Below are 45,966 nucleotides of genomic sequence, written 5' to 3' on the forward strand. Positions count from 1 at the left end.
GGCGAGGGCAGCCAGTTGTTCGCGACGCCGTGGTGCTCCTCGGTCTGCACGGTGGTGATCCCGTGCTCGTCGGCGTACGCGGCCATCTCCAGGGCCGCCTTGTAGCGGGCGCGGAGGGAGGCGGGGGTCGCGCCGGGTTCGACGAGGTTGAAGCGTACGACCGTGACAGGCATGGGACGTCCCCCTTCACGCGGTTTCGGACGGTGGAGGGGGACGGTAGCTGACGGTACGTCAGATCGCTATGGGTGCGGGCTCCTCGACGGGGGCCGTCTTCTTGGGGGCCGCCGGCTTCGGCAGTACGGCCCGCCGCGTTGACCGAGACCGCCCAGTGCCGCGGGACCTCGAAGCCGAGGGTTTGGGCGGTGAAGCCCGCCGAGGAAGGAGACCGGGTCGGAGGCGGAGGCGGAGGCGGAGGTCAGGTCGGGGGTCGCGGAGGCCATGACCAGACCCATGCGGACCATCGGCAGGACGACGATGCCGGCGCCGCCCACCGTGTTGCGTACGATCGCCGCCCCGGCAGATGGCGCGTGCAGTCGGGGGAGGCCGGCACCCAGCTGATGCCGCCTGCGGCGACCAGGCCGATGCCCGTGATCATCGCGGACGTGAGCCCTGCGCCCTGCCCGAAGCCCTTGCCTCAGTCCGTCTCGACGACCAGATGGCCGAGCACCAGCACGGAGAAAGCGCCGAAGAAGCAGGTCGCCCACCTGGTGCACTTCTGTACGGCGCCGATGCCCAGGCCCGAGATCGCAAACGTCGTGATCACGAAGAGCAGCGCATAGGCGCCGGTCACCGCGTTGATCGTCTCCCAGCCCCAGCGGGCGATCCAGATCAGCGAGCCGGGCAGTAGATTGCCGCGTTGCCCGAAGACCGCACGGGAGAGGGCCATGCCGGGAGCGCCTCCGCGCTTGCCGGCGATGCCGATCAGCCCGACCAGGCCGGACGACACCGACAGGCCCGCTCCCATGGTCAGGAGCAGGGCGTTGAGGGCGCTGAGGGTGTGTCGCGGACCACGTCATGGGCCGTGACACGCTCTGGGGACGCTGCGCGTACTCTGACCCGCTCGGATACTGGACGGGTTGTGACCCCGCCCGAAGGGGCTTCCCGCCGACGCGAGGTCGGGCGGCGGACCAGCCCGGCTCGCAGGGCACGAAGCCCTCCGCCGACAACGAAGGCCCGCGCGGGAGGTCACGCCATACTGGAGCTGTTATGGAAACCGTCATCCTTGCTGTAGTCATCGCCGTGGTCGTGCTCGGTGTGCTCGGCGGGCTCGTCGTCGGCAGCCGGCGCAAGAAGTCGCTGCCCCCGCCGCCCCCCGCCGCGCCCGACATCACCGCCCCTCCGGCCGAGCCGCACGTCGGCGACGAGGCCGAGACGCCGCGCGACGAACCGCGCCGCACGATAGAGGAGGTGGACCTTCCCGACGGCTCGACGCCGGTCGCCGTCGAGGAACCGCCGGTCGTCGAGGAACTCCCGCCGACCGAGATCGAGGTACCGGAGCCCACCGCCGGACGCCTCGTCCGGCTGCGCGCCCGCCTCTCCCGCTCGCAGAACGCCCTGGGCAAGGGCCTGCTCACGCTGCTGTCGCGCGAGCACCTCGACGAGGACACCTGGGAGGAGATCGAGGACATCCTCCTCACCGCCGACGTCGGCGTCGCACCCACCCAGGAGCTGGTCGACGCCCTGCGCGAGCGCGTGAAGATCCTCGGCACCCGATCCCCCGACGAGCTGCGCGGCCTGCTGCGCGAGGAACTGCTCAAGCTCGTCGGTACCGACTTCGACCGCACGGTGAAGACCGAGCCGGAGAACAGCAAGCCCGGCATCGTGATGGTCGTCGGCGTCAACGGCACCGGCAAGACCACCACCACCGGCAAGCTCGCCCGCGTCCTGGTGGCCGACGGCCGCAGTGTCGTGCTCGGCGCCGCCGACACCTTCCGTGCCGCCGCCGCCGACCAGCTCCAGACCTGGGGCGACCGGGTGGGTGCCCACACCGTGCGCGGCCCCGAGGCCGGCGACCCGGCCTCCGTCGCCTTCGACGCGGTCAAGGAGGGCAAGGAGATGGGCTCGGACGTCGTGCTCATCGACACCGCCGGCCGCCTCCACACCAAGACCGGCCTCATGGACGAGCTCGGCAAGGTCAAGCGGGTCGTGGAGAAGCACGCGCCGCTCGACGAGGTGCTGCTGGTCCTGGACGCGACGACGGGGCAGAACGGCCTTGTCCAGGCCCGTGTATTCGCCGAGGTCGTCGACATCACCGGCATCGTGCTGACCAAGCTGGACGGCACGGCGAAGGGCGGCATCGTGATCGCGGTGCAGCGCGAGCTGGGTGTTCCGGTCAAGCTGGTGGGTCTCGGCGAGGGTGCGGACGACCTGGCGCCGTTCGAGCCGGAGGCGTTCGTCGATGCACTTATCGGCGACTGAACAGTCGTATCGACGAAGAAGCGCCCGCCCCCAAGGTGCAGTTGGGAGCGGGCGCTTCGCTGTGTACGTCTACGCCCGCGACCGGTGCGCCACGTATGCCAGCGTCCCCAGCAGCAACCGTGCGGCGGGCGGCTTCGTCGCCGTGTCCAACGCGGGGGAGCGGAGCCACTGCACGGGGCCCAGGCCGCCGCGGTCGGACGGTGGGGCCGTGATGTGGGTGCCGGGGCCGAGGCCGTGCAGGTCGAGGGAGGTCGGGTCGTCCCAGCCCATGCGGTAGAGGAGTTCGGGGAGTCCGGCGGCGGCGCCGGGGGCGACGAAGAACTGGGTGCGGCCCTCGGGGGTCGCGGTCACCGGGCCGAGAGGCAGGCCCATGCGCTCCAGCCGGACCAGGGCGCGGCGTCCGGCCGGCTCGGCCACCTCGATCACGTCGAACGCCCGGCCGACCGGCAGCATCACCGAGGCGCCGGGGAACTCCGCCCAGGCCTTGGTCACTTCGTCGAGGGTGGCGCCGGCCGGGACCTGGGGCGCGAAGGAGAGCGGGTGGGCGCCCGGCGTACGGCAGTCCGCGAGCCCGCAGGAACAGGCGCCCGCCGCGGCCCGCGCGCCGGGGACCACGTCCCAGCCCCAGAGTCCGGTGAACTCGGCGACGGCGGTGCACTCCGACGAGCGGCCGCGCCGACGCGAGCCGGAGCGAATCTCCCGAATACCGCCGATCGTGAAGCCCATGCCCCCTCCAACGGGTCCAGCGCGCCGGTGGTTACGACACGGACGCGCAGCGTGACTCTCCGTTGCCACTTCCGGGTACCGGCGGCGCTCGGAAGTGTCCAGGGTTGCGTGCTCGGCCTCGTGCGCCCCTGAGTGCACCGCTCCGCCCACTCCCCGTCGTCCTATGTCAAGTGAATCGTGCGGAGGCGACCGTGAGTTCATTCGAAGGGGTGGCGAATGGTGGCGTTTCAGGGTTCGCCATGGCTGGACGGGTGATCGTAGGATTACTTTGAGTGCACGAGTCCTGGGGGCACATGCACTCGTGGGTATGCCGGGGGCAAGTCGGTTTCCCGTTCGAAGGATGACAACCGCCGGACGGGCGGCCCTATTTACCGGCATTCTGATAGGGCTTGGCGCACTCAGCGACAAGTGGTCTCAGGGATGGGGGCGTTCCAGTGGGCGGCAACGGCGGAAGCGGGACGAGCGCCGCGAGCGGTGCGCAGGCTGACAAGCGCCCCAACGAGCTGCTCACCTCGTGGTTCGTGCGCAGCGGCTGGTCGAAGGGCGAGCTCGCCCGCCAGGTCAACCGCCGGGCCCGCCAGTTGGGGGCCAACCACATCTCCACCGACACCTCGCGCGTGCGCCGCTGGCTGGACGGTGAGAACCCCCGCGAACCCATCCCCAGGATCCTGTCCGAGCTGTTCTCCGAGCGGTTCGGCTGCGTCGTCTCCGTCGAGGACCTCGGTCTGCGCGCCGCCCGCCAGTCACCCTCCGCGTCCGGAGTCGACCTGCCCTGGACGGGCCCGCAGACCGTGGCTCTGCTCAGCGAGTTCTCGCGCAGCGACCTCATGCTGGCGCGGCGCGGCTTCCTCGGGACCTCGCTGGCCCTGTCCGCGGGCCCGTCCCTCATCGAGCCCATGCAGCGCTGGCTCGTGCCCGCGCCCCAGGCTCTGCACCACGAGCCCGAATCCGCCTCCCGTCGTGGCGGGAGGCTCTCCCGGCCCGAGCTGGACCTCCTCGAGTCGACCACGGTGATGTTCCGCCAGTGGGACGCCCAGTGCGGCGGCGGGCTGCGCCGCAAGGCGGTCGTCGGCCAGCTGCACGAGGTCACCGACCTCCTCCAGGAACCCCAGCCCGAGACCACCACCCGCAAGCTCTTCAAGGTCGCCGCCGAGCTCGCCGAACTGGCCGGCTGGATGTCGTACGACGTCGGGCTGCAGCCCACCGCGCAGAAGTACTTCGTCCTCGCCCTGCACGCCGCCAAGGAGGCGGGCGACAAGCCGCTCGGCTCGTACGTCCTCTCCAGCATGAGCCGCCAGATGATCCACCTCGGGCGGCCCGAGGACGCGCTGGAACTGATCCACCTCGCGCAGTACGGCAGCCGGGACTGCGCGAGCCCGCGCACCCAGTCGATGCTGTATGCGATGGAGGCCCGCGCCTACGCCAACATGGGGCAGCCCGGCAAGTGCAAGCGGGCGGTCCGGATGGCCGAGGACACCTTCGCCGACGCCGACGAGTGGGACGACCCGGACCCCGACTGGATCCGCTTCTTCTCCGAGGCCGAGCTGTACGGCGAGAACTCCCACTCCTTCCGCGACCTGGCCTACGTCGCCGGCCGCAGCCCCACCTACGCCTCCCTGGCCGAGCCCCTGATGCAGCGGGGCGTGGAGCTCTTCTCGAAGGACGGCGAGCACCAGCGGTCGTACGCACTGAACCTCATCGGCATGGCCACGGTGCACCTGCTGCAGCGGGAGCCCGAGCAGAGCACGGTGCTGGCCGAGCAGGCGATGTACATCGCCAAGAAGGTCCGCTCCGAGCGGGTCAACACTCGTATTCGAAAGACGGTGGACACGGCCGTACGCGATTTCGGTGATCTCGCCGAGGTCGTCGACCTGACGGACAAGCTCGCCATCGAGCTGCCAGAGACCGCGGAAGCGGTCTGAAATCCCGGAGGAACCCTTGAACTCCGGCCGCGGCCGGCCCTCCCGAACTGCCCGACTCGGCTCCCCCATGCCAGGTCATCGGAAGGCCGACCGCGGCCGGTTCGCGCGTCGCTTCTGTAATCGCACCTTGATCGTTCAGTAAAGCTCGAGTTTTGCACCTGGTAACGGTGGCGCTGGCGTGGCTAGCGTGACTGTCGCTGTGCCGAGGTAAGCAGGAGCAAATCAGCCTGTGAACAAGTCGAGTTGACCAGCTCGTTCGGCACATGACCATCAACCGGGGAAAATCGGGGATAAATGAACATGAGAACCCAGTCTGCCCTGTCCGCTCTCGTGGCAGGCATTGCCTCCGTGCTGTTCGTGCTTGGTCCGGTGGCCGACGCGGGCGCGGTCACGAGGACGGCGAGCGCGACTCAGGCCGTTGCGGTAGAGGCGCAGGGAAGCGTTTCGGCTCAGAGCTCCCGCAAGCTCTACGACTACCGCCTCTATGTGAAGCCGAACAATGCCCGAGTCATCGGCGTCGCCTGGAAGCCCAGCCTGGCGATCAAGGAGCTGCACAACTGCTTCAACTGCACCTTCCCCGTCAAGGGTGCGCCGAAGAAGTACCCCACGGAGAACCAGAAGCTCAACCTCAAGGCGTGTGCCGCCTACTTCGTCTGCAAGAACGCGCCTGTCCGTTACCACAAGGGCGGCATCAGCAACGGCTGGTACTTCACCGCGGAGCAGGGGCACTTCGACGGTAAGGGCTCCAAGGTCTACTTCCAGTATTACAGCGAGAAGAACACGCACTACCTCAAACTCCACGTCTGGGCTTACGTCACACATCCGTCGGTGCCGGACTCGCTCAACAAGCGGTTTGCCCGCGACAAGTGGCAGGACTTCGCGCACAAGATGGGCGTGAAGCTCTGGTGCAAGACCTACGGTGGATGCTGATCTTCCACGCTTGGCGCTCTGTAGGCCGCGAGGGCCGGGTCGGTCACATGACCGCCCGGCCCTTCATGCGTGGTGCCGGACATGGAAGGGCGTCCTGTCGTCCCTCATCGACCCGGTACCTGGTCGTACACGAGACACGGCCCCTCCTCGAACCGGAAGGGCGGATCTCACGGCAGGCAGTCCGGTATCGCACCACTGCCGACCTTCTCGCCACGGTGGTGTACCTACCTGTCGGTACACCACCGATGCTGTATGCGATGGAGGCCGGCTTCTGCCGCGGCCTGGCTCACATGGCCGGCCGAGGCCCGACCTGCCTCCCCGGCCGAACTTCTGATGTGGCGGGCAGTGGGGGCGGAGCGGCTCGAAGCCAAGCTGCCCGAGATCGCCGAGGTGGTCTGAGACCGCGTACAACCCCTGAGCCCCGGCCGGCCCTCCCGAACTGTCTGGCTCGACCCTCTGTCCCCGCGCGGGGCTGCCGGAAGGCCGCTGCGGCCTTTCCCCGGAAGGTTGCGCCACGATAACGATCGCGCAGTCGAACATCTCGCAGTTCATCAATGCGTAACACACAGGGCGCCTTCGTCACGGCCGCGAAACAACGAGGGGCTTCCACCGAAACGGCGCTGCGCCAATCTCATGGCGCATAACCGGCCCACCCCTCAATCCGCTCAGGCTTCGCCCGCACGGGGCCGTACCAACAACGAGGAGACGCCGATGGCACCAGCCATCATGATGGCGGCAGACAAGGTAGAGCTGTCGCCCGCCAACACAGGTTTCATGCTCATCTGTTCCGCCCTGGTGATGCTGATGACACCGGGCCTGGCCTTCTTCTATGGAGGCATGGTCCGCGTCAAGAGCACCCTCAACATGCTGATGATGAGCTTCATCAGCCTGGGGATCGTCACCATCCTGTGGGTGCTGTACGGCTTCTCCATGGCGTTCGGCACCGACTCCGGCCACATCATCGGCTGGAACTCCGACTGGCTCGGCCTCAGCGGGGTCGACAAGGGCGAGCTGTGGGGTACGTACAACATCCCGCTCCTCGCTTTCATGGTCTTCCAGCTGATGTTCGCGATCATCACGCCCGCCCTGATAAGCGGTGCTCTCGCGGACCGTGTGAAGTTCAGCGCGTGGGCGCTGTTCATCGCGCTGTGGGCCACGGTCGTCTACTTCCCCGTCGCCCACTGGGTATGGGGTGAGGGCGGCTGGGCCTTCGACCTCGGTGTGATCGACTTTGCCGGTGGTACGGCGGTCCACATCAACGCGGGTGCCGCGGCGCTCGGCGTGATCCTGGTCATCGGCAAGCGCGTCGGCTTCAAGAAGGACCCGATGCGCCCGCACAGCCTCCCGCTGGTCATGCTCGGTGCCGGTCTGCTGTGGTTCGGCTGGTTCGGCTTCAACGCCGGCTCGTGGCTGGGCAACGACGACGGCGTCGGCTCCCTGATGTTCGTCAACACGCAGGTCGCCACCGCCGCCGCCATGCTGGCCTGGCTGATCTACGAGAAGATCCGCCACGGCGCGTTCACCACGCTGGGTGCCGCCTCCGGTGCGGTCGCCGGTCTGGTCGCCATCACCCCCTCGGGTGGTGCGGTCACTCCGATGGGCGCGATCGCCGTCGGCGCCATCGCCGGTCTGCTGTGCGCCATGGCCGTCGGCCTGAAGTACAAGTTCGGCTACGACGACTCCCTGGACGTCGTCGGCGTCCACCTGGTCGGCGGTGTCGTCGGCTCCCTGCTGATCGGCTTCTTCGCCAGCGGCAAGGGGCAGTCGACCGCGACGGGTGTCTTCTACGGCAACCACTCCTTCGACCAGCTGTGGAAGCAGTGCGCCGGTGTCTTCGCCGTCCTCGCCTACTCGCTGATCGTCTCCGCGATCCTCGCCTTCATCCTCGACAAGACCATCGGTATGCGGGTCTCCGAGGATGACGAGGTCGCCGGTATCGACCAGGCCGAGCACGCCGAGACCGCATACGACTTCAGCGGCGCCGGCGGCGGTGCTGCCCGGACCGCGGCCCCGGTCGCGGACACTGCCAAGAAGGTGGATGCATGAAGCTCATCACCGCCGTCGTGAAGCCCCACCGGCTCGACGAGATCAAGGAAGCCCTCCAGGCCTTCGGGGTCCACGGCCTGACGGTCACCGAAGCGAGCGGCTACGGTCGTCAGCGGGGCCACACCGAGGTCTACCGCGGTGCCGAGTACACCGTGGACCTGGTTCCCAAGATCCGCATCGAGGTCCTCGCCGAGGACGACGACGCCGAGGGTCTGATCGACGTCATCGTCAAGGCGGCCCGTACCGGCAAGATCGGTGACGGCAAGGTCTGGTCCCTCCCGGTCGAGACGGCCGTACGGGTTCGGACCGGCGAGCGCGGCCCGGACGCGCTCTAACAGAAGAAACGACAGGAGTCACTGGGTGTCGAGTACGGACGTGCGTAAGGATGCAGAAGACTCGGGACCCAGCGGCTACGCGGCGGCCCGGCTGCGCCTCCTCCAAGAGGGGGCGCGGTCCGGGCCGCCGCGCCGTGCTGCCCTGTCCGAACTGACGGACGACTGGCTGTCGGGCCTGTTCAACGCGGGCGCCGAGGCGCTGCGCGGCGTCTCTCTGATCGCCGTAGGCGGCTACGGCCGCGGCGAGCTGTCCCCGCGCAGCGACTTGGACCTGCTCCTGCTGCACGACGGCAGCGACTCCGACGCGGTCGCCGCCCTGGCGGACCGCATCTGGTACCCCGTCTGGGATCTCGGCCTCGCCCTCGACCACTCGGTGCGTACACCCGCCGAGGCCCGCAAGACGGCCGCGGAGGACTTGAAAGTCCAACTCGGTCTCCTCGACGCCCGCCACCTCGCGGGCGACCTCGGCCTCACCGCCGGCCTGCGTACGGCCGTCCTCGCCGACTGGCGCAACCAGGCGCCGAAACGTCTCCCCGAGCTCCAGGAGCTGTGCGCCGAGCGCGCCGAGCGCCAGGGGGAGCTGCAGTACCTGCTGGAGCCGGACCTCAAGGAAGCCCGGGGTGGGCTGAGGGACGCCACCGCTCTGCGTGCCGTCGCCGCCTCCTGGCTGGCCGACGCCCCGCGCGAGGGCCTCGACGACGCCCGGCGCCGGCTGCTCGACGTGCGCGACGCGCTGCACCTCACGACCGGGCGTGCGACCGACCGGCTCGCGCTCCAGGAGCAGGACCAGGTCGCGGCCGAGCTCGGCCTCCTCGACGCCGACACGCTCCTGCGGCAGGTGTACGAGGCGGCGCGTGTCATCTCGTATGCGAGCGATGTCACCTGGCGTGAAGTGGGGCGTGTGTTGCGATCGCGCGCCGTGCGGCCGCGTCTGCGCGCCATGCTCGGGGGCGGCAAGCCGGTCACCGAGCGCTCCCCGCTGGCCGAAGGCGTGGTCGAGCAGGACGGCGAGGTGGTGCTCGCCCGCGCCGCGCGCCCCGAGCGCGACCCCGTCCTTCCCCTGCGCGCCGCGGCCGCCGCCGCGCAGGCCGGACTCCCGCTCTCCCTGCACGCCGTACGGCGCATGGCCGCCAACGTGCGCCCCCTGCCCACGCCCTGGCCCGCCGAGGCGCGCGAACAGCTCGTCACCCTGCTCGGCTCCGGCCGCCCCACCGTCGAGGTCTGGGAGGCGCTGGAGGCCGAGGGCCTGATCACCCGGCTGCTGCCCGACTGGGAGCGGGTCCGCTGCCGTCCGCAGCGCAACGCCGTGCACATCTGGACCGTCGACCGGCATCTGATCGAGACGGCCGTCCGCGCCTCCGAGTTCACCCGCCGTGTGCACCGCCCCGACCTCCTCCTGGTCGCCGCGCTGCTGCACGACATCGGCAAGGGCTGGCCCGGTGACCACTCGGTGGCCGGCGAGATCATCGCCAAGGACGTGGCCGCGCGCATCGGCTTCGACCGCGACGACGTGACGGTGCTCTCCACTCTCGTACGCCATCACCTGCTGCTGGTGGACACGGCCACCCGCCGCGACCTGGAGGACCCGGCGACGGTCCGTTCGGTCGCCGACGCGGTCGGCTCGCAGGGCACCCTGGAACTGCTGCACGCGCTGACCGAGGCGGACGCCCTCGCCACCGGGCCCGCCGCCTGGTCGTCCTGGCGCGGATCCCTGGTCACCGACCTGGTGAAGCGGGTCGCCGCCGTCCTCGCCGGGGACGACCTGGACGAGCCCGAGGCCGCCGCGCCCACCGCCGAGCAGGAGCGGCTCGCGATCGAGGCCGTCGCGACCGGTGGCCCGGTGCTGTCCTTGCGCGCGCAGACCGAGCCGCCGACTCTCGCGGAGGACCAGCCGCTCGGGGATCCCGAGCCGCTCGGCGTGGAGCTCCTCATCGCCGTACCGGACCAGCCGGGCGTGCTGCCCGCGGTCGCCGGAGTGCTGGCCATGCACCGGCTGACGGTCCGCACCGCCGAACTGAGCGCCCTCGACCTGCCCGACGGCGTCGAGGGCTCGGTCCTGCTGCTCAACTGGCGGGTCGCCGCCCAGTACGGCTCCCTGCCCCAGGCCGCCCGCCTGCGCGCCGACCTCGTCCGCGCCCTGGACGGCTCCCTGGACATCGCGGCCCGCCTCGCCGAACGCGACGCCGCGTACCCGCGCCGCCGGGGTGTCGTGGCACCGCCGCCGCGCGTGACGGTCCACCCGGCCGCGTCCCGGCTGGCCACGGTGATCGAGGTCCGCGCACAGGACGCACCGGGGATGCTGTTCCGGATCGGGCGGGCGCTGGAGGACGCGGGGGTGCGGATGCGCAGTGCGCATGTGAGCACGCTCGGGGCGAACGCCGTCGACGCCTTCTATGTGACCGGACCGGAGGGGACGCCGCTGCCCGGCGACGAGGCCTCCTCGGTGGTGCGGAAGCTGGAGGAGACGCTGCGGGCGTGACCGCACGGTATTTCCCGTCCCCGCCCACTGCGTGCAGCGGGCGGGGACGATTCTCTTGCGGGGCCAGATACCCTGGAAGACGCTCAGACTGCCCCCGACTCCGAGGACCGACGCCGCCGTGTTCGATACTCTTTCCGATCGCCTTTCAGCGACCTTCAAGAACTTGCGCGGCAAGGGGCGCTTGAGCGAAGCGGACATCGACGCCACGGCGCGCGAGATCCGCATCGCGCTCCTCGAGGCCGACGTCGCCCTGCCCGTCGTGCGCACGTTCATCAAGAACGTCAAGGAGCGCGCCCTCGGGTCCGACGTCTCGCGCGCGCTGAACCCCGCCCAGCAGGTCCTGAAGATCGTGAACGAGGAGCTCGTCACGATCCTCGGCGGTGAGACCCGCCGTCTGCGCTTCGCCAAGCAGCCGCCGACCGTGATCATGCTCGCGGGTCTGCAGGGTGCCGGTAAGACCACCCTCGCGGGCAAGCTCGGCCGCTGGCTGAAGGAGCAGGGCCACTCGCCGCTGCTCGTCGCCGCCGACCTCCAGCGCCCGAACGCCGTGAACCAGCTGAGCGTCGTCGCCGAGCGCGCCGGCGTCGCGGTCTACGCGCCCGAGCCGGGCAATGGCGTCGGTGACCCGGTCAAGGTCTCCAAGGACTCCATCGAGTTCGCGAAGTCCAAGGTCCACGACATCGTGATCGTGGACACCGCCGGCCGCCTGGGCATCGACCAGGACATGATGCGGCAGGCCGCGGACATCCGGGACGCGGTCAGCCCCGACGAGATCCTCTTCGTCGTCGACGCGATGATCGGTCAGGACGCGGTCAACACCGCCGAGGCCTTCCGCGACGGCGTCGGCTTCGACGGCGTGGTCCTCTCCAAGCTCGACGGTGACGCCCGCGGTGGTGCCGCCCTGTCGATCGCGTCCGTGACCGGCAAGCCGATCATGTTCGCGTCGAACGGCGAGAAGCTCGAGGACTTCGACGCCTTCCACCCTGACCGGATGGCTTCCCGCATTCTCGACATGGGTGACCTGCTCACCCTGATCGAGCAGGCGGAGAAGACGTTCAGTCAGGAAGAGGCCGAGAAAATGGCCTCCAAGCTGGCGTCCAAGAAGGGCCAGGACTTCACCCTGGACGACTTCCTGGCCCAGATGGAGCAGGTCAGGAAGATGGGCAGCATCAGCAAGCTGCTCGGCATGCTTCCCGGCATGGGTCAGATCAAGGACCAGATCAACAACCTCGACGAGCGGGACGTCGACCGCACGGCCGCGATCATCAAGTCGATGACCCCGGCCGAGCGCCAGGACGCGACGATCATCAACGGCTCCCGCCGCGCCCGTATCGCCAAGGGCTCCGGCGTCGAGGTCAGCGCCGTGAAGAACCTGGTCGAGCGGTTCTTCGAGGCCCGCAAGATGATGTCCCGCATGGCCCAGGGCGGCGGTATGCCGGGCATGCCGGGGGCTCCGGGCATGGGCGGCGGCCCCGGCCGGTCGAAGAAGCAGCCGAAGCAGGCCAAGGGCAAGCAGCGCTCGGGCAACCCGATGAAGCGCAAGCAGCAGGAGCAGGAGGAGGCCGCGCGGCGCGCGGCGGCCGCTCAGGGCGGCAACGCCTTCGGTGTGCCGGGCCAGCAGGCCCCGCAGGACTTCGAGCTGCCGGACGAGTTCAAGAAGTTCATGGGCTGACCGTCCTGACTTGGCTACGGCGCTGGGGGCGCCCCCTGTTGCAGGGGGTGCCCCCAGCGCCGTAAGCGCACATGCTGGCGAGGGTTTCCTGTCGTAACGTCCGGATATGACCAACCCTGTGCCGCCGCGCAAGGCCCCCGACCAGCCCTGGCGTACCGAGGGCACGCCCGAGGAGCCGTCGAAGCCGCCGTCGGGCGGGCGCAGGCCGCGCGGCGGCTGGTGGAGCCTGGTCGCCGCCGCGCTGGTCGTGTTCCTGATCGCCAACCTCGTGCTGTCCTTCTTCAACGACGGCGACGAGCCGACGATCTCGTACACGGAGTTCAGTAAGCAGGTCGACGACGGCAACGTCACCAAGATCTACGCCAAGGGCGACGCCATCCAGGGCCAGCTCAAGAAGAAGCAGGACAACCCCGAGGGCGACGGCACCTACACCAAGTTCAAGACCGAGCGGCCGACCTTCGCGGACGACCAGCTCTGGGAGGACCTGACCAAGCACGGCGTCACCGTCACGGCGGAGCCCGTCGTCCAGCAGCGCAGCTTCCTGTCCAACCTGCTGATCTCGCTGGCCCCGATGCTGCTGCTGGTCGTGCTGTGGATCTTCATCGCGCGGCGGATGAGCGCGGGCATGGGTGGCGCGGGCGGCATGCTCGGGCGCAAGGCCCCGCCCAAGCCGGTCGAGCTGGAGTCGGGGGAGAAGCGCACGACCTTCCAGGACGTGGCGGGCATCGACGAGGTCGAGGGCGAGCTCAACGACGTCGTCGACTTCCTCAAGAACCCGGACGCCTACCGCAGGATGGGCGCCAAGATGCCGCGCGGTGTGCTGCTGGCAGGGCCTCCCGGCACCGGAAAGACGCTGCTCGCGCGGGCGGTCGCCGGTGAGGCGGGCGTGCCCTTCTTCTCCGCGTCCGCCTCCGAGTTCATCGAGATGATCGTCGGTGTGGGCGCCTCACGCGTGCGTGAACTGTTCGCCGAGGCGCGCAAGGTGGCCCCGTCGATCATCTTCATCGACGAGATCGACACCATCGGCCGGGCCCGCGGCGGCGGCTCCGGCATGGGCGGCCACGACGAGCGCGAACAGACGCTGAACCAGATCCTCACCGAGATGGACGGTTTCTCGGGCTCCGAGGGCGTGATCGTCATCGCGGCGACGAACCGCGCCGACGTCCTGGACCCGGCCCTGACCCGCCCCGGCCGCTTCGACCGGGTGGTCATGGTCTCGCCCCCGGACCGGGGCGGCCGCGAGGCCATTCTGGAGATCCACACCCGCGAGATCCCGCTCGCCGAGGGCGTCGACCTGGCCCAGGTCGCCCGTACGACCCCGGGCATGACCGGCGCCGAACTGGCCAACCTCGCCAACGAGGCGGCCCTGCTCGCGGTCAAGCGCAAGCAGGAGCAGGTGACGCAGACCGACCTCTCGGAGGCCCTGGAGAAGGTGCAACTGGGCGCGGAACGCCCGCTGGTGATGCCCGAGGAGGAACGCCGGCGCACCGCCTACCACGAGAGCGGACACGCCCTGCTCGGCATGCTGCAGCCCGGCGCCGACCCGGTCCGCAAGATCACCATCGTCCCGCGCGGGAGGGCGCTCGGCGTGACGCTGTCGACGCCGGACGCGGACAGGTACGCGTACACCGAGCAGTACCTGCGCGGCCGCATCATCGGCGCCCTCGGCGGCATGGCCGCGGAACACGTCGTCTACGACGTCATCACCACCGGTGCGGAGAACGACCTCGAACAGGTCACCAACATCGCGCGCGGCATGGTCGCCCGCTGGGGCATGAGCGAGCGCGTCGGCCGGCTGTCCGCGCTACCCAGCGACGCCCAGCAGGCGTACGGCCTCTCGGCGGCCCCGCAGACCCTGGACGTGATCGAGCACGAGATGCGCCGGATCGTCGACGAGTGCTATGACGAGGCCTGCCGCAAACTGCGCGACCACCGCGGGCAGTTGGACGCCCTCGCGCAGGCACTGCTGGCCAACGAGACGCTGGAGGAGGCGGACGCGTACCGGATCGCGGGGATCACCCGGTCGACCAAGGGCACGGACGCCTAGGGCACGGACGCCTAGGGCCTGGCCGGCCCTAGGGAATCCGCGCGATCAGATACCGGAACACGTTCGGCATCCACACCGTCCCGTCCCGCCGCCGATACGGATGCAGCGCCTCCGTCACCTCCTTGTCCACCTGGGCCTGGTCCGTCGCGGAGATCGCCGCGTCGAAGAGACCGGTCGACAGAAGTCCCCTGAGGGCGCTGTCCAGACCGGCGTACCCGAAGGGACAGGCCACCCGCCCGGAGCCGTCCGGCTTGAGACCGGCCCGCTGGGCGACCTCCTCCAGGTCGTCCCGCAGGGCGGGGCGCCAACTGCCCGTGCTGCGCAGCGGATCCGCCAGCTTGGTGGCCACCCGCAGCACGGACGACGTGGCGCAACGTTCCGGCGGACCCCAGCCGGCGAGCACCACGGGCGCCCCCCGCCCGGCGAGCGGCACCGCCGAGGCGAGAAGTTCACCGAGCCCCTCCGAGTCGCCCGCGAGACACCCGATGGGCTCGAACGCGGTCACCAGGGTGAACGCGGGCGCCTCCGCGCCGGCCGCGTCCTCGGGCGGTCCGCAGACGAGCCGGGCGCCGGCACGCGCGCGCGTGTCCCACTTCTCCGGCAGCAGCCGCTCCCGCGCGAGGGCCAGCCGTTCGGGAGAGGAGGAGTCGACACCGCTGACCGCGGCGCCCCGGGAGGCGGCGATCAGCAGGGCGAGCCCACTGCCGCAGCCGAGGCCCAACAGCCGCGTCGCGGGGCCCACTTCCAGTCGCTCGTAGACGGCCTCGTAGAGCGGAACCAGCATCCGCTCCTGGATCTCGGACCAGTCACGCGCGCGTGCACCGCGGTCCACACGGGACGCCTCTCCCGTATGAGACAGGTGCTGCCGCACGAGCGTAGGTGTCATAAGTAAGCGCCCCAATCCGCCGAGAGTTACCGCTGTGCCCGTTTCCGTGGCCCCCGTGCAGTGCGCTCGCACTCCCCCCGTATGCCAGGTAACTCCGCACTCGACCGCTCGTCCATAGGCTGTCGGGCCCGGCTTGTGGGTTGGCTGTGCGGGCGAAAAGAATTCACACCCCTGCAACGTGGCCCCGTAACATCGCGCCATGGCAAAGGCCCCCGTACTCACGCCACAGGCGGACGACTTCCCCCGCTGGTACCAGGATCTGGTCGCCAAGGCCGAGCTGGCGGACAACGGTCCGGTGCGCGGCACCATGGTGATCCGACCGTACGGGTACGGCCTCTGGGAGCGGATGCAGGCCGAGATGGACGCCCGCATCAAGGCGACGGGCACCCAGAACGCGTACTTCCCGCTGCTGATCCCGCAGTCGTACTTCGCGCGCGAGGCAGACCATGTCGAGGGCTTCGCGCCCGAGCTGGCGGTGGTCACGCACGGCGGCGGCAAGGAGTTGGAGGAGCCCGCGGTCGTCCGTCCCACCTCCGAGATGATCATCAACGACTACTTCTCGAAGTGGGTGCAGAGCTACCGCGACCTGCCACTGCTGATCAACCAGTGGGCGAACGTGGTGCGTTGGGAGCTCAGGCCGCGGCTGTTCCTCCGTACGACCGAGTTCCTGTGGCAGGAGGGCCACACCGCACACGCCACGTACGAGGACGCGCGCGACTTCGCCTCGCACATCCACCGCCAGGTCTACGAGGACTTCATGGTGAACGTCCTCGCCATGGACGTCGTCCCCGGCCGCAAGACGGTCAAGGAGCGCTTCGCCGGCGCGATCAACACCCTCACGCTCGAAGGGATGATGGGCGACGGCAAGGCCCTGCAGATGGCCACCAGCCACGAGCTGGGCCAGAACTTCGCCAGGGCCTTCAACACCTCGTACCTGTCGAAGGAAGGCACACAGGAACTCGTCTGGCAGACCTCCTGGGGCTCGACGACCCGCATGATCGGCGCCCTCGTGATGACTCACGGAGATGACAACGGCCTCCGTGTCCCGCCGCGCCTGGCGCAGACCCAGGTCGTCGTCCTCGCGATCAAGGGCGACGAACCGGTTCTGGCCAAGGTCCGCGAAATCGGCGATCGGCTGACCGCGGCCGGCCTCCGCGTCCACGTCGACGACCGCACCGACACCCCCTTCGGCCGCCGCGCGGTCGACTGGGAGCTCAAGGGAGTCCCCGTACGGATCGAGGTCGGGCCCCGTGACCTGGAGAACGGCACCGCGATGCTGGCGCGGCGGATCCCGGGCGGCAAGGAGCCGGTCGCCATCGAGTCTCTCGTACGGCTGCTGCCCACCGTTCTCGAGGAGGACCAGGCGCTCCTGCTGACCCAGTCCCGCGAGCGCCGCGAGTCCCGTACGTCCGAGGTGTCGACGATCGAGGAGGCCGTGGAGGCCACCGTCGCCGGCGGCTGGGCGCGCATTCCCTGGGCGAACCTCGGCGAAGAGGGCGAGGTCAGGCTGGGGGAGCACGCGGTGACCGTACGGTGTCTGGTCGCCGAGGACGGGTCGGTGCCCGACGCCGAAGACACCCCGGGTAACGTCGCGGTCGTCGCGCGCGCTTACTGAGGCAGGGCCCTTCCGGTGGGAGAGCGACCGAAACACCTCTTGCGCACCTGCCGGCCACAGCCGCACCGGCCCGTGGACGCGATCTACGCGCCGGGGCGTACGTCAGACTACGCACCAGCTTGGTATGAGCTGTGAGGCTTCTCCGCAGATCAGCGCACTACCCCTGGTCCGGACGCATCAGCGGCAACTGACGGGTACGTGCAAATTATTTGGGATGGCCCGGAATAGGAACACAGCGGCACTCTGGCTCGTTGTCATTACGTGAGCACGACACAGACACCACCTGTTCTCGCCGCAGAGCTGGCAGAGGCGTGGGCCGATATTCAGCGGTACCACCCCGAACTGCCGGACCTTGCCGCGCCAGAGTCCCTGATCGGGGAGTCGTCGTCCGCGTGCGGTCACGAGCTCTCCTTCGAGCGACTGCTTCACGAGGCAGTCCACGGCATCGCCGCCGCGCGAGGCATCCGCGACACCTCCCGCGCCGGCCGCTACCACAACCGCAGATTCCTCGCGATCGCCGAGGAGATGGGCCTGGACCACCCCGAGGAGCCGCACCCCAGCAGCGGCTTCTCGCTGGTCACGCTCACCCCCGAGGCGAAGCGCCGTTACCGCCCGACCATCGAGCGGCTCCAGCGCGCCCTGAAGGCCCACACGGCAGCCACCTCCGCCGACACCGCCCGTTCCTTCCGCGGCCCGGCCGCTCGCCACGGCTCCTCCGGGGGCGGTGTGCGCGTGAAGGCGGTCTGCGACTGCGGTCGTAACGTACGGGTCGTCCCGTCGGTACTGGCCCAGGCGCCGATCGTGTGCGGGGGGTGCGGGAAGCCGTTCCGGATCCCGGAGGTCGTGGGGGCCGCGGCGAGCTGAGGACGCGGCTGCTCGTGGCAGCCGCGCCCCGGACGCCGTAGCCGGCGTGCGAGGCCTGTGGGCACCTGAAATGCCGGGTGCCTCTCAGGCATGCCCCGGCGCACCTCGGTCGGAAGCGGGCCGCGGGGTGTGGCACAATGGCTAGCTGTACTCGACAGCCGCACAGGAACCCTCTCGCCTCCGGCTGACGCGTCCATCGGGCACTCGGGTACCGCAACCCCACGCGGCAATCTCGCCGTGCCCAACCACGTCAAAACCAGGAGAACCCACTCCCGTGGCAGTCAAGATCAAGCTGAAGCGTCTGGGCAAGATCCGTTCGCCTCACTACCGCATCGTCGTCGCCGACTCCCGTACCCGCCGTGACGGCCGGGCCATCGAGGAGATCGGTCTGTACCACCCGGTGCAGAACCCCTCGCGCATCGAGGTCGACACGGACCGCGCGCAGTACTGGCTGAGTGTCGGCGCGCAGCCGACCGAGCCCGTCCTCGCCATCCTGAAGCTGACCGGCGACTGGCAGAAGTTCAAGGGCCTGCCCGCCCCGGCTCCGCTGCTCGTGGCCGAGCCGAAGGCCGCTCGCCCGGTGTTCGACGCCCTCGGTGGCGACGACGAGGGCAAGGGTGAGGCCATCACCCAGAAGAAGAAGGCTGAGAAGAAGGACGAGGCCTCCGCCGAGTCCGCGTCGACCGAGGCCTGAGCATGCTCGAGGAGGCTCTCGAGCACCTCGTGAAGGGCATCGTCGACAACCCTGACGATGTGCAGGTCGCCTCGCGCGACCTGCGCCGCGGGCGTGTGCTCGAGGTCCGGGTGCACCCCGACGACCTCGGCAAGGTGATCGGCCGCAACGGCCGCACCGCACGCGCCCTGCGCACCGTCGTGGGCGCCATCGGCGGCCGCGGTGTCCGCGTCGACCTCGTCGACGTGGACCACGTCCGCTGACGCCAAACGCAGCACCGGCTCGGGCCGGGGAGGGCCACTGGGCCGTCCCCGGCCCGTAGTCGTACCTACAGGAGATCAAGCACAGTGCAGCTGGTAGTTGCTCGTATCGGCCGTGCCCATGGCATCAAGGGCGAGGTCACCGTCGAGGTCCGCACCGACGAGCCGGAGCTGAGGCTCGGACCCGGCGCCGTACTGATGACGGACCCCGCCTCGACGGGTCCGCTCACCATCGAGACCGGCCGTGTCCACAGCGGCCGGCTTCTCCTGCGCTTCGAGGGCGTCCGTGACCGCAACGGCGCCGAGGCCCTGCGCAACACCCTCCTGATCGCCGAGGTGGACCCGGAGGTGCTCCCCGAGGAAGAGGACGAGTACTACGACCACCAGCTGATGGACCTGGACGTGGTGACGAAGGAGGGTGCGGAGGTCGGCCGTATCACCGAGATCTCGCACCTGCCCTCGCAGGACCTGTTCATCGTGGAGCGGCCCGACGGCAGCGAGGTGATGATCCCCTTCGTGGAGGAGATCGTCATCGAGATCGACCTGGAGGAGCAGCGGGCGGTCATCGACCCGCCGCCGGGTCTGATCGACGACCAGGCGGAGATCGCGTCCTCCCGTGACGCCTCCGAGGACTCCTCTGACTCCTCCGGGGAAGAGGCGTAATGCGGCTCGACGTCGTCACGATCTTCCCCGAGTACCTCGAACCTCTGAACGTCTCCCTCGTCGGCAAGGCACGCGCGCGTGGACAGCTCAACGTCCACGTGCACGACCTGCGCGCGTGGACGCACGACCGGCACAACACCGTCGACGACACCCCGTACGGCGGCGGCCCCGGCATGGTCATGAAGACCGATCCCTGGGGTGACGCGCTGGACTCCGCCCTCGCCGACGGCTACGAGACGGGCTCCCACGCGCCGGCGCTCATCGTGCCCACGCCCAGCGGCCGCCCCTTCACCCAGGAACTCGCCGTGGAGCTCTCCGAGCGCCCCTGGCTGATCTTCACGCCCGCGCGCTACGAGGGCATCGACCGCCGTGTCATCGACGAGTACGCGACCCGGATGCCGGTCTACGAGGTCTCCATCGGCGACTACGTCCTCGCCGGCGGCGAGGCGGCCGTACTCGTCGTCACGGAGGCCGTGGCGCGGCTGCTGCCCGGTGTCCTGGGCAACGCGGAGTCGCACCGGGACGACTCGTTCGCGCCCGGGGCCATGGCCAACCTCCTGGAGGGGCCCGTCTACACGAAGCCGCCCCAGTGGCGCGGGCGGGGGATCCCGGACGTGTTGCTCAGCGGCCACCACGGCAAGATCGCCCGCTGGCGCCGCGACGAGGCCCTCAGGCGTACGACAGCCAACCGGCCCGACCTCATCGAGCGCTGCGACCCCAAGGCCTTCGACAAGAAGGACCGCGAAATGCTCTCCATCCTGGGCTGGGCGCCGGACCCGCAGGGGGAGCCGTACGGCCGATTTTGGCGCAGGCTGGAAGGCATGGAAGAATAGGTCGCTGTTGTGCACCGTCCGGACTGCGCCCCTGCCACAGGGGGACACGACGCCCGTCCCGACCCGCACGACTCTCATCCAGAACATCTACTTCCGTTGATGACCTGTGGCATCAGCGAAGAAAGCAGACGAAATGTCTCACCTGCTCGACTCCGTCGACACCGCGTCGCTGCGCAGCGACGTCCCGGCCTTCCGCCCGGGTGACACCGTCAACGTCCACGTCCGCGTCATCGAGGGCAACCGCTCCCGTGTGCAGCAGTTCAAGGGCGTAGTCATCCGTCGCCAGGGCGCCGGTGTCCGCGAGACCTTCACGGTCCGCAAGGTCTCGTTCTCCGTGGGCGTCGAGCGCACCTTCCCGGTGCACACCCCGATCGTCGAGAAGATCGAGCTCGTCACCCGCGGTGACGTGCGTCGCGCGAAGCTGTACTACCTGCGCGACCTGCGCGGCAAGGCCGCGAAGATCAAGGAGAAGCGCGACAACTGATCGCGCGAGAGGGTCCAAAGCGAGGCCGGATAATATCTGGCTTCGATGGACACCGAAGCACAGCCGACGGAGCGCGACCGCTCCTCCAGCCGTTCTGACTCCGAGGAGATCTCGGACACAGAGGGTCGGGAGGGGCGGTCGCGCTTCGCGTTGGTGTCGCGGATCAGCGCATGGCTCCCCGGCGGCCGGATCAGCCTGACCCTGCTGCTCTGTCTGCTGTTCCTCCTGCTGCTCAGCAACTTCGTGCTGCAGCCGTTCCAGATTCCCAGCGGATCCATGGAAAACGGATTGAGGATCGGGGACCGCGTTCTCGTAAATAAGTTGGCGTACCGTTTCGGTGCCGAACCGCAGCGTGGTGACGTCGTCGTGTTCGACGGAACCGGGTATTTCGGGGACGCCGACTACGTCAAGCGCGTTGTGGGTGTGGGGGGAGACCACGTGGTCTGTTGTGACAAGGAGGGGAGGATCCAGGTGAACGGCCGGTCGGTCGACGAGTCGACCTTCCTGTACCCCGGTGACAGCCCGTCCACGGTGGCCTTCGACGTGGTCGTGCCCGACGGCACCCTGTTCGTCCTCGGCGACCACCGCAGCGACTCCAGCGACTCCCGGGACCACCTGGGCTCACCGGGCGGCGGCATGATCCCCGTCGACGTCGTCGTCGGACGCGCCGACTGGATCCTGTGGCCCGCCGGCCACTCCACCCACCTGCACCGTCCCGCCTCCTACGCGCGTGTGCCCGCCGCGGACGGTGTCCATGGGTAACCGTGGCCGACCGCGCGGCACTTCGACCGCGGCCGACAATCTGCTGCCCACGGGCGCCCGGCGTGCCTCCGGTCCGGACGGCGGGCGCAGTCGGGCCGAGCGGCGCAAGCTCCAGCGCAAGGTCAAGCGGCGCCGCAGGCGCTCCGCGATCAAGGAGATACCACTCCTCGTCGGCGTCGCGGTCCTCATAGCCCTCGTCCTGAAGACCTTCCTCGTCCAGGCGTTCGTGATCCCGTCCGGCTCGATGGAGCAGACGATCCAGATCGGCGACCGGGTCCTGGTCGACAAGTTCACCCCGTGGTTCGGCTCGAAGCCGGAGCGCGGGGACGTGGTCGTCTTCAAGGACCCCGGCGGCTGGCTGAACGAGGAGACGACCACCACGAAGAAGGACGACCCCGTGGTCGTCAAGCAGGTCAAGGAAGGGCTCACCTTCATCGGCCTGCTGCCGTCCGACAACGAGAAGGACCTCATCAAGCGGGTCGTCGGTGTCGGCGGCGACCGCGTCAAGTGCTGTGACACGCAGGGGCGGGTGACCGTCAACGGCGTCCCCCTGACCGAGGGCGACTACCTGTATCCGGGAAACGCCCCGTCCACGCAGGAGTTCGACATCACCGTCCCCAAGGGGCGGCTGTGGGTGATGGGTGACCACCGGGCCAACTCCGCGGACTCCCGTGTGCATCAGAACACCGACTACGGCGGTACGGTCTCCGAGGACTCGGTGGTGGGACGGGCCATGGTCATCGCCTGGCCCTTCGGCCACTGGACCACGCTGAAGGAGCCGAAAACCTACGCTTCCGTGTCCGACTCGGCTTCCGGGTCGACCGCGGCTTCCCCAGTGTCGCTTAGGGTTGCACCCGACGATCCGAACGGAACGATCCAACTCCCGAGCCCTGCGGAACTCCCGCTCGTTATGGGAGTGGTGGGCTTGCGCCGCACATGGGGCAGGCAGCGGCACAGAGTAAGGAGTTGGCGTGGGGGATGTGGCGGTTGGCGCACGGTCCGGGCACGACGGCGAGGAGCACCGCGGACGCCCCGTGGAAGCAGCCGACCCGGCCGTGGACAGCGCCGTGACCTCCGGGAGTGACTCCGGAGCGACCGAAGACAGCACGATGACGGGAGAACGGACCGGCACGGAGGACGGAGGGCCGGGAGACTCGGCCCCCAAGGCGAAGAAGCCGCGCTCCTTCTGGAAGGAACTGCCCATCCTGATCGGCATCGCGCTCGTGCTGGCGCTGCTGATCAAGACGTTCCTGGTGCAGGCGTTCTCGATCCCCTCGGACTCGATGCAGAACACCCTTCAGCAGGGCGACCGTGTTCTGGTCGACAAGCTCACCCCCTGGTTCGGCTCCGAGCCCGAGCGCGGCGAGGTCGTCGTCTTCCACGACCCCGACAACTGGCTGGCGGGCGAGCCGACGGCCGACCCGAACGCCGTGCAGACGTTCCTCTCCTGGATCGGCCTCATGCCGTCCGCCGAGGAGAAGGACCTGATCAAGCGCGTGATCGGCGTCGGCGGCGACACCGTCTCCTGCGAGGGCACGGGCCCGCTGAAGGTCAACGGCAAAGCGCTGAACGAGGCGGACTACGTCTACGCCGGCAACACCCCGTGCAGCCAGGACGACCAGGGCGGCCAGTTCTCCGTGAAGGTCCCCAAGGGCTTCATCTGGGTCATGGGCGACCACCGGCAGAACTCGCGTGACTCGCGCTACAACCAGTCGGACAAGAACCACGGCATGGTGCCGGTGGACGAGGTCGTCGGCCGCGCCATCGTGAAGGCCTGGCCGATCAACCGCTGGGGCACCCTGCCGGAGCCGGACACCTTCAGCCAGGTCGGCCTCGACGACCAGTCCTCGGCGTCCGCGGCCCTCACGGTCGCACCGACCGGCCTCGCCCTCGTGGGTGTGGTGCCGGTGGCGCTGTGGCGTCGTAGGAAGATCGCCGTGGCCGAGACTCGCTGACCGTACGGTCAAGGCTCGGGAAAACCCTTGTGCGGCTGGTGACCTTGGTCCGGGTGAGGGGCTGACCCGGTCAGGTACCGCCGGGTAGGGTGCGGATCCATGGGTGGCGAGAGCACTACGCGTACGGCCCCGCGCAGCGGTGGCACAGACACAGGCCCGGTGGGCAGCCGGACCGGACAGCGATTGTCCGGGCTGGCCGTCGCACTGGGCCTTGTGCTGTTCCTCGGGGGATTCGCCTGGGGAGCGGTGATCTACCGGCCGTACACCGTGCCCACCAGTTCGATGACGCCGACGATCGACGCGGGTGACCGGGTCCTGGCCCAGCGCGTCGACGGTGGTGAGGTACGCCGGGGCGACGTGGTCGTCTTCGTTGACAAGACCTGGGTGACCAACGCCCCTGTGGTCAAGCGCGTCGTCGCGGTCGGCGGTGACACCGTCGCCTGTTGCACGGACGGCAAGCTGACCGTCAACGGCAAGCAGATCGACGAACCGTATCTGCCCGAGGGAAGCCAGGCCGAGATCACGAACTTCCCGACCGTGACCGTGCCGAAGGGCCGGCTCTTCCTGCTGGGTGACGAGCGTGAGGGGTCCCTGGACTCCACCGCGCACCTGACGGACGCCGCGAGCGGCACCGTGGCGCGCAGTGCGGTCAGCGCCCGTGTCGACGCGGTCGTGTGGCCCATGAACGGCATGCTGCAGAGCCCGACCGGCTTCGAGACGCTCGGCGCGCTCTCCTCGCCCGGGCCGCTGCGCACGATCGTCGCCCTGATCGTCGTGGGCGGGATCCTCGTCCTCGGCGGCGGAGCGTACGGACCGGTCGCCAACCGCCTCGGCAAGCGCTCCCGTGCCCGCTGAGGCGGAGGCCGCGCACGAGGACTCGTACCAGGGCGGGCTGCGCAAGGTGGCCCGGGTGGTGCTGCTCGATCCCGAGGACCGCATCCTGCTCCTGCACGGCCACGAGCCGGACGATCCTGCCGACGACTGGTGGTTCACGCCCGGTGGCGGTCTGGAGGGCGACGAGAGCCGTGAAGAGGCCGCGATCAGGGAACTCGCCGAGGAGACCGGCATCACCGAGGTCGAGCTCGGCCCGGTGCTCTGGCGGCGGATGTGCTCCTTCCCGTTCGCGGGCCGCCGCTGGGACCAGGACGAGTGGTACTTCCTGGCCCGTACGACCCAGACGGCCACCGTGGCCGCGGGCCTCACCGAGCTCGAGCGGCGCAGCGTCGCCGGAGCGCGCTGGTGGACGTGTCAGGAACTGACCCGGGCACATGAGACGGTGTATCCGACCAGACTCGCCGAGTTGCTCCGCAGGCTGCTCGACGAAGGTCCCCCGGCCGGGCCCGTGACCCTTGACCCCGAAATCGTCTAGGGGCTGACGGGACTGGCGCACAATGGTGGGATCGCACGGCTGAAGGGGAACATGCCATGAGCGCCGAGGACCTCGAGAAGTACGAGACCGAGATGGAGCTCAAGCTCTACCGGGAGTACCGCGATGTCGTCGGTCTGTTCAAATACGTGATCGAGACCGAGCGGCGCTTCTACCTGACCAACGACTACGAGATGCAGGTGCACTCGGTCCAGGGTGAGGTGTTCTTCGAGGTGTCCATGGCGGATGCCTGGGTGTGGGACATGTATCGGCCGGCGCGTTTCGTGAAGCAGGTCCGTGTCCTCACGTTCAAGGACGTGAACATCGAGGAGCTGAACAAGAGCGATCTGGAGCTGCCGGGTGGGTGATCGTCGCTGGTGCGTCCTCGTGTGAGTGGCGGGGTTTTCCACAACCGGTGAGTAATCCACCAAGATCAACTCGATCTGCTCGGTTGCGTGACGGTTGGCGCCGGAGGTGGTGCCGACATGAACACCAATCGGGCACGCAGTGCACTCGGCAAGTACGGCGAGACGCTGGCCGCGCGGCGGCTGGTCGAGGCCGGGATGACGGTCCTGGAGCGCAACTGGCGCTGTGGCAGGACGGGTGAGATCGACATCGTGGCCCGGGACGGCGACGTCCTGGTCGTCTGCGAGGTCAAGACACGGCGGGTGGGTGCCTTCGAGCACCCGATGGCCGCGGTGACTCCCGAGAAGGCGGAGCGCCTGCGAGGCCTCGCCGAACGCTGGATCCACGCCCATGGAGGGGCGCCACCGGGAGGCGTCCGCATCGACCTGGTGGGCGTCGTCCTGCCCAGCCGCGGCGCACCCGTCGTCGAGCACGCGCGGGGGGTGGCCTGACATGGGGTTCGCACGTACGTGCTCGGTGGCGCTCGTGGGCGTCGAAGGCGTGGTCGTCGAGGTCCAGGCCGACCTGGAACCGGGGGTCGCGGCGTTCACGCTCGTGGGGTTGCCGGACAAGAGCCTCACGGAGAGCCGGGATCGGGTTCGGGCCGCAGTCGTGAACTCGGGTGCCGAGTGGCCGCAGAAGAAACTGACGGTGGGGCTCAGTCCGGCGTCGGTGCCGAAGGCCGGCTCGGGATTCGATCTCGCTGTGGCGTGCGCCGTGCTCGGCGCCTCCGAGCGGATCGACCCGCGGGTGCTCGCCGACATCGTGATGATCGGAGAGCTGGGCCTGGACGGGCGGGTGCGTCCCGTCCGGGGCATCCTGCCGGCGGTGCTGGCCGCTGCGGACGCCGGGTACGAGCAGGTGGTGGTGCCGGAGTGCGCCGCCGCCGAGGCCTCACTGGTGCCCGGCGTGTCCGTGCTGGGCGTGCGCACCCTGCGGCAGCTGATCGCCGTCCTCGCGGACGAGCCCGTGCCCGACGAGGAGCCGGACGATCCCGGCCGCCCCGATCCGCTGCTCGCCGGTCTGCGTGTGCCGGGTACGGGTGCGGCCACGGGCATGCACAGTGCCGGGGCCGCACAGCAGGACCACGGGCACGACCTGTCCGACGTCGTGGGGCAGGTTTCGGCGCGTACCGCGGTGGAGGTCTCGGCGGCGGGCGGCCACCACCTGTTCCTGGAGGGTCCTCCGGGTGCCGGCAAGACGATGCTCGCGGAGCGGCTCCCGGCCGTGCTGCCCCGGCTGAGCCGGCAGGAGTCGCTGGAGGTCACGGCGGTCCACTCGGTGGCGGGCCTGCTGCCGCCGGGCAAGCCCCTGGTCGACGTCGCCCCCTACTGCGCCCCGCATCACTCGGCCACCATGCAGGCCCTCGTCGGTGGCGGTGCCGGCGTCGCCCGGCCCGGCGCGGTGTCGCTCTCCCATCGAGGGGTCCTCTTTCTCGACGAGACGCCCGAGTTCAGCAGCCATGCACTCGACGCGCTGCGGCAGCCGCTGGAAGCCGGGCACGTGGTGATCGCGCGCAGCGCCGGCGTCGTGCGGTTCCCGGCGAAGTTCCTGATGGTCCTCGCGGCCAACCCCTGCCCCTGTGGCCGTTTCTCCCAGACCGACGACTTCTGCGAGTGCCCGCCCTCGGCGATCCGCCGGTACCAGGCCCGGCTCTCCGGTCCGCTGCTCGACCGGGTCGACCTGCGGGTGGAGGTGGACCGCGTCACCCGTGCCCAGCTCACCGAACGCGGCGCGCGGGGCGAGTCGACCGCGGTGGTCGCCGAGCGGGTACGGGCGGCCAGGGAGCGGGCGGCGGCGCGCCTCGCCGGCACCCCGTGGCGGACCAACAGTGAGGTGCCGGGCCGCGAGCTGCGCAGCCGCTGGCACGCCATGTCCGGGGCCATGGACGATGCCGAACGCAGCCTGGAGAGGGGCGTCCTGACCGCCCGCGGGCTCGACCGCGTCCTGCGCGTCGCCTGGACGGTCGCGGATCTGGTCGGGCACGACCGTCCGGACGCGACGGACGTCGCCCTGGCCCTCCAGCTGCGCACCGGGGTGCCACGGGGCGTGCCGATGGCCATCGGGGCGCTGACATGACCGGTGACGTCCCCGACGACGACCTGCTTGCCCGTGTCTTCCTCGCCCGCGTCATCGAGCCCGGCGACGAGGTCGCCGGGCGGTGGGTGCGGGAGTGGGGGGTGTGTGAGGTGGCGCGGCGGTTGCGGAGCGGCGGAGTGACTCTGCCCGGGGTGGGTGACAAGCGGCGCGCGGGCCTCGTGGCCCGGGCCGGGCGGGCCGAGCCCCGTGCGGATCTCGCCGTCGCTCGGGAGGCCGGTGTGCGGTTCGTGAGCCCGGGGGACGGCGAGTGGCCCGGTCAGCTCGACGATCTCGGGGATGCGCGGCCCCTGGGGCTGTGGGTGCGAGGGCCGGCCAGTCTGCGGATGTGGGCGCTCAGGTCCGTCGCCGTCGTGGGGGCGCGTGCCTGTACCGAGTACGGCGCCCACATGGCGGCCACCCTCGCCGCCGGGCTCGCCGAGCGCGGGTGGGTCGTGGTGTCCGGCGGTGCCTACGGGGTCGACGGCGCCGCCCATCGCGGTGCTCTCGGCGCCGGCGGTGCCACCGTCGCCGTCCTTGCCTGCGGCGTCGACCGGGCCTATCCGAAAGGGCATGCCCAGTTGATCAACAGGATCGCGGAACAAGGGCTGGTGGTCGGCGAGTTGCCGCCCGGTGATCATCCGACGCCCAGCAGATTCGTCCTGCGGAACAGGGTGATCGCCGCGCTCACCCGGGGCACCGTGGTCGTCGAGGCCGCCCACCGCAGCGGCTCGCTGGTCACCGCACGTGCGGCGCAGCGGCTGGGCCGTCACACGATGGGGGTGCCGGGCCCGGCCACCAGTGGTCTCTCCGCCGGCGTGCACGAACTGCTGCGCGGGGACGCGACGCTGGTCACGGACGCCGCGGAAGTCGTCGAACTGGTCGGCGACATGGGAGAGCTGGCCCCGGACCGGCGCGGACCGGTACTGCCGCGGGACCTGCTGGACGCGCCCGCCCGGCGTGTCCTGGCCGCGCTGCCCGGGACCCGGACCGCGACCGCGGACGAGGTCGCCCGGGGTGCGCAGACCACGGAGGACGACGCGATCGCGAGACTGTACGAACTCCGATCACTTGGTTACGTCGAACGACACGGCGACGGCTGGAAGTTGACACGCCAGGCGATGATCTCCGTCCGGAGTGGTCGGAGTCCGTGTTGACCGAGCGTGTTCGGCCGTCCGGGGGAACCCCGAACCCCTTGGGAATTCCCGCAGTTGGCGCATTCCGATGATCACGCAGAGCGATGGCGGCGTCTCGGTGGGGCGTCAAGCGGAACGTATCTGCGTATGGTCCGGGCCACGCTCTTCGCTCACCGCGACACTCCAGTCACGCTACGCTCACGTGGATTCCGACGCAGTCACGCAACTCGGCATCAGGCCGACAGCTCACCCAGGTAACACCACTTCACGGCAGAACGGCACAAGGCGACGAATGCCCCAGCACACCTCCGGGTCCGACCGGGCGGCGATCCCCCCAGCCGCCCGTGACGGTGGCAGCGTGCGGCCGCCCGCTCCCTCGACACTCGACGAGCTGTGGCGGTCGTACAAGACGACGGGGGACGAACGGCTGCGCGAGCAGCTGATCCTGCACTACTCGCCGCTCGTGAAGTACGTCGCCGGCCGCGTGAGCGTCGGGCTGCCGCCCAATGTCGAGCAGGCGGACTTCGTGTCGTCGGGGGTGTTCGGGCTGATCGACGCGATCGAGAAGTTCGACATCGAGCGGGAGATCAAGTTCGAGACGTACGCGATCACGCGGATCCGGGGCGCGATGATCGACGAGCTCAGGGCGCTGGACTGGATTCCGCGGTCCGTGCGGCAGAAGGCGCGCAACGTCGAGCGGGCGTACGCGACGCTGGAGGCGCGGCTGAGGCGGTCGCCCAGCGAGGGCGAGGTGGCCGCCGAGATGGGGATCGCCGTGGACGAACTCCACGCGGTCTTCAGCCAGTTGTCGCTGGCCAATGTGGTGGCGCTGGAGGAGCTGCTGCATGCGGGGGGTGAGGGCGGCGACCGGCTGAGTCTGATGGACACGCTGGAGGACACGGCCGCCGACAACCCTGTGGAGGTGGCCGAGGGCCGGGAGCTGCGGAGGTTTCTGGCACGGGCGATCAACACGCTGCCCGAGCGGGAGAAGACCGTCGTCACGCTCTACTACTACGAGGGCCTCACGCTCGCCGAGATCGGGAACGTGCTCGGTGTGACCGAGAGCCGGGTGAGCCAGATCCACACCAAGTCCGTGCTGCAGCTGCGGGCGAAGCTGGCGAGTTTCGGACGTTGACCCGGCCGGACGGCCGCTTGTCGGAAGCCGGTCGGGTGGAGTGACTCCCGTCGCCGGTTGTACGTCCGTAAAGTGGTTGACGTGCCAAGGATTCGAGCGGCCTCCGTGGCCGAGCACCGGTCGATGCAGCGAGCCGCCCTGCTGGACGCGGCTCGGTCTTTGCTGTCCGAGGGCGGGACAGAGGCGCTGACCTTCCCGGCCCTCGCCGAGCGCACGGGGCTCGCGCGGTCGTCCGTGTACGAGTACTTCCGGTCGCGGGCCGCCGTGGTCGAGGAGCTGTGCGAGGTCGACTTCCCCGTCTGGGCGGCGGAGGTCTCCGCCGCGATGGCCGCGGCGGACGGGCCGGAGGCCAAGGTCGAGGCGTATGTGCGCCAGCAGCTGGCGCTGGTCGGGGACCGGCGGCATCGAGCCGTGGTCGCCATCTCCGCGAGTGAGCTCGATGCGGGGGCCCGGGAGAAGATCCGGGCCGCGCACGGGGGGCTGGTGGCGATGATCGTGGAGGCGTTGGGGGAGATGGGGCACGCGCAGCCTCGGATGGCGGCGATGTTGCTGCAAGGGGTTGTGGACGCGGCTGTGCGGCGGATTGAGCTGGGGGCTGCGGAGGAACCTTCGGTGATTACTGAGGCTGCTGTGGCTATGGTTCTGCGGGGTGTGCGGGGCTGACGTCGGGTGGGGCGGCCGGGCAGGGGTGGGTTTCGCTTGCCGGCGCCGGCCGGGTGCCGCTTCTTTGGGTCGGGAGCCGCCCCAGTGGCACGACTGCCCGCAGCTACGACAGCTGCCGGCTCCGGCGGCTAGGAGGGCACTGGTACGCCCAGCACCGGCAACAGCCTCGACGGCCCCCGATGCAGCAGCCAGGCCGGCAGCAGCGACAGCGGATCCAAGTAGGTGTCGCCCCTCAGCAAGCCCCAGTGCAAGCACGTGGCCGCGCAATGCGAACCCCTCGGTTCCACCGTGCCCACCACCTCGCCCGCCGTCACCTCGTCCCCCTTCGACACCGTCGTTCGCACGGGTTCGTACGTCGTTCGCAGAGGTGGGTCGCCCGTCCCCGTCAGCTCCACCGAGACGACGCCCTTTCCTGCCACCCTGCCCGCGAACAACACCCGGCCCGCCGCCACCGCCCGTACCGGTGTCCCGGGAGCCGCTGCCAGGTCGACGCCCCTGTGACCGCGGCCGTACACCGTCGCCGGGGGCTCCCAGCCGCGTAGGACCGCCGGGCGTGCACCCACGGGCCAGGTGTGGGCGATGGCCGGTACAGAGGTGTCCGTGCCCGCCGGTTCGAGGGGGGTCGGCCGGGGTGCGGACGTCAGCAACGTCGCCGTCAGCACCAGCACCAGCAGCAGCCCCAGGCACATCCCCAGGCATCGATTCGCTCGCATGCGAGAACCGTCCCGCAGCCGCCCCGATCATGGCCGGGACCTGTGGACTGCTCCCCGGTTGTGGACAGCGGCGTCACCCGGTGCCCCGCGGGTCCCGTACACTTCCTTTGGCGATCCGGGTCACCGGGTCGACTTCGCACGCCCCGACACCAGGCCGGTCACGCCGACCGGTGTCAGCGCTCCTCGGTCCTTCGTGGCACGGCGCATGTGGGCGTCAGGCGTGGGAGCCGTCCGGCTTCCGCGGCACAACCGAGAAACTCAAGGAGAACGGCCATGGCCGTCGTCACGATGCGGGAGCTGCTGGAAAGCGGCGTCCACTTCGGTCACCAGACCCGTCGTTGGAACCCGAAGATGAAGCGCTTCATCTTCACGGAGCGCAACGGCATCTACATCATCGACCTGCTCCAGTCGCTGTCGTACATCGACCGCGCCTACGAGTTCGTCAAGGAGACCGTCGCCCACGGCGGCACGGTCATGTTCGTCGGCACGAAGAAGCAGGCGCAGGAGGCCATCGCCGAGCAGGCCACCCGCGTCGGCATGCCCTTCGTCAACCAGCGCTGGCTGGGCGGCATGCTCACCAACTTCTCGACCGTCTACAAGCGTCTGCAGCGCCTCAAGGAGCTCGAGCAGATCGACTTCGAGGACGTCGCCGCTTCCGGTCTCACCAAGAAGGAGCTTCTCGTGCTCTCGCGCGAGAAGGCCAAGCTGGAGAAGACCCTCGGTGGTATCCGCGAGATGTCCAAGGTGCCCAGCGCCGTCTGGATCGTGGACACCAAGAAGGAGCACATCGCGGTCGGCGAGGCCCGGAAGCTCAACATCCCGGTCGTCGCCATCCTCGACACCAACTGCGACCCCGACGAGGTCGACTACAAGATCCCCGGCAACGACGACGCGATCCGCTCCGTCACGCTGCTCACCCGTGTGATCGCCGACGCGGTCGCCGAGGGCCTCATCTCCCGCTCCGGTGTCGCCACCGAGGGCAAGGGCGACAAGGCCGCGGGCGAGCCGCTGGCCGCGTGGGAGCGCGACCTGCTCGAGGGCGAGAAGAAGGCCGAGGAGGCCCCGGCTGCGGAGGCCGCCGAGGCTCCTGCCGCTGAGGCCCCCGCGGCTGAGGAGGCGCCTGCTGCCGAGGCTCCCGCCGCTGAGGCCGAGGCCCCGGCCGCTGAGGCTGAGGTTGAGGCCCCCGCCGAGGCGCCGGCCGCCGAGGGCGAGCAGGCCTGACCTCACGGTCGTAAGGCTGTAGTGACGGTGGGTGGCGCCGATCGCGCCACCCGCCGTTCACCCACAGCCGGTAGATCTTCGTAGCCCGTAGATCTTTGGCGGGGCCCGCCCAAGCCGCAGCCGCCGCCGACTTCGAGACTTCGAACTCCGAGAAGAGATTCACAGATCATGGCGAACTACACCGCCGCCGACGTCAAGAAGCTCCGCGAGCTCACCGGCGCCGGCATGATGGACTGCAAGAAGGCGCTGGACGAGGCCGACGGCAACGTCGAGAAGGCCGTCGAGGCGCTGCGCATCAAGGGCCAGAAGGGCGTCGCCAAGCGCGAGGGCCGCTCCGCCGAGAACGGCGCCGTGGTCTCCATCATCGCCGACGACAACGCCTCCGGTGTCCTCGTCGAGCTGAAGTGCGAGACCGACTTCGTCGCCAAGGGCGAGAAGTTCCAGGCCGCCGCCAACGCGATCGCCGAGCACGTCGCCAAGACGGCCCCGGCCGACCTCGAGGCCCTGCTCGCCTCCGAGATCGAGGCCGGCAAGACCGTCCAGGCGTTCGTGGACGAGGCCAACGCCAACCTGGGCGAGAAGATCGTCCTGGACCGCTTCGCGCAGTTCGCGGACGGTTTCGTGACGTCGTACATGCACCGCACGATGCCCGACCTGCCCCCGCAGATCGGTGTCCTCGTCGAGCTGGACAAGCCGAACGCCGAGGTCGCCCGCGGTGTCGCCCAGCACATCGCCGCCTTCGCGCCGAAGTACCTCTCCAAGGAGGACGTGCCGGCCGAGGTCGTCGAGTCCGAGCGCCGCGTCGCCGAGGAGACCACCCGCGCCGAGGGCAAGCCCGAGGCCGCCCTGCCGAAGATCGTCGAGGGTCGCCTCAACGGCTTCTTCAAGGACGCCACGCTGCTCGGCCAGCCGTACGCGCTCGACAACAAGAAGTCGGTCCAGAAGGTTCTGGACGAGGCCGGTGTCACCCTGAAGCGCTTCACGCGTATCAAGGTCGGCATCTGAGTCCGTACCGCGAGCGACGCGCGACCCCGATAGGGTCGTCAGCAGTCGTCCGGTACGCCGTCACGCACGCGCGTGGCGGACGACAGCAGATCTGACGAGGAGGCCATTGCCGCACATGGGATGCGAACCACACCCCATCGGCAATGGCCTTCTTCGTATGTGCGACCCCTTGAAAGAGGCGAGAGTCCCATGACCACCAAGCCCCAGAAGAGCGACGACGGCAAAGTGCGCGGCCGGTTTCTGCTGAAGCTGTCCGGAGAGGCCTTCGCCGGTGGCGGTGGCCTGGGTGTGGACCCGGACGTGGTGCACAAGATCGCCCGTGAGATCGCGGCCGTCGTGCGCGACGGGGCGGAGATCGCGGTCGTCATCGGCGGCGGCAACTTCTTCCGCGGTGCCGAACTCCAGCAGCGCGGCATGGACCGGGCCCGCTCCGACTACATGGGCATGCTCGGCACCGTGATGAACTGCCTCGCCCTCCAGGACTTCCTGGAGAAGGAGGGCATCGACAGCCGGGTGCAGACCGCCATCACGATGGGGCAGGTCGCCGAGCCGTACATCCCGCTGCGCGCCGTGCGCCACCTGGAGAAGGGCCGTGTGGTCATCTTCGGCGCCGGTATGGGCATGCCGTACTTCTCCACCGACACCACCGCCGCCCAGCGCGCCCTGGAGATCGACGCCGAGGCGCTCCTCATGGGCAAGAACGGCGTGGACGGGGTCTACGACTCCGACCCGAAGCGCAACCCCGACGCGGTCAAGTTCGACGCCCTCGGCTACGGCGAGGTCATCACGCGTGACCTCAAGGTCGCCGACGCCACCGCCGTCACACTGTGCCGCGACAACAAGCTCCCGATCCTCGTGTTCGAGCTCCTGGCGGAGGGCAATATCGCCCGCGCCGTCAAGGGTGAGAAGATCGGCACGCTTGTGGGTGACCAAGTCAGCCAGGGCTGATGACCCTGACCGGGGGATGGACAATGTCCTGCCGGTCGGGAACCGTGCAGAAAGAAGACGCGACGCAGCCGGCCGCCGCCCCCGTCAAGGAACCGCAGCCGGGCCTACTCAAGACACGCAGGAGCAAGTGGTGATCGAAGAGACCCTCCTCGAGGCCGAGGAGAAGATGGAGAAGGCCGTCGTGGTCGCCAAGGAGGACTTCGCCGCGATCCGCACCGGCCGTGCGCACCCGGCGATGTTCAACAAGATCGTGGCCGACTACTACGGTGCGCCGACGCCGATCAACCAGCTGGCTTCGTTCTCCGTGCCGGAGCCGCGCATGGCCGTCGTGACCCCGTTCGACAAGACCGCGCTGCGCAACATCGAGCAGGCGATCCGCGACTCCGACCTGGGCGTCAACCCGAGCAACGACGGCAACATCATCCGGGTGGTGTTCCCCGAGCTCACCGAGGAGCGCCGCCGCGACTACATCAAGGTCGCCAAGAGCAAGGCCGAGGACTCGCGCGTGTCGATCCGCTCGGTCCGCCGCAAGGCCAAGGACGCGATCGACAAGCTGGTCAAGGACGGCGAGGTCGGCGAGGACGAGGGCCGCCGTGCGGAGAAGGAACTCGACGACGCGACGCACAAGTACGTCGCCCAGGTGGACGAGCTCCTGAAGCACAAGGAAGCGGAGCTGCTCGAGGTCTGATGAACGACTCTTCCTGGGGGGCACCGCCACAAGCCGGGTACTGGGGGCCGTCCGACCAGGGGCCTGTCCAGGGGGCTGCCCCGGCGGGTCCCACGTACGATGCGCATCAAGCGCAGCAGACTCGCCCCATGCCCATCGTGCCCGACGTATCCGCGCATGGCGGAGACCAGGATGACGACCGGGGGGCCGCTCGGCTGAGCGGCCCCTTGTTCCGCGACGAAACGCCGCAGTCGCCGCCTTACGGAGCGGTGCAGCAGAATCCGGAGCCCATGCCCGACGCCCCGCAGCCGGCGCCCCGCCCTCAGAAGAAGAGCGCGGGCCGTGACCTGGGTGCCGCCATAGGGGTCGGCGTCGGCCTCGGCGTGGTCATCGTCGCGTCGTTGTTCTTCGTCAAGGCCGCCTTCGTCGGCGTGATAGCGGTCGCCGTCGTGGTCGGCCTGTGGGAGCTGACCAGTCGGCTCCAGGAGCGCAAGGGCATCAAGGCGCCCCTGGTTCCGTTGGCGCTCGGCGGTGCGGCGATGGTCGTCTCCGGATACGTCCGGGGTGCCGAGGGCGCGTGGGTGGCCATGGCGCTCACCGCGCTGGCCGTCCTCGTCTGGCGCATGACGGAACCGCCGGAGGGCTACCTCAGGGACGTCACGGCGGGCGTCTTCGCCGCGTTCTACGTCCCGTTCCTGGCCACGTTCGTCGCCATGATGCTCACGGCCGAGGACGGGGCGGGCCGCGTCCTGACCTTCCTGGTCCTCACCGTCGTCAGCGACACCGGTGCGTACGCCGTCGGCTGGCGCTTCGGCAAGCACAAGCTCGCCCCGCGCATCAGCCCCGGCAAGACCCGCGAGGGCCTGCTCGGAGCGGTGACGTTCGCGATGGTGGCGGGTGCGCTGCTGATGGAGTTCGTGATCGACGACGGCACCTGGTGGCAGGGCCTGCTCCTCGGCCTCGCGGTCGCGGGCAGCGCCACGCTGGGCGACCTCGGCGAGTCGATGATCAAGCGCGACCTGGGCATCAAGGACATGGGCACGCTACTCCCCGGCCATGGCGGCATCATGGACCGGTTGGACTCGTTGTTGCCGACCGCTCCGGTGGTGTGGCTCCTGCTCGTCGTCTTTGTAGGGTCCGGGTGAGGTAGGCCACGGCACCACGCCGCGGTAGCGGCAAATCGATACAGCATGGACCGGCTGGACTCGCTGCTTCCTACGGCTCCTGTGGTGTGGCTGCTGCTGGTGTTCTTCGTGGGCTCCGGGTGACCGGCGCGTACGCGGCTTGCGCGGGCCCCCGTCCTGGACAGGACGGGGGCCCGCTGCCGTGGCTCCTCGGGCGGCTGAGTGGGACGATTTCCCATAGAGGCCCTCACAGGGGGGATCGCCCTGGAAGGGAGTGGGCAGCATGTCCGACTTCCGTGAATCGATCGACATCGACCGCAGCCCCGAGGACGTCTGGGGGTATGTCATCGACTTCTCCCACATGCCTGAATGGCAGGAGAGCGCGGTCGCGACCGAGCGGCTCGACGAGGGGCCGGTCCACGTCGGCTCCCGGGTACGCATCACCCGGCACCTCGGCCGCCGGGACATCCCGATGACCATGGAGTGCACCGAGTACGACCCGCCGCACGCCTGGGGCCTGCAAGGTATCGACGGTCCCATCCGCGGGCACGTCCACGGTGAGATCGACCCGATCGACGAGGGTCGCCGCTCCCGCGTCACCATCGAGCTCGACTTCGAGGGCAAGGGCATCGGCAAGGTCCTGCTGCCCCTTGTCGTCCGCCCACAGATCCGCAAGGAACTGCCGCACAACGAGCGGCTGCTGAAGGAGCGGCTGGAGCACAGGCCGGCCTAGACCCGCCGGCGGGCGGGCCGGCAACGGGACGAAGACCTACGTCACCCGGGTCTTCGCGGTGATTGCCGGGCTCTTCCGAGGCGGCAGGGGCATCGGAGTGGATCTGCGACACTGGTACGGCTATGCCTAAGCCCGGAGAACTCACTTTCGTCGCCCCCCGCGGAGCCAAGAAGCCGCCGCGGCACCTTGCCGATCTCACTCCTGCCGAGCGCAAGGAGGCCGTTGCGGAGATCGGTGAGAAGCCGTTTCGTGCCAAGCAGCTCTCGCAGCACTACTTCGCGCGGTACGCGCACGACCCGGCGGAGTGGACCGACATCCCCGCCGGTGCGCGCGAGAAGCTCCGCGAGGCGTTGCTCCCCGAGCTGATGACCGTCGTACGGCATCTGTCGACCGACGAGGGCAGCACGCGCAAGACGCTGTGGCGGCTGTTCGACGGCACGCTCGTGGAGTCGGTGCTGATGCGGTACCCGGACCGGGTGACCATGTGCATCAGCTCGCAGGCGGGGTGCGGGATGAACTGCCCGTTCTGTGCGACCGGGCAGGCGGGGCTGGATCGCAATCTGTCCACCGGCGAGATCGTCCATCAGATTGTCGATGGGATGCGGGCGCTTCGGGACGGTGAGGTTCCCGGGGGGCCGTCACGGCTCTCCAACATCGTCTTCATGGGTATGGGCGAGCCTCTCGCCAACTACAAGCGGGTCGTGCAGTCCATCCGGGCGCTCACCGACCCCGCGCCCGACGGGCTAGGGCTGTCCCAGCGCGGCATCACCGTCTCGACCGTCGGGCTCGTCCCCGCCATTCACCGGTTCTCCGACGAGGGCTTCAAGTGCCGGCTCGCGATCTCGCTGCACGCGCCGGACGACGAGCTGCGCGACACCCTCGTCCCCGTGAACACGCGGTGGAAGGTGCGGGAGGTGCTGGATGCCGGGTTCGAGTACGTCGAGAAGAGCGGGCGTCGGCTGTCCATCGAGTACGCGCTCATCCGGGACATCAACGACCAGGCATGGCGTGGTGACCGGCTCGGGCGGCTGCTGAAGGGCAAGCCCGTGCACGTCAATCTCATTCCGCTGAACCCGACCCCGGGCTCCAAGTGGACTGCCTCCCGTCCCGAGGACGAGAAGGCGTTCGTCGAGGCCATCGCCGCTCACGGTGTGCCGGTGACCGTCCGGGACACCCGTGGTCAGGAGATCGACGGGGCGTGCGGTCAGCTCGCGGCGACCGAGCGGTAGTCTGACCGTCGTAGGTACATCTTCATATTCCGACAGGGGAGCGCCACAGCGCTGAGAGTGCGGCACCGGCCGCAGACCCTCCGAACCTGGCCCAGGTCATTCTGGGTAGGGAGATCGGTCATCACTCGAGCTGTTGCGCCCTGCCCGGGGTCTCCCAGAGGTCCCGGGCAGGGCCGCGTCTCTTCCTGGTCACCCCCAGGAGGAATTCAGTGAGCATCACCAAGAAGGCCACGGTCGTGGCGGTCGGATTCGGGCTCGTCGCGCTGTCCGCGTGCGGGTCGTCCGACAGCAGCGACAGCGACGGAGACTCCAAGACCGTCACCCTCGTCAGCCACGACTCATGGGCCGTCTCGAAGAGCGTCCTCGCGGACTTCGAGAAGCAGTCCGGTTACAAGGTCAAGGTCCTGGAGGACGGCGACGCCGGGCAGGCCGTCAACAAGGCGATCCTGACCAAGGACAACCCGCAGGGCGACGTCTTCTTCGGCGTCGACAACACCCTGCTGTCCCGGGCGCTCGACAACGGGCTGTTCCAGTCCTACGAGGCGAAGGGCTCCGACAAGATCGGGGCGGAGTACCGGGTCGACCAGGACAAGCACCGGGTCACGCCGATCGACACCGGCGACATCTGCGTCAACTACGACAAGGCCTACTTCAGCGAGCACAAGCTGGACCCGCCGACCTCCTTCGACGACCTGATCAAGCCCGCCTACAAGAACCTCCTCGTCACCGAGAACGCCTCCACCTCCTCGCCGGGGCTCGGCTTCCTCCTCGGGACCGCCGCCAAGTACGGCGACGACGGCTGGCAGGACTACTGGACGAAGCTCAAGGCCAACGGCGTGAAGGTCGTCGACGGCTGGGAGCAGGCCTACAACGAGGAGTTCTCCGGCTCCGCGGGAGGCAAGAAGGCCAAGGCGGACCGGCCGCTCGTCGTGTCGTACGCCTCCTCGCCGCCCGCCGAGGTGATCTACGCCGACCCGAAGCCGACGACCGCGCCGACCGGTGTCGCGACCGGCACGTGCTTCCGGCAGGTCGAGTACGCGGGGCTGCTCAGCAACGCGAAGAACACCAAGGGCGGCAAGGCACTCCTCGACTTCCTGCTCACCAAGGAGTTCCAGGAGGACATGCCGCTGAACATGTTCGTCTACCCGGTGCTGGAGGGTGCCCAGGTGCCGGCAGAGTTCACGAAGTACGGGCCGCAGGCCAAGGATCCCGAGACCATGGACCCGGCCGAGATCGCCGACCACCGTGACCAGTGGGTCAAGTCGTGGACCTCGCTCGTACTGAAGTGACCTCCAGCAGGAGTGGCGCGGCGGCGCGGCTCGGGCTCATGGCCGTGCCCGTCGCGTTCTTCGCGGTGTTCTTCGCCTGGCCCGTCGCCGCGATCGTCGCCCGGGGCCTCAAGCTCGATGGGGTGTGGCAGTTCGGCCGGATCACGGATGTGCTCGCGCAGTCCGACATCCGGCACGTCCTGTGGTTCACCACCTGGCAGGCGCTCGCCTCCACCGCGCTCACCCTGCTGGTCGCGCTGCCCGGCGCGTACGTCTTCGCCCGCTTCGAGTTCCCGGGCAAGCAGGTCCTGCGGGCCGCGGTGACCGTGCCGTTCGTGCTGCCGACGGTCGTCGTCGGTACGGCGTTCCTGGCGCTGGTCGGTCGCGGTGGGCTGCTGGACGACCTGTGGGGCGTACGGCTGGACACCACGGTGTGGGCGATCCTGCTGGCGCATGTCTTCTTCAACTACGCGGTCGTCGTACGGACGGTCGGCGGGCTCTGGGGGCAGCTCGACCCGCGTCAGGAGGAGGCCGCGCGGATGCTCGGCGCGTCCCGTCTCGCCGCCTGGCGGACGGTCACCCTGCCCGCGCTCGCGCCCGCTGTGGCCGCCGCCGCTCTGATGGTCTTCCTGTTCACCTTCACCTCCTTCGGCGTGGTGCAGATCCTCGGCGGGCCGACCTTCTCGACCCTCGAAGTGGAGATCTACCGGCAGACCTCCGAGATCTTCGACCTGCCCACGGCCGCCGTGCTGACGCTGATCCAGTTCGTGGCGGTGGGCGGTGTCCTCGCCCTGCACGCGTGGACCGTACGGCGGCGGGAGACCGCGCTCCGGCTGGTGGACGCGTCGATGACCGCCCGGCGGCCGCGCGGGGCCGGGCAGTGGGCGCTGCTCGGCGGTGTCCTCGTCTCGGTCGTCGTCCTGCTTCTGCTGCCGCTCGCCGTGCTGGTGCAGCGGTCGCTCGACGCGCCGGACTTCGCCTACTACCGGGAGCTGACCAGCGACGACAGCGGGGTCTTCCTCGTCGCGCCGATCGAGGCGATCGGGAACTCGCTGGAGTACGCCCTCGCCGCCACCGTCATCGCCGTGGTGATCGGCGGTCTCGCCGCCGCTGCCCTGACCCGGCGGGACGCGGGGCGGTTCGTGCGGGGCTTCGACGCGCTGTTGATGCTGCCGCTCGGGGTGTCCGCGGTGACCGTCGGGTTCGGGTTCCTGATCTCCCTCGACGAGCCGCCGCTGGATCTGAGGTCCTCCTGGATCCTGGTGCCGCTCGCGCAGGCGCTGGTCGGCGTGCCCTTCGTCGTACGGACGATGCTGCCCGTGCTGCGGGCCGTGGACGGTCGGCTGCGGGAGGCGGCGGCCGTGCTCGGGGCGTCGCCGTGGCGGGTGTGGCGCGAGGTCGATCTGCCGATGGTGCGGCGGGCGCTGCTGATCGCGGCGGGGTTCGCCTTCGCGGTGTCGCTCGGTGAGTTCGGGGCGACCGTGTTCATCGCGCGGCCGGACAATCCGACGCTGCCGGTCGCCGTGGCGAAGCTGCTCGGGCGGGCGGGCGACCTCAACTACGGGCAGGCGATGGCCCTTTCGACGATTCTGATGATGGTGTGCGCGGCGGCGCTGCTGGTCCTTGAGCGGCTGCGGACCGACCGGACCGGGGAGTTCTAGATGCTGCTGAGCCTTGAGGACGCGACCGTACGGTTCGGTGGGCGGCCCGTGCTGGACGGGGTCGGCCTCGATGTCGCCGAGCACGAGATCGTGTGCGTGCTCGGGCCGAGCGGCAGTGGCAAGTCGACGCTGCTGCGGGCGGTGGCCGGGCTGCAACCCCTCTCCTCAGGAAGGGTGTTGCTCGACGGACGGGACCAGGCCGGGGTCCCCGCGCACCGGCGTGGGGTCGGGCTGATGTTCCAGGACCATCAGCTGTTTCCGCAGCGGGACGTGGGCGGCAATGTGGCCTTCGGGCTGCGGATGCACGGGGTGTCGCGGCCTCGGCAGGAGGAGCGGGTAGGGGAGTTGCTCGATCTCGTCGGGCTTCCGGGTGCTGCCCGACGGGCGGTCGCCGCGCTGTCCGGGGGTGAGCAGCAGCGGGTCGCGCTGGCCCGCGCCCTGGCTCCCCGGCCTCGGCTGCTGATGCTCGACGAGCCGCTCGGTCAGCTGGATCGCTCGCTGCGGGAGCGGCTGGTCGTCGAACTGCGGGAGCTGTTCAGCGAGTTGGGCACCACCGTGCTCGCCGTGACACACGACCAGGGTGAGGCCTTCGCGCTCGCCGACCGGGTCGTCGTGATGCGGGACGGGCGGATCGCCCAGTCCGGTACGCCCCTTGAGGTGTGGCAGCGGCCGGCGGACGAGTTCGTGGCCCGGTTCCTCGGCTTCGAGAACGTGGTGGAGGGCGTGGTCAGCGGGGAGGCCGCGGACACGCCCTGGGGCAAGGTGCCGGTCCCCGCGGGGGCCGAACAGGGAGCGCGGAGCCTGCTGGTGCGTCCCCCGGGGGTGCGGCTCGTGGCCGCCGACGCGGGGCTGCGGTGCACGGTGGCCGCGCGGACGTTCAAGGGCACGCATGTCGCCGTACACCTGCAGCCGGAGGACGGCGGGCCGCGGCTGGAGGCGGCGTGCGCGCTGCGGGAGGCGCCGGGGGTCGGGGACGTGGTCGGCGTGGAGTTCGACGCGGCCGAAATCGTGGTGCTCGACCGACCCACGGCCGCATAGTGTGCGGCGCATGACGCCGCTCACCCATGACCGTTACTGCGCCGAGATCGCCCACCAGGTGGGCCTGCTGAGGGCCGTGGTGACCTCGGGGGCCGACCTGTCCGCCACCGTGCCGACCTGCCCGGACTGGTCGCTGGAGCAGCTGGTGCGGCACACGGGTGGCGCCCTGCGCTGGGTGGAGCTGCTCGTGCGCACCCGGGCCGAGGAGGACATCCCGGAGGATCAGGTGCCGTTGGGTGACGGGCCCGAGGCCGCCGGGGACGCCGCCGCGCTGGACGCGTGGCTCGCGGAGACCGGAGAGATGCTCGTCGCCGCGCTGCGGGAGGCCGGGCCGGACACGGAGGTGTGGGCGTGGGCCGGCATTCCCGACTCCGGCTTCTGGGCCCGCCGTATGGCCCACGAGCTCACCGTTCACCGCGCCGACGCCACGCTCGCCGCCGGGCTGCCGTACGGGGTCGCCCCGGACATCGCCGCCGACGCGATCGACGAGTGGCTGCAGATCGTGGAGTTCGCGCAGCGGACGATGCCGCATGACGCGGCGAAGGAGCTGCGGGGGACCGGGCGCAGCATCCACCTCCACGCCACCGACGGCACTCCTGAGCTCAACGCCGAGTGGGTCGTCGAGCTCACCGAGGACATCCTCGTCTGGCGGCGCGGGCACGAGAAGGCGACGGTCGCGCTCAGGGGGCCGCTGACCGCCGTACTGCTCGCCTTCTACCGTCGACTGCCGCTGGACAGCCCGGAGTTGGAGGTGCTCGGCGAGCGGGAGCTGCTGGAGTTCTGGCTGGAGCGGGCGACCTTCGACTGAGGCTGAACACAGCGGTGGCCCGCCCCACCAACGGGGACGGGCCACAGCGGTGTTGCTCGTGAGGCGTCAGCGACCGCTCGTCCCGCGACGGCGCAGGCCGAAGAAGACGGCGCCGCCGCCGATGGCGACCAGGGCGACCGCGATGCCGGCGATCAGGCCGGTGTTGGAGTTCGCACCGGTCTCGGCGAGGTTGGAGTCACCGGCGGCCGGCGTCGGGGCGTTGCTCTCGGCGGTGGCCGGCTCGGTGGAGGAGCTCTCCGAGGCGGACGGGGTCGCGGTCGGGGTCGGGGACTCCTCGGCCGGGGGCGTGGTGGACTCCGACGCGGAGGGCGTCGGGGTCGGCGAGTCCTCGGTCTTGCAGGCCGTGGCCGGGGTGATCAGGTTCGGGCTGACGTCCTCGTCGACCAGGTTCCCGGCCGTGACGTGGATGCGGTACTCGGCGTTCGGCTGCCAGGCCTCTTCGAAGGTGATGGTCGTACCTTCGCGCGAGCCCTTGACCTCCTGCTCGCCGACCTTCCGCTCGTCGGCGCCGTTGTTCTCCAGGAACACGGAGACGGTCGCGGTCTTTCCGGAGGCGTCCACGTCGGTGACCGTGATGACGCCCTGGGTGCCGTCGCACTTGGCTTCGGCGGAGAAGTCATTGATGTTGCAGGCGAGCGCGTTGCCGGCGGCACCGAGCGCGAGCGCGGCCGAGGCAGCGGCGACACCGAGGATGCGCGCGGCGCCGGCGGTGCGGCGGGATATGGGCATGAATGCCACGTTCGTCCTTCACGGGATGCGCTGAAGCGGGGGGTTGAGGGGCCGGTGATGCGACATCAACGGTCCCAGGAGTCTCACAGGTTTATAAGCGCAGCGTAAGCAGTGTCAACGCATAAGCACGTCACAGCCGTTGGCTTTGCCCGCTTATTAACGAGTGAGACGTTTCAGGGCCCCCGGCGCCTCCTCGATCCGGTCAACCAGGGCGATTCGGGCCTCCATTGAACGCTCCCGTGCAAGAGCCTGCAGGAGCGGCCAGGTGGGCAGTTTCTCCGTCCAGTGGTGGCGGTTCACGAGAACCATCGGCGTCGGCTCGCCCCGCGACTCGTAGTAGTTCGGCGTCGCGCTGTCGAAGATCTCCTGTACGGTGCCGGCCGCGCCCGGCAGGAAGACCACACCGGCGTTGGAACGGGCCAGGAGGCCGTCCTCGCGGGTGGCGTTGGCGAAGTACTTGGCGATGTGCGAGGCGAAGGCGTTGGGCGGCTCGTGGCCGTAGAACCAGGTCGGGATGCCGACCGAACCGCCGCCGCCCGGCCAGCGGTCGCGGACTTCGAAGGCGGCGCCCGCCCAGTCCGTGATCGAGGGCGTGAACGACGGTGCCTTGGCGAGGAGTTCGCATGCTTCGTCGAGCATGGCGTCCTCGAACGGGGCCGCGTAGGCGCCGAGGTTCGCCGCCTCCATCGCGCCCGGGCCGCCGCCCGTGGCCACCGTGAACCCGGCGCGCGCCAGCTCCCGGCCGAGGCGCGCGGCACCGGCGTACGCCTCCGTCCCGCGGGCCATCGCGTGGCCGCCCATGACCCCCACCACCCGTGTGCCGCGCAGGAGTTCGTCGAGGGCGTCGGAGACGGCGTCGTCGTGGACCGAGCGGAGCGTCGACGCGAAGATGTCGCCGTCGGCCTTGGTCTGCTGGAACCAGGCGTAGGCGAGGGCGTCCGGCGTCTGCTCGTATCCCTTGTCGAGTCCGGCGAACAGCTCGTCCGGCGTGTAGAGGAGACCGCGGTACGGGTCGAAGGGCAGGTCCGGGAGGGGTGGGAACACCAGGGCGCCGTCCGCGCGGACCTTCGCCGCCGCGTTCTCCCGCATCGGGCAGCCGAGGAAGACGGCGCCCGCGGTGTCGGCGGCCAGCAACTCCCTTGTCCGGTCGGTCAGATCGACGGCCTGGACACGGAATCCGGCGAGTGTGCCGCGTGCCGAGACGGTGGCGTCGAACTCCTCCAGCGTCTCGATCTCACGGTCGTTGTGGTGGGCCGCATGGGCGGGGCTCGTCTGCACCCGCCCATGCTAGGCGCTCCGCTGGATGTGCCGGATGGGGCCGTTGGGCGTCTGCGAGCGCGTCGTGGCTGGTCGTGCCCCGCGGCGGAGCGGCAAGTCGACACAGCCCCGCGCCCCGACGGGGCGCGGCCCCTTCAGCCCTCGATCGCGGTCGGGTCCATCCAGATGACCTCCCAGGTGTGGCCGTCGAGGTCGTCGAAGGAGCGGCCGTACATGAAGCCGTGGTCCTGCGCCTCGCCCGCCGGGGAGCCGCCCGCTGCGAGCGCCTTGTCGACCAGCTCGTCGACCTTCTCGCGGCTCTCGGCGCTGAGCGCGACCAGCACCTCGCTGGTCTGCGTCGCGTCCGCGATCTCCTTCTTGGTGAAGGTGGCGTAGAACGGCTTGGTGAGCAGCATCGCGACGATGGTGTCGCTGATCACGACGGAGGCCGCGTTCGCGTCGCTGAACTGAGGGTTGATCGTGTAGCCGAGGTCCGTGAAGAACTTCTTCGAGGCGTCGAGGTCGTTCACGGGCAGGTTCACGAAAATCATCTGCTGATACGTCGTCGAGGTCATCGGAGTCTCTCCCATCGGGGTGGCTGCTTTCGGTGGGGTAGACGCTGCGGCTCCGCCGAACTCATCGGTCGGCGGAGATTTTTTTCCTACGGCCTTTCAGCGGGCCAGCGGCAGCGCCGCCAGTTCGGCCACGATCATGGTGAGCGGGCCGAACAGGGCGAGCAGTGCGCCGGCGCGGAGGGCGGCGGCACTGCGCAGCATCGTGGCGGGGGCGCCGAGCCGCAGCAGCGCGGCCGTGGTGTCCGCGCGGGCGTGCTTGGCCTCCACGGCGGCGGTGAGCAGCGTCGCGATCGTGCAGCCGGTCACCAGGAGCAGGCCGAGGGTGGTCAGCGGTCCGAAGTCCGGGCCGCCCGTGTCGTACACGGCCGACATGGCGTACGTCCCCGACGCGACCGCGCAGACGACGCCCAGGGGGCGGCCGATACGGGCGGCCTCCGCCATGAGGACCCGTCCCGCGAGGAGGCGCAGGGCGCCGGGGCGGGCGGTCTGGAGGAGGCGGCCGCAGAGGTGGGTGAGGCCGGGGCCGGCGATCGCCAGGCCGACGGCGGTGAGGACCCATCCGAGGAGGACGGAGGCGGGGCCGGTGGGGGCGAGGCCGCCGGGGAGGGTGAGGGGGGT

General features: G+C 69.8%; 44 protein-coding genes, 2 pseudogenes and 1 riboswitch (1 of these 47 only partly in view). Of the genes and pseudogenes, 37 read left to right on the forward strand and 9 right to left on the reverse strand.

Annotation, left to right across the window (positions count from 1 at the left end):
* Together IG08_RS0134205 and IG08_RS57650 are read right to left on the reverse strand one after the other, a co-directional pair.
* Window positions 1-173, reverse strand: the 5' portion of a protein-coding gene (locus IG08_RS0134205; protein WP_030611642.1) for an LLM class flavin-dependent oxidoreductase. The gene continues 799 nt to the left of window position 1, outside the view; the window shows 173 of its 972 coding nt (coding positions 1-173); it begins with the start codon at window positions 171-173; its stop codon lies off the left edge, out of view.
* A 134-nt stretch (window positions 174-307) separates the two neighbouring features.
* A pseudogene (locus IG08_RS57650) lies at window positions 308-985 on the reverse strand (cytosine permease); the annotation flags it as partial.
* A 221-nt stretch (window positions 986-1,206) separates the two neighbouring features.
* Between IG08_RS57650 and ftsY the strand changes: the two are divergent.
* Window positions 1,207-2,418 (forward strand): signal recognition particle-docking protein FtsY, encoded by a 1,212-nt coding sequence (gene ftsY, locus IG08_RS0134215; protein WP_030611646.1) that lies wholly within the window; start codon window positions 1,207-1,209, stop codon window positions 2,416-2,418.
* Window positions 2,419-2,487: 69 nt separating this feature from the next.
* Here ftsY and IG08_RS0134220 read toward each other — a convergent pair whose 3' ends face one another.
* Window positions 2,488-3,144 carry a bifunctional DNA primase/polymerase gene (locus IG08_RS0134220; RefSeq protein ID WP_030611650.1) on the reverse strand — a complete coding sequence of 219 codons (657 nt, stop codon included), beginning with the start codon at window positions 3,142-3,144 and terminating at the stop codon, window positions 2,488-2,490.
* A 434-nt stretch (window positions 3,145-3,578) separates the two neighbouring features.
* Here IG08_RS0134220 and nsdA point away from each other — a divergent pair, with 434 nt between their 5' ends.
* The 7 genes from nsdA (at window position 3,579) to ftsH (ending at window position 14,575) form a co-directional block, all read left to right on the forward strand.
* Window positions 3,579-5,066 carry a transcriptional repressor NsdA gene (gene nsdA / locus IG08_RS0134225; protein WP_030611652.1) on the forward strand — a complete coding sequence of 496 codons (1,488 nt, stop codon included), beginning with the start codon at window positions 3,579-3,581 and terminating at the stop codon, window positions 5,064-5,066.
* 300 nt (window positions 5,067-5,366) lie between these two features.
* Entirely contained in the window at window positions 5,367-5,996 is a 630-nt protein-coding gene (locus tag IG08_RS0134230) for a hypothetical protein (protein ID WP_158812309.1), read from the forward strand.
* Window positions 5,997-6,707: 711 nt separating this feature from the next.
* Window positions 6,708-8,042, forward strand: a complete 1,335-nt coding sequence (locus IG08_RS0134235; RefSeq protein WP_030611657.1) for an ammonium transporter — start codon at window positions 6,708-6,710, stop codon at window positions 8,040-8,042.
* A complete protein-coding gene (locus tag IG08_RS0134240; protein ID WP_006379495.1) occupies window positions 8,039-8,377 on the forward strand; it encodes a P-II family nitrogen regulator in 339 nt (112 codons plus the stop codon). Before IG08_RS0134235 ends, IG08_RS0134240 begins: the two co-directional genes overlap by 4 nt.
* Before the next feature lie 25 nt (window positions 8,378-8,402).
* Window positions 8,403-10,856 carry a [protein-PII] uridylyltransferase gene (locus IG08_RS0134245; protein ID WP_030611663.1) on the forward strand — a complete coding sequence of 818 codons (2,454 nt, stop codon included), beginning with the start codon at window positions 8,403-8,405 and terminating at the stop codon, window positions 10,854-10,856.
* Window positions 10,857-10,974: 118 nt separating this feature from the next.
* Window positions 10,975-12,528 (forward strand): signal recognition particle protein, encoded by a 1,554-nt coding sequence (gene ffh, locus IG08_RS0134250; RefSeq protein WP_030611666.1) that lies wholly within the window; start codon window positions 10,975-10,977, stop codon window positions 12,526-12,528.
* A 106-nt stretch (window positions 12,529-12,634) separates the two neighbouring features.
* Window positions 12,635-14,575, forward strand: a complete 1,941-nt coding sequence (gene ftsH, locus IG08_RS0134255) for an ATP-dependent zinc metalloprotease FtsH (protein WP_030611669.1) — start codon at window positions 12,635-12,637, stop codon at window positions 14,573-14,575.
* Between the two features lie 28 nt (window positions 14,576-14,603).
* Here ftsH and IG08_RS0134260 read toward each other — a convergent pair whose 3' ends face one another.
* Window positions 14,604-15,461 carry a methyltransferase type 11 gene (locus IG08_RS0134260; protein WP_052424980.1) on the reverse strand — a complete coding sequence of 286 codons (858 nt, stop codon included), beginning with the start codon at window positions 15,459-15,461 and terminating at the stop codon, window positions 14,604-14,606.
* Window positions 15,462-15,660: 199 nt separating this feature from the next.
* Here IG08_RS0134260 and proS point away from each other — a divergent pair, with 199 nt between their 5' ends.
* From proS to IG08_RS0134350, 18 genes are all read left to right on the forward strand, one after another.
* On the forward strand, window positions 15,661-17,076 hold the full coding sequence (gene proS, locus IG08_RS0134265; RefSeq protein ID WP_030611675.1) for a proline--tRNA ligase: 1,416 nt from the start codon (window positions 15,661-15,663) through the stop codon (window positions 17,074-17,076).
* 261 nt (window positions 17,077-17,337) lie between these two features.
* On the forward strand, window positions 17,338-17,940 hold the full coding sequence (locus IG08_RS0134270) for a hypothetical protein (RefSeq protein WP_030611678.1): 603 nt from the start codon (window positions 17,338-17,340) through the stop codon (window positions 17,938-17,940).
* Between the two features lie 274 nt (window positions 17,941-18,214).
* A complete protein-coding gene (gene rpsP / locus IG08_RS0134275) occupies window positions 18,215-18,634 on the forward strand; it encodes a 30S ribosomal protein S16 (protein WP_030611680.1) in 420 nt (139 codons plus the stop codon).
* 2 nt (window positions 18,635-18,636) lie between these two features.
* Complete coding sequence (locus IG08_RS0134280; RefSeq protein WP_005479813.1) at window positions 18,637-18,876, forward strand: RNA-binding protein; 240 nt, start codon at window positions 18,637-18,639, stop codon at window positions 18,874-18,876.
* An 84-nt stretch (window positions 18,877-18,960) separates the two neighbouring features.
* Window positions 18,961-19,536, forward strand: coding sequence for a ribosome maturation factor RimM (gene rimM / locus IG08_RS0134285; protein ID WP_030611685.1), 576 nt, complete (start codon window positions 18,961-18,963; stop codon window positions 19,534-19,536).
* Entirely contained in the window at window positions 19,536-20,369 is an 834-nt protein-coding gene (gene trmD / locus IG08_RS0134290) for a tRNA (guanosine(37)-N1)-methyltransferase TrmD (protein WP_030611687.1), read from the forward strand. The genes rimM and trmD overlap by 1 nt, the downstream gene beginning before the upstream one ends.
* 133 nt (window positions 20,370-20,502) lie before the next feature.
* Window positions 20,503-20,853 (forward strand): 50S ribosomal protein L19, encoded by a 351-nt coding sequence (rplS, locus tag IG08_RS0134295; RefSeq protein WP_030611690.1) that lies wholly within the window; start codon window positions 20,503-20,505, stop codon window positions 20,851-20,853.
* Between the two features lie 45 nt (window positions 20,854-20,898).
* Window positions 20,899-21,615, forward strand: coding sequence for a signal peptidase I (gene lepB, locus IG08_RS0134300; RefSeq protein ID WP_030611693.1), 717 nt, complete (start codon window positions 20,899-20,901; stop codon window positions 21,613-21,615).
* Window positions 21,608-22,699 (forward strand): signal peptidase I, encoded by a 1,092-nt coding sequence (gene lepB, locus IG08_RS0134305; RefSeq protein ID WP_030611777.1) that lies wholly within the window; start codon window positions 21,608-21,610, stop codon window positions 22,697-22,699. Before lepB (IG08_RS0134300) ends, lepB (IG08_RS0134305) begins: the two co-directional genes overlap by 8 nt.
* On the forward strand, window positions 22,587-23,570 hold the full coding sequence (lepB, locus tag IG08_RS0134310; protein ID WP_078655857.1) for a signal peptidase I: 984 nt from the start codon (window positions 22,587-22,589) through the stop codon (window positions 23,568-23,570). The genes lepB (IG08_RS0134305) and lepB (IG08_RS0134310) overlap by 113 nt, the downstream gene beginning before the upstream one ends.
* A 99-nt stretch (window positions 23,571-23,669) precedes the next feature.
* On the forward strand, window positions 23,670-24,425 hold the full coding sequence (lepB, locus tag IG08_RS0134315) for a signal peptidase I (protein WP_030611699.1): 756 nt from the start codon (window positions 23,670-23,672) through the stop codon (window positions 24,423-24,425).
* Complete coding sequence (locus IG08_RS0134320) at window positions 24,415-24,939, forward strand: NUDIX hydrolase (protein ID WP_030611702.1); 525 nt, start codon at window positions 24,415-24,417, stop codon at window positions 24,937-24,939. Before lepB (IG08_RS0134315) ends, IG08_RS0134320 begins: the two co-directional genes overlap by 11 nt.
* A 56-nt stretch (window positions 24,940-24,995) precedes the next feature.
* The gene (locus IG08_RS0134325) at window positions 24,996-25,304 is read left to right on the forward strand and encodes a DUF2469 domain-containing protein (RefSeq protein WP_003965949.1); all 309 of its coding nucleotides are present in this window, start codon (window positions 24,996-24,998) and stop codon (window positions 25,302-25,304) included.
* 117 nt (window positions 25,305-25,421) lie between these two features.
* Window positions 25,422-25,793, forward strand: a complete 372-nt coding sequence (locus tag IG08_RS0134330; RefSeq protein ID WP_030611705.1) for a YraN family protein — start codon at window positions 25,422-25,424, stop codon at window positions 25,791-25,793.
* A 1-nt stretch (window position 25,794) separates the two neighbouring features.
* Window positions 25,795-27,420 carry a YifB family Mg chelatase-like AAA ATPase gene (locus tag IG08_RS0134335; RefSeq protein WP_030611708.1) on the forward strand — a complete coding sequence of 542 codons (1,626 nt, stop codon included), beginning with the start codon at window positions 25,795-25,797 and terminating at the stop codon, window positions 27,418-27,420.
* Window positions 27,417-28,574, forward strand: a complete 1,158-nt coding sequence (gene dprA, locus IG08_RS0134340) for a DNA-processing protein DprA (protein ID WP_030611711.1) — start codon at window positions 27,417-27,419, stop codon at window positions 28,572-28,574. The genes IG08_RS0134335 and dprA overlap by 4 nt, the downstream gene beginning before the upstream one ends.
* Window positions 28,575-28,845: 271 nt before the next feature.
* Window positions 28,846-29,688, forward strand: coding sequence for an RNA polymerase sigma factor WhiG (gene whiG, locus IG08_RS0134345; protein WP_030611714.1), 843 nt, complete (start codon window positions 28,846-28,848; stop codon window positions 29,686-29,688).
* A 105-nt stretch (window positions 29,689-29,793) separates the two neighbouring features.
* Complete coding sequence (locus IG08_RS0134350; protein ID WP_030611716.1) at window positions 29,794-30,351, forward strand: TetR/AcrR family transcriptional regulator; 558 nt, start codon at window positions 29,794-29,796, stop codon at window positions 30,349-30,351.
* 128 nt (window positions 30,352-30,479) lie between these two features.
* Here IG08_RS0134350 and IG08_RS0134355 read toward each other — a convergent pair whose 3' ends face one another.
* Window positions 30,480-31,064, reverse strand: a complete 585-nt coding sequence (locus tag IG08_RS0134355) for a M23 family metallopeptidase (protein ID WP_234343037.1) — start codon at window positions 31,062-31,064, stop codon at window positions 30,480-30,482.
* Window positions 31,065-31,337: 273 nt separating this feature from the next.
* Between IG08_RS0134355 and rpsB the strand changes: the two genes are divergently transcribed.
* The 11 genes from rpsB to IG08_RS0134410 all read left to right on the forward strand — a co-directional run bounded on the left by rpsB (window position 31,338) and on the right by IG08_RS0134410 (window position 42,766).
* Window positions 31,338-32,285 carry a 30S ribosomal protein S2 gene (rpsB, locus tag IG08_RS0134360; RefSeq protein WP_030611724.1) on the forward strand — a complete coding sequence of 316 codons (948 nt, stop codon included), beginning with the start codon at window positions 31,338-31,340 and terminating at the stop codon, window positions 32,283-32,285.
* A 168-nt stretch (window positions 32,286-32,453) separates the two neighbouring features.
* Entirely contained in the window at window positions 32,454-33,290 is an 837-nt protein-coding gene (gene tsf, locus IG08_RS0134365; protein WP_030611738.1) for a translation elongation factor Ts, read from the forward strand.
* A 189-nt stretch (window positions 33,291-33,479) separates the two neighbouring features.
* Window positions 33,480-34,238, forward strand: a complete 759-nt coding sequence (gene pyrH / locus IG08_RS0134370; protein ID WP_030611741.1) for a UMP kinase — start codon at window positions 33,480-33,482, stop codon at window positions 34,236-34,238.
* 130 nt (window positions 34,239-34,368) lie between these two features.
* A complete protein-coding gene (gene frr / locus IG08_RS0134375; RefSeq protein WP_030611743.1) occupies window positions 34,369-34,926 on the forward strand; it encodes a ribosome recycling factor in 558 nt (185 codons plus the stop codon).
* A 128-nt stretch (window positions 34,927-35,054) separates the two neighbouring features.
* Window positions 35,055-36,050, forward strand: a complete 996-nt coding sequence (locus IG08_RS0134380) for a phosphatidate cytidylyltransferase (RefSeq protein WP_030611746.1) — start codon at window positions 35,055-35,057, stop codon at window positions 36,048-36,050.
* A gap of 262 nt (window positions 36,051-36,312) precedes the next feature.
* Window positions 36,313-36,762 carry an SRPBCC family protein gene (locus IG08_RS0134385; protein ID WP_030611749.1) on the forward strand — a complete coding sequence of 150 codons (450 nt, stop codon included), beginning with the start codon at window positions 36,313-36,315 and terminating at the stop codon, window positions 36,760-36,762.
* Window positions 36,763-36,884: 122 nt separating this feature from the next.
* The gene (rlmN, locus tag IG08_RS0134390; protein WP_030611752.1) at window positions 36,885-37,991 is read left to right on the forward strand and encodes a dual-specificity RNA methyltransferase RlmN; all 1,107 of its coding nucleotides are present in this window, start codon (window positions 36,885-36,887) and stop codon (window positions 37,989-37,991) included.
* Window positions 37,992-38,015: 24 nt separating this feature from the next.
* A riboswitch (TPP riboswitch) is annotated at window positions 38,016-38,121 on the forward strand.
* A 79-nt stretch (window positions 38,122-38,200) separates the two neighbouring features.
* Window positions 38,201-39,280 (forward strand): thiamine ABC transporter substrate-binding protein, encoded by a 1,080-nt coding sequence (locus IG08_RS0134395; protein WP_030611755.1) that lies wholly within the window; start codon window positions 38,201-38,203, stop codon window positions 39,278-39,280.
* Entirely contained in the window at window positions 39,256-40,920 is a 1,665-nt protein-coding gene (locus IG08_RS0134400) for an ABC transporter permease (RefSeq protein ID WP_078655858.1), read from the forward strand. The genes IG08_RS0134395 and IG08_RS0134400 overlap by 25 nt, the downstream gene beginning before the upstream one ends.
* Window positions 40,921-41,958, forward strand: coding sequence for an ABC transporter ATP-binding protein (locus IG08_RS0134405; protein WP_030611759.1), 1,038 nt, complete (start codon window positions 40,921-40,923; stop codon window positions 41,956-41,958).
* A 10-nt stretch (window positions 41,959-41,968) separates the two neighbouring features.
* Entirely contained in the window at window positions 41,969-42,766 is a 798-nt protein-coding gene (locus IG08_RS0134410; RefSeq protein ID WP_030611762.1) for a maleylpyruvate isomerase family mycothiol-dependent enzyme, read from the forward strand.
* A 66-nt stretch (window positions 42,767-42,832) separates the two neighbouring features.
* On the opposite strand, the gene IG08_RS0134415 is transcribed toward IG08_RS0134410, so the two are convergent.
* The 4 genes and pseudogenes from IG08_RS0134415 to IG08_RS0134430 form a co-directional block, all read right to left on the reverse strand.
* The gene (locus IG08_RS0134415; RefSeq protein WP_030611765.1) at window positions 42,833-43,516 is read right to left on the reverse strand and encodes an LAETG motif-containing sortase-dependent surface protein; all 684 of its coding nucleotides are present in this window, start codon (window positions 43,514-43,516) and stop codon (window positions 42,833-42,835) included.
* Window positions 43,517-43,672: 156 nt separating this feature from the next.
* On the reverse strand, window positions 43,673-44,794 hold the full coding sequence (locus tag IG08_RS0134420) for an LOG family protein (RefSeq protein WP_030611768.1): 1,122 nt from the start codon (window positions 44,792-44,794) through the stop codon (window positions 43,673-43,675).
* 134 nt (window positions 44,795-44,928) lie between these two features.
* Window positions 44,929-45,348 (reverse strand): VOC family protein, encoded by a 420-nt coding sequence (locus IG08_RS0134425; RefSeq protein ID WP_030611771.1) that lies wholly within the window; start codon window positions 45,346-45,348, stop codon window positions 44,929-44,931.
* 96 nt (window positions 45,349-45,444) lie between these two features.
* Window positions 45,445-45,966 (reverse strand): annotated as a pseudogene (locus IG08_RS0134430) (hypothetical protein); the annotation flags it as partial.

The organism is Streptomyces fulvoviolaceus (assembly GCF_000718165.1).
Taxonomy (GTDB): domain Bacteria; phylum Actinomycetota; class Actinomycetes; order Streptomycetales; family Streptomycetaceae; genus Streptomyces; species Streptomyces fulvoviolaceus.

Excerpts from the sequence above, each read along its gene's own strand:
- proS (WP_030611675.1), top strand. The coding sequence starts at position 15,661 with ATGGCAAAGGCCCCCGTACTCACGCCACAGGCGGACGACTTCCCCCGC.
- lepB (WP_030611699.1), top strand. The coding sequence starts at position 23,670 with ATGGGTGGCGAGAGCACTACGCGTACGGCCCCGCGCAGCGGTGGCACA.
- IG08_RS0134385 (WP_030611749.1), top strand. The coding sequence starts at position 36,313 with ATGTCCGACTTCCGTGAATCGATCGACATCGACCGCAGCCCCGAGGAC.
- lepB (WP_030611777.1), top strand. The coding sequence starts at position 21,608 with ATGGGTAACCGTGGCCGACCGCGCGGCACTTCGACCGCGGCCGACAAT.
- IG08_RS0134425 (WP_030611771.1), bottom strand. The coding sequence starts at position 45,348 with ATGACCTCGACGACGTATCAGCAGATGATTTTCGTGAACCTGCCCGTG.
- dprA (WP_030611711.1), top strand. The coding sequence starts at position 27,417 with ATGACCGGTGACGTCCCCGACGACGACCTGCTTGCCCGTGTCTTCCTC.
- IG08_RS0134325 (WP_003965949.1), top strand. The coding sequence starts at position 24,996 with ATGAGCGCCGAGGACCTCGAGAAGTACGAGACCGAGATGGAGCTCAAG.
- tsf (WP_030611738.1), top strand. The coding sequence starts at position 32,454 with ATGGCGAACTACACCGCCGCCGACGTCAAGAAGCTCCGCGAGCTCACC.
- ftsH (WP_030611669.1), top strand. The coding sequence starts at position 12,635 with ATGACCAACCCTGTGCCGCCGCGCAAGGCCCCCGACCAGCCCTGGCGT.
- ftsY (WP_030611646.1), top strand. The coding sequence starts at position 1,207 with ATGGAAACCGTCATCCTTGCTGTAGTCATCGCCGTGGTCGTGCTCGGT.
- trmD (WP_030611687.1), top strand. The coding sequence starts at position 19,536 with ATGCGGCTCGACGTCGTCACGATCTTCCCCGAGTACCTCGAACCTCTG.
- IG08_RS0134335 (WP_030611708.1), top strand. The coding sequence starts at position 25,795 with ATGGGGTTCGCACGTACGTGCTCGGTGGCGCTCGTGGGCGTCGAAGGC.
- IG08_RS0134415 (WP_030611765.1), bottom strand. The coding sequence starts at position 43,516 with ATGCCCATATCCCGCCGCACCGCCGGCGCCGCGCGCATCCTCGGTGTC.
- IG08_RS0134260 (WP_052424980.1), bottom strand. The coding sequence starts at position 15,461 with ATGACACCTACGCTCGTGCGGCAGCACCTGTCTCATACGGGAGAGGCG.
- IG08_RS0134280 (WP_005479813.1), top strand. The coding sequence starts at position 18,637 with ATGCTCGAGGAGGCTCTCGAGCACCTCGTGAAGGGCATCGTCGACAAC.
- pyrH (WP_030611741.1), top strand. The coding sequence starts at position 33,480 with ATGACCACCAAGCCCCAGAAGAGCGACGACGGCAAAGTGCGCGGCCGG.
- IG08_RS0134380 (WP_030611746.1), top strand. The coding sequence starts at position 35,055 with ATGCCCATCGTGCCCGACGTATCCGCGCATGGCGGAGACCAGGATGAC.
- IG08_RS0134355 (WP_234343037.1), bottom strand. The coding sequence starts at position 31,064 with ATGCGAGCGAATCGATGCCTGGGGATGTGCCTGGGGCTGCTGCTGGTG.
- IG08_RS0134405 (WP_030611759.1), top strand. The coding sequence starts at position 40,921 with ATGCTGCTGAGCCTTGAGGACGCGACCGTACGGTTCGGTGGGCGGCCC.
- whiG (WP_030611714.1), top strand. The coding sequence starts at position 28,846 with ATGCCCCAGCACACCTCCGGGTCCGACCGGGCGGCGATCCCCCCAGCC.
- rlmN (WP_030611752.1), top strand. The coding sequence starts at position 36,885 with ATGCCTAAGCCCGGAGAACTCACTTTCGTCGCCCCCCGCGGAGCCAAG.
- rpsB (WP_030611724.1), top strand. The coding sequence starts at position 31,338 with ATGGCCGTCGTCACGATGCGGGAGCTGCTGGAAAGCGGCGTCCACTTC.
- IG08_RS0134230 (WP_158812309.1), top strand. The coding sequence starts at position 5,367 with ATGAGAACCCAGTCTGCCCTGTCCGCTCTCGTGGCAGGCATTGCCTCC.
- rplS (WP_030611690.1), top strand. The coding sequence starts at position 20,503 with ATGTCTCACCTGCTCGACTCCGTCGACACCGCGTCGCTGCGCAGCGAC.
- IG08_RS0134240 (WP_006379495.1), top strand. The coding sequence starts at position 8,039 with ATGAAGCTCATCACCGCCGTCGTGAAGCCCCACCGGCTCGACGAGATC.
- IG08_RS0134220 (WP_030611650.1), bottom strand. The coding sequence starts at position 3,144 with ATGGGCTTCACGATCGGCGGTATTCGGGAGATTCGCTCCGGCTCGCGT.
- IG08_RS0134235 (WP_030611657.1), top strand. The coding sequence starts at position 6,708 with ATGGCACCAGCCATCATGATGGCGGCAGACAAGGTAGAGCTGTCGCCC.
- lepB (WP_030611693.1), top strand. The coding sequence starts at position 20,899 with ATGGACACCGAAGCACAGCCGACGGAGCGCGACCGCTCCTCCAGCCGT.
- IG08_RS0134410 (WP_030611762.1), top strand. The coding sequence starts at position 41,969 with ATGACGCCGCTCACCCATGACCGTTACTGCGCCGAGATCGCCCACCAG.
- IG08_RS0134330 (WP_030611705.1), top strand. The coding sequence starts at position 25,422 with ATGAACACCAATCGGGCACGCAGTGCACTCGGCAAGTACGGCGAGACG.